This is a genomic window from Pseudomonas sp. G(2018) (assembly GCF_005502415.1).
GTDB lineage: Bacteria > Pseudomonadota > Gammaproteobacteria > Pseudomonadales > Pseudomonadaceae > Aquipseudomonas.
The window spans coordinates 1-57,671 of record NZ_SCOO01000015.1 but is presented as its reverse complement, the minus strand read 5'-3'; the positions used below and the strand labels follow the sequence as shown (position 1 = coordinate 57,671).

Below are 57,671 nucleotides of genomic sequence, written 5' to 3'. Positions count from 1 at the left end.
AACTGCACTCATGCTGTTCTCCACTCAAATTCTGCTTTCGGTGACGGTCATCGAGCGACCGGGCCGGACAAGCGGCCCCCGACTGGTTATCATGGCGGCGTTTCTTTGCGGACGGCCACCATGGTTGATTCTTACGACGACTCCCTCGATACGGGAGAAAAAAGCAAATCCCAGGTCAAACGCGAGCTGCATGCTCTGGTTGACCTCGGCGAGCGCCTCACAACACTCAAGCCTGACTTGCTGGCAAAACTGCCCTTGACCGACGCCTTGCGCCGGGCCCTGGCCGATGCGCCCAAGCACACCGCGAACATCGCGCGTAAACGGCACCTTCAGTTCATCGGCAAACTGATGCGCGATCAGGACACTGACGCCATTCTGGTTTTGCTCGATCAACTCGATGCCTCCACTCGCCAGTACAACGAGCGCTTCCATAACCTGGAGCGCTGGCGTGATCGCCTGATAGCCGGTGACGATGCCGTTCTGGAAAAATTCGTCGTCGACTACCCCGACGCCGATCGCCAGCAACTGCGTTCCCTGATCCGCCAGGCACAGCACGAGGTTGCACAAAACAAGCCTCCTGCTTCCAGCCGTAAAATCTTCAAGTACATCCGTGAGCTGGACGAGACTCAACGCGGTTTGCGTTGAATCCCGGACCGGGTGAGTCGCCGCGCGACTCACCCGCAGCTCCATCCTTACGAGCCCGTGCCACCCACGGTAATCGCATCAATCTTCAGCGTTGGCTGGCCGACACCCACCGGCACCGACTGCCCATCCTTGCCGCACGTTCCCACGCCGCTGTCCAGCGCCAGATCGTTGCCGACCATCGACACTTTGCTCATGGCTTCCGGGCCGTTGCCGATCAAGGTCGCACCTTTGACCGGGGCGGTGATCTTGCCATCTTCGATCAGGTACGCCTCGCTGGTGGAGAACACGAACTTGCCGCTGGTGATATCGACCTGGCCACCGCCGAGGTTCGCGCAGTAGATGCCCCTCTTCACCGAAGCGATGATTTCCGCCGGGTCGCTTTCGCCGGCCAGCATGTAGGTGTTGGTCATGCGTGGCATCGGCAGATGCGCATAGGATTCTCGACGTCCGTTACCGGTGCGGGCCACACCCATCAGGCGCGCATTGAGCTTGTCCTGCATATACCCCTTGAGCACGCCGTTTTCGATCAGCGTGGTGCACTCGGTCGGGGTGCCTTCATCGTCAACGCTCAATGAGCCACGACGCCCGGACAAGGTGCCGTCGTCGACAATGGTGCAAAGTTTGGAGGCAACCCTCTCACCCATGCGCCCGCTATAAGCCGAGCTGCCCTTTCGATTGAAGTCGCCTTCCAGACCGTGGCCGACCGCTTCGTGCAACAACACACCTGACCAACCGGAACCGAGTACCACCGGCAAGGTACCGGCAGGCGCAGGAATGGCTTCCAGATTGACCAGCGCCTGACGCAACGCTTCACGGGCATAGCTCATGGCGCGGTCTTCGGCGAGGAAGTAACGGTAATCGGTACGACCGCCACCGCCATGGCCACCGCGCTCGCGACGGCCATTCTGCTCGACGATCACACTGACATTGAAGCGCACCAGTGGCCGTACATCCGCCGCCAGACCACCGTCGGTGGACGCCACCAGAATCCGTTCCCAGACACCGGCCATGCTCACGGTGACTTGCTGGATACGCGGATCGAGCGCGCGAGTGGCTGCATCGATGCGCTTGAGCAGATCGACTTTCTCGGCACGGCTCAGCACTTCCAGGGGATTGTCCGGCGCGTACAACTGCGCGACATCCTGGGTGGTGAATGCTTGCACCGTGCCGTTCTGCCCGGCCCGGGAAATCGAACGGGCGGCACGGGCCGCCGCGCCCAGAGCTTCGAGGGTGATCGCGTTGCTGTAGGCGAAACCGGTTTTTTCACCCGATTGCGCCCGCACGCCCACTCCCTGGTCAAGGTTGAAGCTGCCTTCCTTGACGATGCCGTCTTCCAGCGCCCAGGACTCGGAAATCTGCCCCTGGAAATACAGGTCGGCGGCATCGATACCCGGCCCGGCCAGATCGCCGAGTACACCTTGCAGGCTTTCGATCGTTACGCCGCCGGGCGCCAGGAGGTGCTCACTGACTGAGGACAACAACTCGCTCATATGCTTTACGCCTTAAATTCGTCGTTCTGATGCAGGCCGCTGAGCGCCCTGCGAGAAAAAGCGCCGGTGACTGGACACCGGCATCCGCGCCCGGATGGACGCCTGTTCGCTGCTGTCGCGTTCGGCCAGCAGCACGGCCTCGCCTTGATCCTGTTGCGCCAGCACTCGACCCCATGGATCGACAATGGCCGCATGCCCCCAGGTTTCCCGCGGCCCCGGATGCGTCCCACCCTGGGCAGCCGCGAGTACATAACACTGGGTTTCGATGGCCCTTGCGCGAATCAGCACGTCCCAGTGCGCGGCGCCGGTCACGGCGGTAAAGGCCGACGGCGCGGTAATCAGTTCCGCGCCGGCAGCACGCAATTCGCTGTAGAGCTCCGGAAAGCGCAAGTCATAACAGACCGTCAGGCCGACTCGCCCCACCGGCGTGTCCGCGACCACGACCCCACTGCCATAAGCATAGTCATCGGATTCGCGATAACGGCCGCGATTGTCCGCCACGTCCACGTCAAACAGGTGCAGTTTGTCGTAGCGCGCCACCGTTTCGCCTTGATCATTCACCAGCAACGAACAGGCGTGCGCTTTGGCCGTCGGTTGATCCACCGGCGGTAAGGGCAAAGTGCCGGCCACTATCCATAACTTGAGGTCACGTGCGGTCTGTTTCAACCAGGGCAGGATCGGGCCTTCGCCCAACGCCTCGGCGCGACCGATGTCGGCGATATCACGGCGGCCCATGGCGGCGAAGTTTTCCGGCAGCACGGCCAGCACCGCACCTGAGGCCGCGGCCTGTTCAAGCAGGCGACGCGCCTGAACCAGGTTGGCCGGCACATCGCTCTGGCTGACCATTTGAATCACCGCTACAGACATGGCGCGCTCCAACTTCGCTTTTCACAAGGGCAGGCCGCCATGCTACTCCATAGCCCCGGCGAGTGGCTGTGCAAAAAAGAACTCAAAAAGGCTTGTCGTAGGTGATTTTCGGATCTTTCCACGGCCCTTTGACGGTGTATTTCACGCTGGCGAAACGGGCGACGCGATCGCCGATCAACTTGTCGATCAGGAACAGCGCCCCGCCAATGGCAGGTGCACCGACGATCAGGGCGGCAATCGGCAAGTTGTTGGTCACCGGCAAGGTCACCAGCAATTTGGCATCGATCTGATCACCAACCAGATTCAGGGTACCGTTGAGTTCAACATTGCTCGACGGCCCCGTCATCTGGATCGGCTCGCGGGTCACGTACACGCCGTTGGTCGCCACCAGCAGCCCCTTGACCCTGTCATAGCTCAAGCCTTTGCCGAACAGATCGGAGAAGTCCAGGCGCAAACGCCGGCCAATGGAGTTGAAGTTGAGCAAGCCAAACACCCGCAACGCCTGGGCACCGCCCTCGACTTCAACAAACTGGCCTTCCTTCATCGAAGCATCGAGGGTGCCGGAAAAACGCTTGGAGGCCAGCCAGGCCGGTGAGCCGGGCCAACGGCCATCGACATCCATATGGAATTCCTGACTGGTGACACTTGGCGCAAAGCCCCAGCCCTTGAGTACGTCCGCGAGGTTCTTGCCGCTGATCCGCCCCTTGTACCAGCTTGTGCTGGCGCCGGGCACACCTTCCCAGCCGCCGCTGCCCTGCAACAATATGCCTTTGAGGCCCATGTCCAGTGAGTTCAGAGCAATGCCCTTGGCCGTCGGGCGCACTTTCAGCGACCAGGCACCCACCAGGTCATTGCCCTGGTACAGCTGATTGATGGTGATATCCATCGCCGGGATCTTGCTTGGATCCACCGAGGCCAGCGGGTCCGGCGAGTTCTCATCGGCCAGTACCGTCGGGTCCGGTGCCGGCAGACGCACGGTTTGCAGATTGATCACCATCGGTGCAGCTTTCGCATCAGGGAAGCTGGCATTGCCCTTGACCTGCTGACTGTCCAGCTGCAAGGCCCAGGCAGTCGGTTTACGCGTCAACTGCACCGACGCCTGATCCAGCGTCGTGCCGAGGGCGACAAGCTTGCCGACCTTGAAATCCGCGCCGCTGAGTAACTGCTTGGCGCTGCCTCCGGGGTCCTGCCCGGCATACTTGCCCAACAGATCCTGCCACGGGCCGACGTCCAGTTCCGACAGCACACCGCGCACCCGCAGGCCCTTGGCGCCAGGCAACATCGCATTACCGTTGCCCAGAAACAATTCACCTCGCCCATCGGAAAAATTGCCCGTCGGTGCGGCAAAGGTGAAGTTCGCCAACTCACCGTAATTCACCCAATAGCGTCGCTCCGCGCCTTGCAGCGTCATGCGGAACGTCGTGTCACGCCCGGCATCCGCCGCCAGGCCGAACGGCGCCGGTAAGTCCAGGGTCACGCCCTTAAGACTGGAGTTGACCATCAGCTGGCTATCAGCGCCATCGAGGGTCAGTTGCAACTGGTAGGGGATCACGCCGCTGACCGGCAACGGCTGGGTAACGCTCAGCCACTCCGTGAGCTTTTTGACTTCGACCTGCCCCGAAGCGTTGACCCGGGTGTTGAGCTTGCCTTCGCGACCATCGGCGAAAATCTGCGCGCTTACCGGTTTGTCGAACGCTCGGGCGGTGATGTTTTTCCCGCTCAGCCCTTTGGCGCTGTCGAAGCGGAAATCGCCCTTGAGCTGCGTCAGCTCCAGTGACGGTTCGGCCAGTTTCAGGCGGGCCTTGGCTGTCTTGAAGTCAACCAGGATTTTCGGTTGCTCGCCCTTGGCCAACGGAATATCAAGCTTGAGCTTGCCTTGCAGATCCCCCTCGCCTTCCCAACCGGCAAAGGTCTCGGCAGTGCCGATCGGCGCTGTTTGAAGAATTTTCAGACCGTCGCCCAAACCTCCGGCAAACGCCCCGTCGAGAAACAGGTGGGGGCTTTGCCCGTCCGGCACATGGGGGATATTGACGTAAATGTCGCGGACCTGGGTATCGAGCAATTGCCCCTTGCTGGCCAGGATCCGCACGCCGCTGTCTTCAACGAACACATCACCGGTCACCTTGCTGACATGGGGCCAGCCCGGCTGGAAGGCCAATTCGGCATCGTGCACCTTGAAAAACAGACTGATACTGCGCGCTGTCTCGGCTGCGCCGTGGTTCAACGACCCCTGGTACTGGAAGAAGCCCTGATCCACTGCACCTTTGAGAATCGCCGTACGCAACCATTCGTCCAGCGCCGGGCTGAGCACCGCCGGCAGGTATTTGGCGGTGTAACGACCGTCCCCCTCCACCAGACCGACCCGCAGGTCCATGTAGTCTTCCTGGGTGTGGTCGAAATGCAGGCGGATCAGGAAATCGCCGGCAATCTTGCCCTCTTCGCCCAACACCTTCAGGTACGGCGCGATCAGGGTAAAGCCTTCTTTGTCGAGCTTCCAGGTCAGGCGGGCATTGGCCTGAATGTACTGCCATGGCTTGGCGAAAATCGGGTCCAGGTGCAGCATGAAATCCTTGCTGTCCATGCGCAACTCGCCCTGCCCAAGGTCACCGCTGATGCTGCCCGTGATGTTTCGCGCCGCTGGCGCACCGTGATAGGCGTCGAAACCGACCCGGTCAAGGTTGGCGGCGAAGCTGAATTTGCTGTCATCCGTGGCATTGGGCCGCACGTCGATCAGGACATTGCGCAGCCCGCCGGTGACCTTGAGTCGCTCGACCACCGTTGCAAGGCCTTCAGGCAGTGGCGCCAAGGCATTGAGCAGCGGCGTGAGCGGGGTAAGTTCGAGGCGGTCGGCCTGCAAATGCCAGAGCGCCTCCGACTTGTCAGTGGCTGTGGTTTGCTTGAACTGCAGACGCGATTCCCAGCGGGTCTCGCCGAGGTTCATCGCCAGGGAATCGACCGTCACCAGCATGCCTTCGGCGTTGCGCTGGAAATAGCCATTGAGCGCCAGATTGTTGATCTGGACCGGTTTGCGTTCGGCATAGGCGCCCTTGAGTTGCGGCGCATTCAAACGCACCGCTGCGCTTTGCAACTCGCCCTTGCCCCAGGTCGCCCACAGCTCGCCGCCGGCCTTTATCTCGGAGAAATTCCATTGCTGGCTGATGCTCTCGGGCAGCCATTTCGACCAGTCGCTTTGCGGCAGGCTCAGGTAAACCTGGGCTTCAGCGTCCTTCCAATGGCTGGCACGTATGCGCGTGCGCAGGCTCATGGCCAGCGGTTGCCCGTCAGGCAGCGTCAGGCGGGCATCAAGTCGCTGACGCGTGACACCGGTTTTCAGATTCAGGCCGACGTAAGTCAGCGTCAGTGGCGACGCTCCCCACGGCTGCAAGGTGATCTGGCTGTCGAGAACCGACAACTGCTGGAGCATCTGCATGCGATTGAGCAACTGCTGCGGGTCCAGGGGCTGATCGTCCTTGACCGGCAAGCCTTCCAGCGCCCACTGGCCATCATCGCCTTGCTTGAGGCTGATCTTCAGGCCGTTGAGTTCCAGATGGGCGATGCGCACTTCGCGCGCCAATACACTGCCCCATAGATCCGGCACTACCCGCACATGCTCCAGGTGCAGGGCGTTGGCACCCTCGCCCACGGTGACATCGTGAACCGACAAAATAGGCGCGAAGCCGCTCCAGCTGCCTTTCAACTCGCCGATTTGCAGTGGCATGCCCAAGGCCTCACTGGCCCTGGTTTCAACTTCGACACGGTATTCGGCCACCAGCGGCGCCAGTTCCCGGCCAAGGCTGACGTACAACGCCATCAATACCAAAACCAACGCGCACAGGCCCAGACCCCAGCGGGTCAGTGCGGCCAAAATGCGTGTCAGACGCTCCATGTCAGTTGGCTCCCATGGCAAAAGTTCTGCGAAAAGCTGAGGCCAGCCGTTGAGAAAAAATCAGGACGTAGCGATTCAGAGCAGCACCACGTCGTATTGTTCCTGGGAATACATGGTTTCCACCTGGAACCGAATGGTGCGTCCGATGAACCCTTCAAGCTCGGCGACGTTGCCCGACTCTTCATCGAGCAGGCGATCGACAACTTTCTGGTTCGCCAATACACGATAGCCTTCCGCCTGATAGGCGCGAGCCTCGCGGAGAATTTCACGGAAGATTTCGTAGCAAACGGTTTCCGGGGTCTTCAACTTGCCGCGGCCCTGGCAACTGGTGCACGGTTCGCACAACACTTGCTCGAGGCTTTCGCGGGTGCGCTTGCGCGTCATCTGTACCAGGCCCAACTCGGTGATGCCGATGATGTTGGTCTTGGCGTGATCGCGCTCCAACTGTTTCTCCAGCGTGCGCAGCACCTGGCGCTGATGTTCTTCATCTTCCATGTCGATGAAGTCGATGATGATGATCCCGCCCAGGTTGCGCAGTCGCAGTTGGCGAGCGATGGCGGTGGCGGCTTCGAGGTTGGTCTTGAAGATGGTTTCTTCAAGGTTGCGATGACCGACGAACGCCCCGGTGTTGACGTCAATGGTACTCATGGCTTCCGCCGGGTCCACCACCAAGTAACCACCGGACTTGAGCGGGACTTTGCGTTCCAGGGCTTTCTGGATTTCGTCTTCGACGCCGTACAGGTCGAAAATCGGCCGCTCGCCGGGGTAGTGTTCCAGACGATCGGCGATCTCCGGCATCAGTTCGGCGACGAATTGCGTGGTTTTCTGGAAGGTTTCTCGCGAGTCGATGCGAATCTTCTCGATTTTCGGGCTCACCAGATCACGCAGGGTGCGCAGCGCCAGACCGAGATCCTCATAGATCACGCTTGGCGCGCTGATGGTCAAAATCTGGGCATTGATCTGATCCCAGAGCCTGCGCAGGTAGCGGATGTCCATGAGAATTTCGTCGGCCCCGGCACCTTCGGCCGCCGTACGCAGGATAAAACCGCCGGCTTCCTTGATGCCCTCCTTGGCGACACAATCGCTGACCACTTGCTTGAGGCGCTCGCGCTCGGCTTCGTCTTCGATCTTCAGCGAAATGCCGACATGCGCGGTGCGCGGCATGTACACCAGATAGCGCGACGGGATCGACAACTGGGTAGTCAACCGCGCCCCTTTGGAGCCGATCGGGTCTTTGGTGACTTGCACTACCAGGCTCTGGCCTTCATGCACCAATGCACTGATGCTCTCTACCGCCGGACCTTCGCGCAGGGAAATCTCCGAAGCATGAATGAACGCGGCACGATCCAGACCGATATCGACAAATGCCGCCTGCATGCCCGGCAATACCCGCACGACTTTGCCTTTATAGATGTTGCCGACGATCCCGCGCTTTTGCGTACGCTCGACATGGACCTCTTGCAGGACACCGTTTTCGACCACCGCCACGCGTGATTCCATCGGCGTGATGTTGATCAGAATCTCTTCACTCATGGCAGGATCTCGTTCAGGCATGTTCACGATAATGGCCGCATCTGGTCAGTACGACGCTTAACGCGCGTTATGGGTTTGCCAACAGGGTATGCCGAAATGGCCGAGCAGTTCCGCGGTTTCGCACAGCGGCAGTCCAACCACCGCCGAGTAACTTCCATCGAGCCCGGCGACAAACACCGCACCCAATCCTTGAATTCCATAACCACCTGCCTTGTCCTGCGGCTCGCCGCTCGCCCAGTAGGCCACCGCCTCGTCGCTGTCAATGGGCCGAAAACGCACCACACTGCGCACCACACGCGACTCGCAACGCTCCCCCTCGAGCAACGCAATCGCCGTCAGGACTTCATGTTCATTCCCGGACAACATCTTCAGCATGGCGCAAGCGTCAGCTTCATCAACCGGTTTGCCGAGAATTTTGCCGTCGAGCACAACAGCAGTATCGGCGCCCAACACGCAGAACGGCGCATCGGACACCACCGAATCGCGCCCGGCCGCAGCCTTGCCGCGCGCAAGACGCTCGACATAGGCCGAAGGCGATTCATGAGTCAGAGGGGTTTCATCGATGTCCGCACTGATGGCGGTGAAAGACACGCCGATCTGCGTGAGCAACTCACGCCGACGCGGTGAGCCAGAGGCAAGATACAGCCGTTTCATCAAGACATCTCCCTGTCAAATTGGAGGCAAATGCCTGACCGAATTAATTGATTTTGTAGCGTCGACGCAAACCGCGCAAAGCGAAGCTGATCCACGGCCAGAGCAATGCGCTGACCAGCGCCGGCAACACCAGCGCCAGCGTTGGCTGACGATTACCGGTCAGCGCGCTGAGCCATAGTTGGACAAGCTGCGCGAGACCGAAGATCACCAGGATCACCAGGCTCTGCTGCCACATCGGGAACATCCGCAGGCGTTGTTGCAGTGCCAGCACCAGGTAGGTGATGAGTGTCAGGATCAAAGCGTTCTGGCCCAGCAGCGTGCCATACAGCACGTCTTCCGCCAGGCCCAGGCACCACGCGGTGACCATCCCGATTTTCTGCGGCAGGGCCAACGCCCAGAACGCCAGCAGCAAGGCCAGCCAAAGCGGGCGAAGGATTTCCATGAATTGCGGCAGCGGCGAAACGCTGAGCAGCATGCCGATGGCGAACGTCAGCCAGACCATCCAGCCGTTTCGTGAAGCTTTGACACCGACCATTATTCTCGTCCCCCAGTGGTAGCCGGCGCGGAGACAGGCGGTTTGGCAGCAGGCTTCACGGCAGCGGGTTGAGCCGCCGGAGGCTTGGCAGCGGCGGGATGGGTGGCGACAGGCTTGGCCGGAGTGGCGGCAGCAGGAGCCGTTGCCGGGGCTACCGGTGCTGCTGGCGCCGCGACGGCGGCCGGAACAATGGCAGGTTTCGGCACGGTCGCCGGAATAATCGGTCCACCGCCCTGAGCATCCAGAGACTCCTGTGCCTGCGCCGCATCATTGGCACGCTCTTCAGCTGTACGATTGTCACTGAACACCAGCAACAAATAACGGCTGCGATTGAGGGCTGCGGTCGGCACCGCGCGGACAATGGCGAACGGCTGGCCGGAGTCGTGGATCACTTCCTTGACCGTGGCCACCGGGTAACCCGCAGGGAAACGCTGCCCCAGGCCGGAGCTGACCAGCAAGTCGCCTTCCTTGATGTCAGCGGTATCCGCCACGTGACGCAGTTCGAGGCGTTCCGGGTTGCCGGTGCCGCTGGCGATCGCCCGCAGGCCGTTGCGATTGACCTGCACTGGAATGCTGTGGGTGGAATCGGTCAGCAGCAGGACGCGGGAGGTATAGGGCATCAACTCGACCACCTGGCCCATCAGGCCGCGGGCATCGAGTACCGGCTGACCGAGGACCACACCGTCACGCTCACCCTTGTTGATGATGATGCGGTGGGTGAACGGGTTGGGGTCCATGCCGATCAATTCGGCCACTTCGACCTTTTCGTTGACCAATGCCGAGGAGTTGAGCAACTCGCGCAGCCGAACGTTCTGCTCGGTCAGGGAGGCAAGCTTTTGCATGCGCCCCTGCAACAGCAGGTTTTCGCTCTTGAGCTTTTCGTTTTCGGCGACGAGCTCGGTCCGGCTGCCAAACTGGCTGGCCACACCCTGCCATAGCCGCTGCGGCAGGTCGGTGATCCAGTAAGACTGCATCAGCACCAGCGACATCTGGCTACGCACTGGCTTGAGCAGTGTGAAGCGGGCATCGAACACCATCAGCGCGACCGAAAGCACGACCAGCACCAACAAGCGCACGCCCAGTGAGGGACCCTTGGTGAAAAGCGGTTTAATAAGCCGCTCCTCCCAGGCAAATATTCTCTTTATTCATACGGCATCAAACCGGCCTGGATGCAGACTGACAGAAGATAAACGCGAACAGGCAGCACTGCAAAGTGCCGCCTGCGCGCTCAACAGCATGAAGGCAATCCGGCGACTTATTCGCTGGAGAGCAGATCCATGGTGTGTTTATCCATCATTTCCAATGCACGGCCACCGCCGCGAGCTACGCAGGTCAACGGGTCTTCGGCGACGATCACCGGCAGGCCGGTTTCCTGGGCCAGCAACTTGTCGAGGTCACGCAGCAAGGCGCCACCACCGGTCAGTACCAGGCCACGCTCGGCGATGTCGGACGCCAGTTCCGGCGGCGATTGCTCCAGGGCGCTTTTCACGGCCTGAACGATGGTCGCCAGGGACTCTTGCAGAGCTTCCAGCACTTCGTTGGAGTTCAGGGTGAATGCGCGTGGAACGCCTTCAGCCAGGTTACGGCCACGCACGTCGACTTCACGCACTTCACCGCCCGGGTAGGCCGTGCCGATTTCCTGTTTGATGCGCTCGGCGGTGGACTCGCCGATCAGGCTGCCGTAGTTGCGACGCACGTAGGTGATGATCGCTTCGTCGAAGCGGTCGCCGCCAACCCGTACGGATTCAGCGTAAACCACACCGTTCAGGGAGATCAGCGCGATTTCGGTGGTACCGCCACCGATATCGACCACCATCGAACCGCGCGCTTCTTCAACCGGCAGGCCGGCACCGATCGCAGCGGCCATTGGCTCTTCGATCAGGAATACTTCACGGGCACCGGCACCGAGGGCCGATTCACGGATGGCGCGACGCTCAACCTGGGTGGATTTGCAAGGAACGCAGATCAGCACGCGAGGACTAGGCTGCAGGAAGCTGTTTTCATGAACCTTGTTGATGAAGTACTGCAGCATCTTTTCGCAGACGCTGAAGTCGGCGATCACGCCGTCTTTCATCGGACGAATGGCAGCAATGTTGCCCGGCGTACGGCCCAGCATGCGCTTGGCTTCGGTGCCGACAGCAACGACACTTTTCTGGTTACCGTGTGTCCGAATGGCCACAACCGATGGCTCATTCAGGACGATACCGCGCTCGCGCACGTAAATAAGGGTGTTGGCAGTGCCCAGGTCAATGGAAAGATCGCTGGAAAACATGCCACGCAGTTTCTTGAACATGGGAAAGGGACCCTAGGCAACGCGTGGGTAAAAAAGTGCGGCAAACTCTAACAACGACAGGGATTTTGGGCAAGGCGCCAATATGTTAAATTGGCCGCTTTTCTGTGCACCAAGCCCCACAATCGCGGCCTTATGACCGTAGAAGTGCGGTAGTGTTCCGACAATCTAACACACGGACGCCGTCCGTTTTGTTTTCCACTGGAGAATCCCAATGGCGCTTGAACGCTCCGACGTGGAAAAAATCGCTCATCTGGCCTGCCTTGGCCTCAATGATGCCGATCTTCCACACATCACTTCGGCCCTCAACAGCATTCTCGGGCTGGTCGACGAAATGCAGGCGGTCAATACCGACGGTATCGAGCCGCTGGCCCACCCACTGGAAGCCAGCCAGCGCCTGCGTGCAGACGTCGTGACCGAGACCAATAACCGCGAGGCCTACCAGTCCATCGCACCAGCGGTCGAAAACGGCCTGTATCTGGTTCCGAAAGTCATCGACTAAAGGGAAAGAGCCTGCAATGCATCAATTGACTCTGGCCGAGATCGCCCGCGGACTCGCCGATAAAAAGTTTTCCTCCGAAGAGCTGACCAAAGTCCTGCTGGCGCGCATCGCACAGCTCGATCCGCAGCTCAACAGTTTCATCAGCCTCACCGAAGACCTGGCGCTGCAGCAGGCGAAAGCCGCCGACGCACGCCGCGCCAACGGTGAGAGCGGCGCCCTGCTCGGCGCGCCGATCGCCCACAAAGATCTGTTCTGCACCCAGGGCATCCGCACCAGCTGCGGCTCGAAGATGCTCGACAACTTCAAGGCTCCGTACGACGCCACCGTCGTCGCCAAGCTGGCCGCTGCCGGGGCCGTGACCCTGGGCAAGACCAACATGGACGAATTCGCCATGGGTTCGGCCAACGAGTCGAGCTACTACGGCGCGGTGAAAAACCCGTGGAACCTGGAACACGTGCCGGGCGGTTCGTCCGGTGGTTCGGCCGCCGCGGTGGCCGCTCGCCTGTTACCTGCGGCCACCGGCACCGATACCGGCGGTTCGATCCGTCAGCCAGCGGCGCTGACCAACCTTACCGGCCTGAAACCGACGTACGGTCGCGTATCGCGCTGGGGCATGATCGCTTACGCCTCCAGCCTCGATCAGGGCGGCCCGTTGGCACGCACCGCCGAAGACTGCGCAATATTGTTGCAAGGTATGGCCGGCTTCGATCCGAACGACTCCACCAGCATCGACGAACCCGTGCCGGACTACAGCGCCAGCTTGAACGGTTCGCTGCAAGGCCTGCGTATCGGTGTACCGAAGGAGTACTTCAGCGCCGGTCTCGACCCGCGCATTGCCGATCTGGTCATGGCTAGCGTCGAAGCGTTGAAAAAGCTCGGCGCCGTGGTCAAGGAAATCAGCCTGCCGAACATGCAGCACGCCATTCCTGCGTACTACGTGATCGCTCCGGCCGAAGCCTCTTCCAACCTGTCGCGCTTCGACGGCGTGCGTTTCGGCTACCGTTGCGCAGACCCGAAAAACCTCGAGGACCTGTACAAGCGTTCCCGTGGCGAAGGCTTCGGGCCTGAAGTGCAGCGCCGGATCATGGTCGGTGCCTATGCACTGTCCGCCGGTTACTACGACGCCTACTACCTGAAGGCGCAGAAGATTCGTCGCTTGATCAAGAACGACTTCATGGCTGCCTTCAATGAGGTCGACATCATCCTCGGCCCAACCACGCCGAACCCGGCCTGGAAGCTAGGCGCCAAGAACAGCGACCCGGTCGCTGCGTACCTGGAAGACGTTTACACCATTACCGCCAACCTCGCGGGTCTGCCGGGCTTGTCCATGCCAGCAGGCTTTGTCGATGGTCTGCCGGTCGGCGTGCAACTGCTCGCCCCGTACTTCCAGGAAGGCCGCTTGCTCAACGTTGCGCACCAGTATCAGTTGAACACTGACTGGCACACCCGCACCCCAACCGGCTTCTGAGGAGACACACATGCAATGGGAAGTCGTGATCGGGCTGGAGATTCACACCCAGCTCACCACCCGGTCGAAAATCTTTTCCGGTAGTTCCACTACTTTCGGTTCCGAGCCGAACACTCAGGCCAGCCTGATCGACCTCGGCATGCCTGGCGTATTGCCAGTACTGAACCAGGAAGCGGTGCGCATGGCGGTGATGTTCGGTCTAGCGATTGACGCCGAGATCGGCCAGCACAACGTGTTCGCCCGTAAAAACTACTTCTATCCAGACCTGCCCAAGGGCTACCAGATCAGCCAGATGGAATTGCCGATCGTCGGCAAGGGCCATCTGAACATCGCCCTGGAAGACGGCACGGTCAAACGTGTCGGCATCACCCGCGCGCACCTTGAAGAAGACGCCGGCAAGAGCCTGCACGAAGAGTTCAGCGGCGCCAGTGGCATCGACCTGAACCGTGCCGGCACGCCGCTGCTGGAAATCGTCTCCGAGCCGGACATGCGCAGTGCCAAGGAAGCCGTGGCCTACGTCAAGGCGATCCACGCCCTGGTGCGTTACCTGGGCATCTGCGACGGCAACATGGCCGAAGGTTCGCTGCGTTGCGACTGCAACGTGTCGATCCGTCCGAAAGGTCAGGTCGAGTTCGGTACCCGCTGCGAGATCAAGAACGTCAACTCGTTCCGCTTCATCGAGAAAGCGATCAACAGCGAAATCCAGCGTCAGATCGAATTGATCGAAGACGGCGGCAAGGTGATCCAGCAGACTCGCCTGTACGACCCGAACAAGGACGAAACCCGTCCAATGCGCAGCAAGGAGGAAGCCAACGACTACCGTTACTTCCCCGATCCGGACCTGTTGCCGGTGGTCATCGAAAACGCGTTCCTCGATGACGTGCGTGCCACCCTGCCTGAGTTGCCACCGCAAAAACGCGAGCGTTTCCAGGAGCAGTTCGGTCTGTCTGTCTACGACGCCAGTGTCCTGGCCACCAGCCGCGAGCAAGCCGACTACTTCGAGAAAGTCGCGAGCATCGGCGGCGACGCCAAGCTGGCGGCGAACTGGGTGATGGTTGAACTGGGCAGCCTGCTCAACAAGCAAGGCCTGGATATCGAACAGTCGCCGGTTTCGGCCGAGCAACTGGGCGGCATGCTGCTGCGCATCAAGGACAACACCATCTCCGGCAAGATCGCCAAGGTTGTGTTCGAAGCCATGGCCAATGGCGAAGGCAGCGCGGACGAGATCATCGACAAGCGCGGCCTCAAGCAAGTGACCGACACCGGCGCAATCTCGGCGGTGCTGGACGAAATGCTCGCGGCCAACGCCGAGCAGGTTGAACAGTACCGCGCGGCAGACGAAGCCAAACGCGGCAAGATGTTCGGCTTCTTCGTCGGCCAGGCCATGAAAGCCTCCAAAGGCAAGGCCAACCCGCAACAGGTCAACGAACTGCTCAAAAGCAAGCTCGAAGGCTGACCGGAATGGAGCCAGCATTCAAACCTGGCTCCATTTTACTGTGGGAGCGAGTCTGCTCGCGAATGGGGTTTGGCACTCAATACAAAGTTGACTGTCAGATTGGCATTCGCGAGCAGGCTCGCTCCCACTTTTGTTTCGGGAAAACTTCTATGAAGCGTCTATTTGGACTTTGCGCCCTGCTCTCTCTGCTCGCCGGTTGCGCCAGCACCGACACCGTCGATCCACACGGCTACGACAAAACCGGTGTGGCCTCGTACTACGGTGCCAAACACCAGGGCAAACGCACCGCCAGCGGCGAGCGTTTCGACAAGAATTCAATGACCGCCGCCCACCGCCAGCTACCCTTCGGCACGCGGGTGAAGGTCACCAATCTGAAAAATGACAGATCCTGCATAGTGCGCATCAACGATCGCGGGCCACATACCCGCGGGCGCCTGATAGACCTGTCCCATGAAGCCGCCGAACGCCTGGGTATGCTCAAGAGCGGCACCGCACGGGTTCGCGTGCAAGCCCTCGACTGAACCACGGAGCCCCGACCATTTTCGGACTAGCCGATTTACCCCTGATCAGCGTGATCGAATTGCTCAGCGGGCTGGTGCTATTGATCGCCGGTGCCGAACTGATGGTGCGTGGGGCGGTGCGCCTGGCCGCGCGCCTGCATGTGCGACCGCTGATCATCGGCCTGACCATTGTTGCCCTCGGCAGCAGTGCACCGCAGATGGCCGTGAGCCTGCAAGCGACCCTGGCGCATAACGCCGACATCGCCGTCGGCAGTGTGATCGGCAGCAGCATTTTCAACATCCTCGTCACCCTCGGGTTGTCGGCGCTGATCATCCCGTTGCGGGTATCACGGCAACTGGTGCGCCTGGATATTCCGCTGATGATCGGCGCCAGCCTGCTGGTGTTCGTGCTGGCTTGGAACGAAGAACTAACCCGCGCCGACGGTGTGATGCTGCTGGCGGCACTGGTGCTGTACCTGGGTTTGCTGCTGCGCCAGTCGCGGCACTCGGCTCGCCCGCACTCGATCAGTTCCGAAGGCACCCAGACGCCGTGGATCAGCAGCCTGCTGATGATCGTCAGCGGCCTGGCGATGCTGGTGTACGCCGGACATTTGCTGCTGGGCGCGGCGGTATCGGTGGCCACCGACCTCGGGCTGTCGGAGCGGATCATCGGCCTGACCATCGTCGCTGTCAGCACGTCGCTGCCGGAACTCGCCACCTCGTTGATCGCCGCATTGCGCGGTGAACGGGAGATCGCCGTGGGCAACGTGATCGGCAGCAACCTGTTCAACCTCCTGGGTGTGCTGGGCCTGACCGCATTGATTGCGCCTGCGCCGCTGTCGGTGTCGCCCAACGCGCTGGATTTCGACCTGCCGGTGATGCTCGGCGTCGCCGTGCTGTGCCTGCCGATGTTCTATTCCGGCTACCGCGTGACCCGCGTCGAGGGCCTGCTGTTTTTGGGCTTGTACCTGGCTTACGGGCTGCACGTGGTGTCGTTCACCACCGGCATGCCGCTGGCGGGCAAGCTTGAACACCTGATGCTGTTTTTCGTCCTGCCGGCGCTGGTGGCGTTCTTGCTGTTCACGTCGCTGCGCGCCTGGCGCCGCCAACATCACAAGAGGGAGTTGCCATGACCGAAAATAAAAAAACCGGCGTTGAAGTACGTCGCCAAGTGATGGGCGACGCCTTCGTCGACCGCGCGCTGGGCAACGCCACGGAATTCACCCAGCCGCTGCAGGACTTCGTCAACGAACACGCCTGGGGCGGTGTGTGGAACCGTGAAGGCTTGCCATTGAAAACCCGCAGCCTGATTACCCTCGCCGCGCTGACCGCGCTGAAGTGCCCGCAAGAGTTGAAAGGTCATGTGCGTGGTGCGTTGAACAACGGTTGCACGGTAGATGAGATCCGTGAAGCGCTGCTGCATTGCGCGGTGTATGCCGGCGTGCCGGCGGCGATCGATGCGTTTCGGGCGGCGCAGGAAGTGATCGACACGTATCAGAAGCCGGCTTAAATATCCGAAAGTAGCGGCGACAGGTCCGACGCCTTCGCGAGCAAGCCCGCTCCCACACTTGGAATGCATTCCCCAGTGGGAGCGGGCTTGCTCGCGAAGAGGCCATAAAGAACACCGCAAGACTTCGAGTTAAATCCACCCACCCCACTGCAACAAAAAGATCCCGATGTTGGTGGTGACCGCCGCCATCAGCGTGGTGATAACGATGATCGCCGCCGCCAGCTCATGATTACCATCCGCCGCCCGGGCCATGACGAAACTGGCGGCCGCGGTCGGGCTGCCGAAGTACAGAAACAGAATCCCCAGCTCCGCCCCACGAAACCCCCAGAGCCACGCGCCCAAAGTCGCCAGTATGGGCAGGCCAAGCATTTTCACCAGGCTTGAACTGAGCGCCATTGAACCGCTTTTACGCATCGCCGCGAGCGACAGCGTGCCGCCGATGCAGATCAGCGCCAGTGGCAAGGTGGTTTGCGCCAGATACTGGCCTGAGGTTTCCAGCCACCCCGGCAGGCTGATCTTGAAGTAGGCAAAGGGCGCCGCCGCGATCACGCTGATGATCAGCGGGTTGCTGACCACGCTTTTGCAGATGCTCCACGGATCGGACTTGATCACCGGGCTGTACACCGCCAGCACGATGGTCGACAGCGTGTTGTAGAACAGAATCACCAGCGCCGCGAGAATCGCCCCGAGGGAAATCCCGTAGTCACCGTACATGCTTGCCGCCAGCGCCAGTCCGATCACCCCGTTGTTGCCGCGAAAGGCGCCCTGGGTGTAGATCCCACGGTCTTCACGCGGACATTTGAGAATCGCCCAGCCCCAGGCAATGGCAAAACACGCCAGGGTCGCGAGGGAGAAATAGATCAGCAGCGCCGGTTTCAGCGCGGCGTGCAGGTCGGCATGCAGGATGCCCAGAAACAGCAACGCCGGCATGGTGACGTTGAACACCAGGGCCGACGCAGTGTGGATGAAGTTATCGTTGATCCAGTCGATGCGCTTGAGCAACACCCCCAGAAACAGCATGGCGAACACCGGTGCGGTGATGTTCAGGGTTTCGAGGAAAATTGCCAGCATGCCGGAGAAGACCTTGAGGTGGGCGTCGTTATGGGGCTAATGATAAGCCACCGAAGACATCGGCGTCTGGTCGATCGCTATCGCTGGCAAGCCAGCTCCCACAAGGATTGCGCTGAACCTGTGGGAGCTGGCTTGCCAGCGATGCAGGCGATGCGGTCTCAGGTAATCGGCGCCGGATTGAACAAGGTGATGTCATTGTGCAGTTTGTGTCGCTCCGCCCAGGTCTGCTTCTTGCCGCTGGCCACGTCCAGGTAGTAGTGGAACAACTCCCAGCCGAGGTCTTCGATTGAAGCACGTCCAGTGGCGATGCGCCCGGCGTCGATATCGATCAGGTCCGGCCAGCGTTGCGCCAGTTCGGTCCGGGTCGACACTTTCACCACCGGCGCCATGGCCAGCCCGTAAGGCGTGCCACGACCGGTGGTGAACACGTGCAGGTTCATCCCCGCCGCCAGCTGCAACGTCCCGCAGACAAAGTCGCTGGCCGGGGTCGCGCAGAAGATCAGGCCTTTTTCCTTGAACCGCTCGCCAGGGCCAAGCACGCCGCTGATCGCGCTGCTGCCGGACTTGACGATCGAGCCCAGGGACTTCTCGACAATGTTCGACAAGCCGCCCTTCTTGTTACCCGGCGTGGTATTGGCGCTGCGGTCCGCTTCGCCCTTGGCCAGGTAACGGTCGTACCAGTCCATTTCCCGCACCAGTTCCTGCGCGACTTCCTTGGTTTGTGCCCGGGAAGTCAGCAGGTAGATCGCGTCGCGCACTTCGGTCACTTCGGAGAACATCACCGTCGCACCGGCGCGCAGCAACAAGTCAGAGGCATAGCCCAGCGCAGGGTTGGCGGTGATTCCGGAAAACGCATCGCTGCCGCCGCACTGCATGCCCAGGATCAGCTCGGACGCCGGCACGGTTTCCCGACGGCGTTGATCGAGCTTCTTCAGACGCACTTCAGCCAGCTCCATGATCTGCTCGATCATCTCGGTAAAACCGTGACTGGAATCCTGCAAGCGATACAGCCATGGCTCGCTCAGATCCACCGAGCTGTCGTCCTCGTGCATCACCTGCCCGGCCTGCAATTTCTCGCAGCCCAGGCTGATCACCAACGCCTCGCCCCCCAGGTTCGGGTTGCGCGCGAGATTGCGCACGGTGCGAATCGGGATGTACGCGTCGGTGGCAGTGATCGCCACGCCACAGCCGTAACTGTGGGTCAACGCCACCACGTCGTCGACGTGCGGGTACTTGGGCAACAGCTCATCCTTGATGCGCTTGACCGCGTGATCCAGCACGCCGGTCACGCATTGCACCGTGGTGGTAATACCAAGAATGTTGCGCGTGCCGACGGTGCCGTCGGCATTGCGATAACCCTCGAAGGTGAAGCCTTCCAGCGGTGCTTGCGCGGCCGGCACCTCGGTGGACAGCGGCAGGCTGTCCAGCGGTGGAGCGGTCGGCATGCGCAGTTGATCTTCCTTGACCCAGCTGCCGCGTGGAATCGGCTGCAACGCGTAGCCAATGGTCTGGCCGTAACGAATCACCTGACCACCCTCGGGAATGTCTTCGAGGGTGACCTTGTGACTCTGCGGCACGAAATCCACGGTGACCAGCCCATCGGCGAACGCAGTACCGGCCGGTACGCCCTGGTCGTTGACCACGATCACTACGTTATCCCGCTCGTGCAGGCGGATGTAGCGCGGCGAGTCGGAATGTTCAATCAACTGCATGACGCCGCTCCTCAGGAATGCGCTTGAGACAATTTGTTGTTGGTTTCAGGACCGCTGACCGGTGGCTCCTTGAGTACCACGCGTTTGATCGGACCTACGATGACCAGATAGCTGAACACCGCGACCAGTGCGTTGCAACCGACGAACACCAGTGCCCATTTGAACGAACCGGTGGAGCTGATGATGTAGCCGATGACAATCGGCGTGGTGATCGACGCCAGGTTGCCGAAGGTGTTGAACAGGCCACCGCTCAGACCGGCGATCTGCTTCGGCGAGGTGTCGGAAACCACGGCCCAGCCCAGTGCGCCCACGCCTTTGCCGAAGAACGCCAGAGCCATGAAGCCAACGACCATCCATTCAACGTCCACATAGTTGCAAGCCACGATGCTGCTCGAAACCAGCAGGCCGGCAATGATCGGCGCCTTGCGGGCGAAGGTCAGGGAATGGCCCTTGCGCAGCAGGTAATCGGAAATCACCCCGCCGAGCACCCCACCGATAAAGCCGCAGATCGCCGGCAACGAGGCAATGAAACCGGCCTTGAGGATGGTCATGCCACGCTCTTGCACCAGGTACACCGGGAACCAGGTCAGGAAGAAGTAAGTGATGCCGTTGATGCAGTACTGGCCCAGATACACGCCCAGCATCATGCGGTTGGTCAGCAACTGGCGGATGTAGTCCCACTTCGGACCGTCGGATTTTTTGCCCCTGGCCTGATCCATGTCGACCATGCCGCCGTTATCGGCGATGTGCTTGAACTCGGCGTCATTGATCATCGGGTGTTCGCGCGGACCGTAGATCACCTTCAGCCAGATCAGCGAGAAGACGATGCCGAGGATACCCATGACGATGAACACGTGCTTCCAGCCGAAGGCATAGACGATCCAGCCCATCAGCGGTGCGAACAACACAGTGGCGAAGTATTGCGCCGAGTTGAAGATCGCCGAGGCGGTGCCGCGTTCAGCGGTAGGAAACCAGGCTGCGACAATGCGGGCGTTGCCGGGGAAGGACGGCGCTTCGGCCAGGCCCACCAGGAAGCGCAGCATGAAAAGCGCCACCACTGCCGTGGACATGCCGAACTCACCGACAAAGCCTTGCAGCACGGTGAACAGCGACCAGGTGAAAATGCTCAGTGCATAGATTTTTTTCGAACCGAAACGGTCCAGCAACCAGCCGCCGGGAATTTGCCCGGCCACGTAGGCCCAACCGAATGCGGAGAAGATATAGCCGAGGGTGACCGCGTCAATGCCGAGGTCTTTTTGCAGGCTGGAGCCGGCGATTGCGATGGTAGCCCGGTCGGCATAGTTGATCGTGGTCACCAGAAACAGCATGAGCAGGATCAAATAGCGGACGCGAGTCGGCTTCTGGGTCGATTGCATGTAGAAGTACTCCCACTGATTATTTTTATGCGGGTAAAACATTCTTTAGTCTTGTGCCGCGCCAGGCCTCAGGCAAAGGCCTCGCGCGGGTTCAGCGGGGTTACGATCCGATGTAGGCAGTTTTTACGACCGTGTAAAACTCTTGCGCATAGCGGCCTTGCTCACGTGATCCATAGGATGAACCTTTACGCCCACCGAACGGAACGTGGTAATCCACGCCGGCAGTCGGCAGGTTGACCATCACCATCCCGGCCTGGGAGTGGCGCTTGAAGTGGTTGGCGTACTTCAGCGAAGTCGTGGCGATGCCCGCCGACAGACCGAACTCGGTGTCGTTGGCCATGGCCAGCGCAGCGTCGTAATCGGCCACGCGGACGATGTTGGCCACCGGACCGAAGATCTCTTCGCGACTGATACGCATCGACGCTTCGCTGTCGGCAAACAGGGTCGGGGCAAGGAAGTAACCCTCGGTGTCGCAAGTCACCAGACCACCGCCGCTGACCAGACGCGCGCCTTCGGACTGGCCGATGTCGATGTATTTCATGTCCTGTTCAAGCTGCGCCTGGGAAACCACCGGACCGATGTCGGTGCCAGCCTTCAACGCATGGCCGACCTTGATCGACTTCATGCGCTCGGCCATGGCTTCGACGAACTTGTCGTGAATCCCGGCGGTGACGATCAGGCGGCTGGAGGCCGTGCAACGCTGGCCGGTGGAGTAGAACGCACTCTGCACGGACAGCTCGACCGCTTGCTTGAGGTCGGCGTCGTCAAGAATGATCTGCGGGTTCTTGCCGCCCATTTCCAGCTGGACTTTTGCCTGACGCGATACGCAGCTGACAGCGATCTGACGACCGACACCCACCGAGCCGGTGAAGCTGATGCCGTCGACTTTCGGGCTGTTGACCAGCGCTTCGCCCACCACGCGACCGCTGCCCATCACCAGGTTGAACACACCGGCCGGGAAGCCTGCACGGGAGATGATTTCCGCCAGCGCCCAAGCGCAACCCGGCACCAGGTCCGCAGGCTTGAGTACTACGCAATTGCCGTAGGCCAGGGCCGGAGCGATTTTCCACGACGGGATGGCGATCGGGAAGTTCCACGGCGTGATCAAGCCGACCACGCCCAGGGCTTCGCGAGTGACTTCAACGTTGACGCCCGGACGCACCGACGGCACGTAGTCGCCGGACAGGCGCAGGCATTCACCGGCGAAGAACTTGAAGATGTTGCCAGCGCGGGTCACTTCGCCGATGGCTTCAGGCAGGGTCTTACCCTCTTCCCGGGCCAGCAGGGTGCCGAGTTCTTCGCGACGAGCGAGGATTTCGGTGCCGACTTTATCCAGGGAGTCGTGACGCGCCTGAATACCGGACGTGGACCACGCAGGGAACGCGGCACGGGCGGCGTCGATGGCGGCGTTGACCTGGGCCAGGTCAGCCTTGGCGTAGTCGCCGATGTTGTCGCTCAATTCGGATGGGTTGATGTTGGCCGAGTAATCGGCACCGGCGACCCATTCACCGTTGATGTAGTTGTCGTAGCGCTTTGTCACTGGACGGCCCTCGAAACGAAAAGCTTCACGCAAAAGGCCGCTGAATACTCAGCGGCCTCGTTTAATCGGTTGTGTTACTGCGCACCTTGCTTGTCGATCAGCGCGGCGAGCATTTCGTACTCTTCGCCGGTCAGGTCGGTCAGCGGTGCACGCACAGGACCTGCGTCATAGCCGGCAATTTTTGCCCCGGCCTTGACGATGCTCACAGCGTAACCGGCCTTGCGGTTACGAATATCCAGGTACGGCAGGAAGAAGTCGTCGATGATCTTGCCGACGGTGGCGTGATCTTCGCGGGCAATGGCGTGGTAGAAGTACATCGCGGTTTTCGGGATGAAGTTGAACACCGCCGAGGAGTAGACCGGCACGCCCAGCGCCTTGTAAGCCGCGGCGTAGACTTCAGCGGTCGGCAAACCACCCAGGTAACTGAAGCGATCACCGAGGCGGCGACGGATCGACACCATCAACTCGATATCGCCCAGGCCATCCTTGTAGCCGATCAGGTTCGGGCAGCGCTCGGCCAGACGTTCCAGCAGCGGTGCGGTCAGGCGGCAAACGTTACGGTTGTATACCACCACGCCGATGTTGACCGATTTGCACACGGCTTCAACGTGGGCGGCCACGCCATCCTGGCTGGCTTCTGTCAGGTAGTGCGGCAGCAGTAACAGACCTTTGGCGCCCAGACGCTCGGCTTCCTGAGCGTACTCGATGGCCTGACGGGTCGAACCACCGACACCGGCCAGAATCGGCACGCTGGTAGCGCAAGTGTCGACGGCAGTCTTGATGATTTCCGAGTATTCACTGGCCGCCAGGGAGAAGAACTCACCGGTGCCGCCCGCGGCGAACAGAGCCGAGGCGCCGTATGGGGCCAGCCATTCCAGACGCTTGATGTAGCCAGCGCGGTTGAAATCGCCCTGGGCATTGAAATCGGTGACCGGGAAAGACAGCAGACCGGAAGAAAGGATGGACTTCAGTTCTTGTGGATTCATTATTCGAACACCCTGGGTTGCGACGTTGTGTGAGAAGACCGTTCAGCTCTGCGCTGAGGTTGTAGGTCATCGTACAACTTAAAATACAACCGTCAACTGCATTTCATCGACCACGGCAAATTAATGATGCAAAAGCCAGAGGGAGGTGCCGGATTGGCGAGTGGGGGTGGGTTGCAGCACTGCGTGCTGCTCAAGGACTATCAGACGAGCAATTCGGCCAACAATCTGGAGTCACCGACGGTAACGTGAACTCGTCGCCCGAAGGCTTCTGCGCCCAGTCTTGCAGCGTGAAACTGGCAGAAAACTTGGAAAGCCTGACTCTCGCAAGCGACTGAAGCCGCTCGGCAGCCGCCTGTCGCAACTATCATTTCTGATAGTAGAAACGGGATTTGCGTCGACATAGAGTTCAGCTTGATCGGGTCACGACCGGATCAAGCCCGAGACTGAACCTCAGGTTTCAACAATTATCGAAAGAAGGAAATTTCATCATGACAGCGCAACAGAAAACTCATTCAGCACCTGATTTGTATTCCCGCATTAATCAGCCGCTGAACGGTACGCTTTCCATTTCGGCCAACTCGAATGGCATTGAAGTGAGAATGAATACTGCGACCTTCCCAGTGGGCAAGGACGTCTTTGTGGAATGGACCACTGGGCCGAACTCCAACTGGAGTAAGAAAGAATCCACCAATGGATCGATACTTACGTCCATCCTTGACTACGCTGTCTACAAAACTCAGGAAGGCAAGACGGCGCACGTTACTTACACCGTAGACAGCGTTACATCTGAACCGGCTACTGTGCAAGTGGTCGCCTAGACCTTATACGATCACCCACTACCCCCGCTGCCGCTCAGCCTCTTCATGGGCATGACGCAACCGCTCACGGCTGTTGGTCAGGTGCAGGCGCATCGCCGCGCGGGCGGCGTCGGAGTCCTGGCGGGCGATGGCATCGTAGATTTCTTCGTGCTCGCGGCTCAGGCGATTCATGTAGTGCTGCTGATCGTCATGGGCCAGTCGCGCGGAGTTGAGGCGAGTGCGCGGGATGATACTGGTGCCCAGGTGGGTCATGATGTCAGTGAAGTAGCGGTTGCCGGTGGCCAGCGCAATCTGCAGGTGGAACTGGAAGTCCGAAGCCACGGCATCGCTGGCGTGGGAAACACTTTCATTCAACGCATCCAGCGCGGCGCGCATCAACGCCAACTGCTCGGGGCTGCGACGCTGCGCGGCCAGGCCGGCGGACTCCACTTCCAGGCTGATGCGCAGTTCCAGAATGGCCAGCACGTCACGCAAGGTGACCACGGTGGCCGGGTCGATGCGGAAACCGCTCGGGCTCGGCGTGTCGAGTACGAAGGTGCCGATGCCGTGGCGGGTTTCCACCTGCCCCGCCGCCTGCAAACGGGAAATCGCTTCGCGCACTACCGTGCGGCTGACGCCATGGGCATCCATGATCGCCGACTCGGTGGGCAACTTGTCACCCCGCTTGAGGTGACCGTCGCGGATCTGCTCGGACAGCACCGTCACCAGTTCCTGAGCGAGGCTGCGGCGCTTGCGAGGGAGGCGTGGTGCGTCGTTCGGGTTTTCCATGGTGAACATCTGTCTCGAAAAATTCGGCTGAAACCGCATCATAGCTCAACGCGGTTGTACGATCACCGTCGAGGTGAATACTGCCTCTCTATGGGAGGGGAGCGAGCCTGCTCGCTCCCGCAAAGTCTGTGTCTCAGGCGGTCACGGCCTGGTCCACCAAATGCCCGTTCTCGATACGAACATGCCGCGGATGGAAGCGTTTGAGGCTGCTGCGATGGCCGACGCTGACGATGCTCAGCCCCGGCAACTCATCGATCAGTGCCTGATAAAGCGATGCTTCGTCCTCCTCATCCATCGCCGAGGTCGCTTCGTCCATGTACAGCCACTGCGGCGCATATAGCAGGGCGCGGGCAAAGGCCAGGCGTTGCTGCTCACCAGGCGAGAGCATGCGCTGCCAGTGATTGGCCTCATCGAGACGTGCCACCAGATGCGGCAAACGGCAGGTTTCCAGCACGTGTGCATAGCGCTCGTTCGTGTAGGTATCACCGGCCTGTGGATAACTCAGCACTTCACGCAGGGTGCCGATCGGCAAATAAGGCTTCTGCGGCAGGAACAGATAACGCGCCGCCGGCAGGCGAATGCTGCCGTGACCTGTCGGCCACAAATGCCCCATCGCCCGCAACAGGGTCGACTTGCCACTGCCGGAACGACCACTGAGCATGACGCGCTCACCCTCCTCCACGGTCATGTCGGCGTTGGTCAGCAAATGGCGTCCGTCAGCCAGATCGAGGCCAAGTTTGTGCACCTTCAGCGCATCACCTTGGTTCTGCACATCGATGGCCGGCGCACGCTCTTCGTTGTCAGTCATGGCCTGGCGAAAACTCAGCAGACGATCGCAGGTGGCGCGCCAGGAGGCGAGGCTCTGGTAGGCGGTGATGAACCAACTGAAACTTTCCTGGACGTTGCCGAACGCCGAGCTGATTTGCATCAGCTCACCGAGTTCGATCTTGCCGGACAAGTAACGCGGCGAAGCGACGATGAACGGAAAGATGATGGCGGCCTGATTGTAACCGGCGGTAAAGAAGGTCAGGCGCTTGGATACCTTCATGATGTCCCAGAAGTTATGCCAGACCATCCCGAAGCGATTGCTCAAGCGACGATTTTCGTTCGGCTCGCCGTTGTACAACGCGATGCTCTCGGCGTTTTCGCGAATCCGCACCATGGAGAAACGCAGGTCGGCTTCGAAGCGTTGTTGTTGGTTATTCAGGCCGATCAAGCGACGACCGATCAAGTGCGTGAGCCAGCTGCCTACCACGGCATAGACCAGCACACACCAAAACATGTAGCCGGGAATGGTTAAACCGAAGACTTCGATACTGCCCGACACGCCCCACAGAATGATCGAGAACGACACCAGGCTCACAATGTTGCGAAGCAAGCCAATTCCCAGCTCCAGGGTGTTGGAGGTGAAATTGTTGAGGTCTTCGGAAATCCGCTGGTCCGGGTTATCGGTGTAACCGCCCTGTTCCAGCTGGTAATAACTCTTGTTGCCAAGCCAGCGGGTGAAATGCTTTTCAGTGAGCCACGCCCGCCAGCGGATGGTCAGCATCTGAGTGAGATAGAGCCGGTACACCGCTCCCACAATCGCTACCGCTGCAATCACGCAGAAATACAGAATCAACCGCCAGAACGCCGCTTCGTCCTTCTGTTGCAGGGCGTTGTAGAAATCCTTGTACCAGGTGTTGAACCACACCGAGATACCGACGCTGATCAGCGACAGGGCAATCACCGCGATAAGCAGCGTCCAGGCCTTGACCTTCTCCTCACTGCGCCAGTAAGGGGTGATCATCGCCCAGACTTTGCGAAAAAACTGCCCGCGCACAGCATCGTTGACCGCGGAATATTCAGCGTTCTGATTCATGGATAAGGCTCGATAAAGAAAAGTACAGGCACGGACCGATCATAGATGATCGGTCCGGTTTGTCGTGAGGAGTGGCCCGCATTCGTTCAGCGCAGGTTCAGCGGCGAACGGGACGCTTCTGCAGTTTGCGCTGCAGCGTGCGGCGGTGCATGCCCAAGGCGCGGGCGGTGGCGGAGATGTTGCCTTCGTGTTCGGTCAACACTCGCTGAATGTGTTCCCACTGCAAGCGGTCCACGGACATCGGGTTTTCCGGCACCAGGCTGTCGAGGTCGGCGTGTTCGGACAGCAGCGCGGCCAGTACGTCGTCGGCGTCGGCCGGTTTGCACAGGTAGTTGCAGGCGCCGCGCTTGATCGCTTCCACGGCGGTGGCAATGCTCGAATAGCCGGTCAGGATCACCACGCGCATTTCCGGGTCCATTTCCAGCAGCTTGGGCAGAAGCACCAGGCCGGAATCGCCGTCCATTTTCAGGTCCAGCGCGGCGTAGTCCGGCAGATCGTTCTGGGCGATGGTCAGACCTTCTTCGGCAGAGCCGGCAGTGCTGACGCGAAAGCCGCGGCGGGCCATGGCGCGGGCCATCACCCGGGTAAAGGTCGCGTCGTCGTCGACCAGCAGCAAATGCGGCAGCTCTTCGCCTTCAACCTGGATTTCGTCACTCATGTTGGTCTCCTCGGGCGCCAAGGGGCAGGCGCAGCTCGGTGAGCGTGCCGCCTTCCTCATGACTATAGAGTTTCACTGAGCCGCCGGCGCGTGTCACGCTGGCCTTGCTCAAAAACAGGCCCAGGCCGAAACCTTTGCCCTTGGTGGTAAAAAACGGCTTGCCGATCTGCTCGGCGATGGCCAGCGGCACACCGGCACCGTGATCGCGGATGCTGATGGTCAAGTCCTCGGCATTCCAGTCCAGGGTCACTTGCAGCCCTTCGGGACAGGCATCCGCCGCGTTATTCAGCAAATTCAGCAGCGCCTGGGTCAGGTCCGGCGGCGGTGCCATGCGCGGCACCGTGCCCTGGCCAAGGCGCTGGAAACGATAACTGGCTTCCGGGCGCATCAGGTGCCAGCGGTTGAGCGCTTCATCGAGCCAATCGGTGACGTCCTGCATCTCCACCGCCAAACGGCGATTGGCCTCCGCCGCCCGAACAAGCTGCTGCAACGTTTCCTTACACAGTTTGACCTGATCCTGCAGCACGCTCAGGTCGTCCTGCAACAGGGGGTCGTGGTGATCCTGGCGCATTTCCTTGAGCAGCACGCTCATCGTTGCCAGCGGTGTACCCAGCTCATGGGCGGCGCCCGCTGCCTGGGTGGCCACGGCCAGCAATTGCTGATCGCGCAGCCCCTCTTCGCGGCGGATCGCCCGCAACTCCTCCTGACGACGCAACTCTTCAGCCATGCGTGCGGCGAAGAAAGTGATGACCGCGGCAGCGAGGGCGAAACTCAACCACATCCCGTACACCTGCAGGTTTTCCCGGGCGATCGGGAAGGTTTGCAACGGATAGAACCGCGCCAGCAGCAGGGTGTACATCGTCAGCGCGATGCCCGACAGAATCACCGAATAACGCCACGGTAACGTCACCGCGGCGATGGTCAACGGCACCAGGTAGTAAGAGACGAAGGGATTGGTCGAACCACCTGAGAAATACAGCAAGGCGCTGTGGATAAACAGGTCGCAGGCCAGTTGCACGGCATATTCAAGCTCGGTGACCGGCCATGAGGTGCGCAGGCGAATCGCCGTGAACGCACACAGCAGCATCGAGCAACCGAGAGTCGCGGCCAGTTGGAACCAGGGCAGCGGCAGCAGTTCGAGCCAGTAGGCCAGGCCCACGGAACCGGCCTGGGCGGCCAGCACCAAGGTGCGGATGAAGGTCAACCGCCAGAGGTTCTGGCGAGTGGCGGAAGTGATTTGAACGGGGGCGAGCATGAGCTCTCCTGATGAGCGCTCCAGGCGGATCGCAGGGAGTATAACCAAGCGTGGGGGCCGGCAGGCAAACGTGCGGCAAACGGCCACAGAGAGACAGCTACAAGTTTCAAGCTGCAAGCCACAAGTAAAAGCTTGTAGCTTGTAGCTTGTAGCTTGTAGCTTGTAGCTTGTAGCTTGTAGCTTGAAACTTGCAGCTGCTCCATAGAGTCTGATGGTTTCACGCAGGCCCGGACCATGCCCTGCGCACCACCTTAGGAGCTTTCATGCACACATTCCGCCGCAGCGCCGCCCTCCTCGCCCTGAGTGTTGGCACTCTTGCCAGTCTTCCGGCCGTGGCTGCCGACGAACTTCATTACAACCAGATTTCCCTGCGCGCCGAAGTCAGCCAGGAAGTGGCTCGCGACCTGATGATCGTGACCCTCTACACCGAAGCACAAAACACCGACTCGGCCAAACTCGCCGCCGAGGTCAGCACCACCATGAACAAGGCGCTGGCCCAGGCCAGGCAGGTCAAGGACATCACCCTGCGCCAGGGCAGCCGTAACAGCTACCCGATCTACGATGCCAAGGGCCAAAAAATCACCGGCTGGCGTGAACGCTCCGAGCTGCGCCTGGAGAGTACGGATTTCGCTGCGCTGTCGAAGCTGACCGGCGAACTGCTCACCGACCTGAAGATGGGTGGCATGGACTTCGCGATCGCCACGCCAACCCGCAAGGCCAGTGAAGACACCCTGCTCAAGGAAGCTGTAACCGCCTTCAAGGCACGCGCTCAACTTGCCACCGACGCTCTGGGCGGCAAGGGCTACAAAATCGTCAACATGAACCTCAACAGCAGCGGCTACCCGCAGCCATACATGCGTGCACCGATGATGATGAAGGCCGCCAGCATGGACGGCGCACCGGTGACCCCGGAGGTTGAAGCCGGTACCAGCCAGGTCAGCATGACAGCCGATGGTTCGATTGAAGTGCTGATGCCTTGAATCGATAACCTCTGAACAAAAACGGCGATCACCAAAGTGATCGCCGTTTTTTTTGCGCTACATTCCAGTAGGAGCATAGCTTGCTCGCGATGAACGCTGACGCGGTTCCAGTCGAAAACTGCGTAACGGCCATCGCGAGCAAGCTTTGCTACAGGTGAATAGTTGCACTTGGTGACACCCACGCTCACTGATCCAATCCAGTGCAACAATAACCACTCCCATTCAGCCCCACAGGCTGGGGTATAAATAGGTAACACCTGCGCCCCACCCCTGGGCAACCCACCGCTTGCGCGCACCATAAACGTGCGTCAGATGCACTACAAAAATGCCGCGCAAACGGTCAAATGCGTCAAAATTTATACCAATGCGACATTAAGGTACGTTCGTGCCACCGTTTAAGGCTTGTAGCCGCTCTGGATCTTGCATTGGGTATGGCCCCTGCATAAGTATCCGCAGGCACGACTCACGAGGTCGTCCTCAAAATTAAAAAATGACAACAAATCATGAGGCCACCATGCTTAAACACGCGGTCATTCCGTTTTTAGTCGGCGCCAGCCTTTTGGCTGCCGCACCGTTCGCTCAAGCTGCGACTAACCTGGTGTTCTGCTCCGAAGGGAGCCCGGCCGGTTTCGATCCAGGTCAATACACCACCGGAACCGACTTCGACGCCTCTGCCGAAACCATGTTCAACCGCCTGACTCAGTTCGAGCGCGGCGGTACCGCCGTTATTCCTGGCCTGGCGACCAGCTGGGACATCTCCCCCGACGGCCTGACTTACACCTTCCACCTGCGTGAAGGCGTCAAGTTCCACACCACTCCGTACTTCAAGCCAACACGTAACTTCAACGCCGACGACGTGCTGTTCACCTTTAATCGCATGATTAACAAGGATGACCCGTTCCGCAAAGCGTACCCGACCGAATTCCCGTACTTCACCGACATGGGGATGGACACCAACATCACCAAGATCGATAAAGTCGACGACAACACCGTCAAGTTCACCCTCAAAGATGTTGATGCCGCGTTCATCCAGAACATGGCCATGAGCTTCGCCTCGATCCAGTCCGCCGAGTACGCTGCCCAGCTGCTCAAGGAAGGCAAGGCCGCCGACATCAACCAGAAGCCGGTCGGCACTGGTCCATTCGTATTCAAGAGCTACCAGAAAGACTCCAACATCCGCTACACAGGGAACAAGGACTACTGGAAGCCTGACGACGTCAAGATCGACAATCTGATCTTCGCCATCACCACCGACCCGTCGGTTCGCATCCAGAAGCTGAAGAAGAACGAGTGCCAGGTCACCCTGTTCCCTCGTCCAGCTGATCTGAAAGCGCTGCGCGAAGACAAGACTTTGAAGCTGCCTGAGCAGGCTGGTTTCAACCTGGGCTACATCGCCTACAACGTGATGGACAAGGTCAAGGGCAGCAACGAGCCGAACCCGTTGTCCCAACTGAAAGTGCGTCAGGCACTGGACATGGCGGTCAACAAGCAACAGATCATCGACTCCGTGTATCAGGGCGCCGGCCAACTGGCCGTCAATGCCATGCCACCGACCCAGTGGTCCTACGACACCACCATCAAGGATGCGCCGTACAACCCTGAGAAAGCCAAAGAGCTGCTCAAGGAAGCTGGCGTGAAGGAAGGCACCGAAATCGTTCTCTGGGCGATGCCGGTACAGCGCCCGTACAACCCGAACGCCAAGCTGATGGCTGAAATGCTGCAGTCTGACTGGGCGAAGGTCGGCCTGAAGGTCAAGATCCAGAGCTACGAGTGGGGCGAGTACATCAAGCGCTCCAAAGGCGGCGAAAACCAGGGGATGCTGATTGGCTGGAGCGGCGACAATGGTGATCCGGACAACTGGCTGAACGTGCTGTTCGGTTGCGATTCGCTGCAAGGCAACAACTTCTCCAAGTGGTGCGATCCGAAGTTTGACGGCATCGTCAAGGAAGCCAAGCGCACCACTGATCAGGCCAAGCGCACCGAACTGTACAAGCAGGCGCAACACGTCCTCAAAGATGCTGTTCCAATGACACCTATCGCTCACTCGACGGTGTTCCAACCCATGCGCGCCAATGTGCAGGACTTCAAGATCAGCCCGTTTGGCTTGAACTCTTTCTACGGCGTCAGCGTCAGCAAGTAAGGTTTGGCAACGGCGACGTTTTTGACGTCGCCGTTGCTTTATCGACCGAGAAAGCAGGAAATCGCCTACATCCAGATCGTCTGCTGACTACAGCAGAGCGCTAGGACGCGTCGTCTTTTCCCACGAGTCTTTCGGACTTTACGCATTTACTGCCGGACCCACGGTTCATACCGTCGGGATCCGACCAGCTCATGCGTGGGTCATCGGTTATTGGCTGTACGCCATGGCTTGAAACCATTGAAGCCTCCACGTCTGCGCGCGGACGAAGGCTCATTGTCAAAACTTCGAACAAGAGGGAGCGTCATGCGCCATAATTTGGTTTTATCCGCATTGCTGGGCACCGGCCTGTTGGCCGCCACGTCCATGAGCCAGGCCGCCAACAACAGCCTGGTGTTTTGCTCCGAAGGCAGTCCCGCCGGTTTCGATACCGCGCAGTACACAACCTCGACCGACAACGATGCCGCCGAGCCGCTGTACAACCGACTGGCAGAATTTGAAAAAGGCGCGACCAATGTCGTTCCAGGCTTGGCCACGAGCTGGGATATTTCCGAGGACGGCCTCAAGTACACCTTTCACCTGCGCCCTGGGGTGAAGTTTCATACCACCAAATACTTCACACCGACCCGCGACTTTAATGCCGATGACGTGCTGTTCACGTTCAATCGCATGCTCGATCCGCAGCAACCTTTCCGTAAGGCTTACCCGACCGAATTCCCGTATTTCAACGGTATGAGCCTGAACAAGAACATCGCCAAGGTCGAAAAGACCGGGCCGCTGACCGTGGTCATGACACTCAACAGCGTGGATGCCGCGTTCATCCAGAACATCGCCATGAGTTTCGCCGCCATTCTCTCCGCCGAGTACGCCGACAAGCTGCTGGCCGAGGGCAAGCCGAGCGATATCAACCAGAAGCCGATCGGCACCGGGCCGTTCGTATTCAAGAGCTATCAGAAAGACTCCAATATCCGTTACACCGGCAACAACCATTACTGGGACCCGAGCCGAGTCAAACTCGATAACCTGATTTTCGCCATCAACACCGACGCCTCGGTGCGTGTGCAGAAACTCAAGGCCGATGAGTGCCAGATCACCCTGCACCCGCGCCCTGCCGACGTGACCGCATTGAAGAATGACCCGGCACTGCAACTGATCGAAAAGCCCGGCTTCAACCTCGGTTACATCGCCTACAACGTGCGCCACAAGCCTTTCGACCAGCTCGAAGTGCGCCAGGCACTGGACATGGCGGTGAACAAGCAAGGCATTCTCAACGCCGTTTACCAGGGTGCCGGTCAACTGGCGGTCAACGCCATGCCGCCAACCCAGTGGTCCTACGATGACACGATCAAGGACGCCGCCTACAACCCGGAAAAAGCCAAGGAACTGCTCAAGGCCGCCGGCGTCAAGGAAGGCACCGAAATCACCCTGTGGGCCATGCCGGTGCAGCGCCCGTACAACCCCAACGCCAAGTTGATGGCCGAAATGCTCCAGGCTGACTGGGCGAAAATCGGCCTCAAGGTCAAGATCGTCAGCTACGAATGGGGCGAGTACATCAAGCGCACCAAGAACGGCGAACACGACATCAGCCTGATCGGCTGGACCGGTGACAACGGTGACCCGGACAACTGGCTCGGCACGCTCTACAGCTGCGACGCCATTGGCGGTAACAACTACTCCATGTGGTGCGATCCGGCTTACGACAAGCTGATCAAGCAGGCCAAGGTCGTGACCGACCGCGACCAGCGCACCGTACTCTACAAACAGGCGCAGCAGTACCTCAAGCAGCAGGTACCGATCACGCCGGTCGCCCACTCGACGGTCAACCAGCCGTTGAGCGCCAAAATCGAAGGGTTCAAGGTCAGCCCGTTCGGTCGCAACGTGTTCTCGGGTGTCAGCATCGATAAATAAAACCGTGTAGCCAAAACGCTGGGGGCGCATTGCGCCCTCATGCAAGCGTATTGCCGTAATTCGCCAATCAGGTGCCAGGCAAACGTTTGCAATGCGTGAAATGAGTTCCAAAGCAAATAGCCGGATCACCAAAAAAAGAACGGCATTAATAATAGAAAGTAAGGAGCTTCACCCATGAAACTGAGCAGCACCGCGATACTGGCCCTGGCCATCAGCAGCGTAACCGCCACGGCTTACGCTGAAACCCAGAGCCAGGCGTTCACCCCGGTTACCGTGAATGAAAAGAGCGCCCAAAGCGAAGCCACCGGTTTCCTTGAAGGCCAGTCGATCAGTGGCACTACCCGTAACTGGTACGCCAACGAGCAACTGAAACGCGGCGGTAATTTCGCCTACAAGAAAGACGGTGTATCGACCCCGACTGACCGTCGTATCAACTGGGTGCAGGGCACGATCGTCAAGTACAACTCGGGCTTCACCGAAGGCGCTGTCGGTTTCAGCACTGAAGTAGCGGCCTACAACGCCATCGCCCTGGACCAGGACCGCAAGGACCTGGCCTCCAACAACGGCGGCGCACCGGGCACTCGCCCAGGCGCGGGCAACAACCGTACCCTGACCGAAGAAGGCGGCGACGCAGTCGGCCAGTGGAGCAAATTGGGCCTGGCCAACGTCAAGGCACGTATTTCCAACACCACCCTGACCGCCGGTCGTCAGAACTTCAGCAGCCCGATGGTCGACGTCATCGGTAACCGTGCGCTGCCTTCGAGCTTCCAGGGTGTGGCGATCCACAGCGAAGAGCTGAACAACCTGCAATTCGACCTGGCCACTTTCGACCGCAATTCACCGCGTACCGAGCAAAGCCAGCGTAAATTCCGCACCGAATACGCCAATGGCATCGTTGAATCCGATCACGTCTACACCGGCGGTATCACCTACACCCCATTCGCCAGCCTGACCACCAGCCTGTGGGCGACCCAGGCCGAAGACATCTGGAACCAGTACTACTTCGGCGCCACCCATGTGCTGGGTGACAGCCAGGTACTGAGCCTGACCACCGGCCTGAACTACTACAAAACCCAGGAAGAAGGTAAGGCGCTGATCGGCGACATCGACAACGACACCTATTCCCTGTCGTTCGGCCTGACCCACCAGGCCCACAGCCTGACCTTCTCGTACCAGGAAGTGAACGGTAACGAGTACTTCGACTACCTGCACGAAACCAACGGCATCTACCTGGCCAACTCCCTGCTGTCGGACTTCAACGGTCCGAACGAGAAGTCCTTCCAGGTTGCCTATGGTCTGAACATGGCCGAATACGGCGTGCCAGGCCTGAAGTTCAACATCTACCAGGCACGTGGCTGGGGTATCGATGGTACTCACTACACCGGCAACAAAGGCGTGGCCGACAAAGGCTACGACGGTATCCAGTCGCAAGATGGCGAACACCATTACGAATACGGCATCGGTGCCTCCTACGCCGTACAGAGCGGCCCGCTCAAGGCCACCACTGTTCGCGCGACCTACACCGCTCACCGCGCCAGTGAAAACCAGGCTGACGGCAGCATCAACGAGTTCCGTCTCGTGACCACTGTTCCGTTCAACATTCTCTAAGTGCACCGGCCGCACGGCTGATTCAGTGACGAATCGGCCGTGCGGTTTTTGTCCATTCAACCGATTGCAGAGGGTCTTTGATGAAAATGCTTCCCCTACGTGCGGCTATGGCAGCCGCGTTGTTGAGTGTCGCGGTTGGCGTATCGGCCAAACCCCTGGTGGTCTGCACCGAAGCCAGTCCGGAAGGCTTCGACATGGTCCAGTACACGACTGCAGTCACCGCCGATGCCGTGGCCGAAACCATCTTCAATCGACTGGCGGACTTCAAGCCCGGTACCACGGATGTGATTCCGGCCCTGGCCGAATCCTGGGACATCAGCGAGGACGGCCTGACCTACACGTTCCACCTGCGCAAAGGCGTCAAGTTCCACACCACCGAATACTTCAAGCCAACCCGCGACATGAATGCCGACGACGTGGTCTGGAGCTTCCAGCGCCAGCTGGACCCGAACCATCCATGGCACAAACTGTCGAGCGTGGGCTTCCCGTACTTTGAAAGCATGGGCTTCAAGGAACTGCTCAAAAGCGTCGAAAAAGTCGACGACAACACGGTCAAATTCACCCTAACCCGCCGCGAAGCGCCGTTCCTGGCCGACATTGCCATGGCCTTCTCCTCGATCTACTCCGCCGAGTACGCCGACCAGCTGCTCAAGGCCAACAAGACCGGCGACCTGAACAGCAAGCCGGTCGGCACCGGCCCGTTCGTCTTCCAGCGCTACAACAAAGATGCCCAGGTTCGCTTCAAGGCCAACCCGGACTACTTCCGTGGCAAGGCACCGGCCGACTCGTTGATCCTGGCCATCGCCACCGACAACAACGTGCGCCTGCAGAAGCTGAAAGCCAACGAATGCCAGATCGCGCTGTACCCGAAACCGGACGACATTCCAAGCATCAAGAAAGACAACAAGTTGAAGGTTGATGAGCTGAACGCGATGACTGTCGCCTACATCGCCATCAACACCACGCACAAATACCTCAGTGACGTGCGCGTACGTAAGGCCATCGACATCGCCTTCGACAAGGAAGCGGCCGTCAACGCGCTGTTCGGCAAAGGCAATGCGACCGCGGCCGTCAACCCGTTCCCCGAGACCCTGCTGGGCTACAACCACGCCCTGAAGAACCCGGCCCGCGACCTGGACAAGGCCCGTGCCCTGCTCAAGGAAGCCGGTGTCCCCGAAGGCACGGTGTTCACCTTGTTCACCCGCAACGGCGGGGGGGCGACCAACCCCAATCCGATGCTCGGCGCGCAGATGATGCAGGCCGACCTGGCCAAGGTCGGCATCAAGATCGACATCCGCGTGATGGAATGGGGCGAAATGCTCAAGCGCGCGAAAAACGGCGAGCACGATATGGTTTCCGCCGGATGGGCGGGCGATAACGGCGACCCGGATAACTTCCTGACGCCTATGCTCAGTTGCGAAGCGGCCAAGAACGGCGAAAACTATGCACGCTGGTGCAATGACAAGTTCCAGGCCCTGATCGACCAGGCCCGTGAAAAAACCGACCCGGCCGAACGTGCAGCACTGTACGAGCAGGCTCAGGTTATCTTTAACCAGGACCAGCCATGGATCAGCATCGCTCACACTAGAATGTTCACCGCAATGCGCAACAACGTAGAGGGCTACCAAATCAGCCCGCTCACCACAAATAACTTCGCCACCACCCAGGTGAAGTAGATAAGAAACTCCCGGCATTCCTGACCCCAGGCATGCCGGGCACGCCTAACCGGCTGATGAGGTACACCACACGATGTTTAGTTTTATTGCCCGCCGACTGGGGTTATTGATCCCCACGTTCTTCGGCATCACCTTGCTGACTTTCGCGTTGATTCGCATGATCCCCGGCGACCCCGTGGAAGTGATGATGGGCGAACGTCGGGTCGACCCCGAGATGCATGCTCAGGCAATGGAACGCCTAGGTCTGAACAAACCCCTGTATGCCCAGTACCTGGATTACATCGGGAAACTGGCCCACGGCGACCTCGGGGAATCCCTGCGCACCCGTGAAAGCGTCTGGAGCGAGTTCACTTCCCTATTCCCCGCGACCCTGGAATTGTCCATGGCCGCCCTGTTGTTCGCCGGTATCCTGGGCCTGCTGGCCGGGGTGATCGCGGCACTCAAGCGAGGATCCCTGTTCGACCACGGGGTGATGGGCGTCTCCCTGGCGGGATACTCGATGCCGATCTTCTGGTGGGGCCTGATCCTGATCATGTTCTTCTCGGTGTCCCTGGGCTGGACCCCGGTGTCCGGGCGGATCGACCTGCTGTATGACATCGAGCCACGCACCGGCTTCATGCTCATCGATACGCTGCTGGCCGATGATGTCGGCGCGTTCCTCGATGCCCTGCACCACCTGATCCTGCCGGCCATCGTGCTCGGCACCATCCCGTTGGCGGTGATCGCGCGGATGACCCGTTCGTCGATGCTCGAAGTGCTGCGCGAGGATTACATCCGTACCGCCAAGGCCAAGGGCCTGTCGCCGTCGCGCGTGGTGTTCGTGCACGGTCTGCGTAACGCGCTGATTCCGGTGCTGACCGTGGTCGGCCTGCAAGTCGGCACCCTGTTGGCCGGTGCGGTCCTGACCGAGACCATCTTCTCCTGGCCGGGCATCGGCAAATGGCTGATCGAAGCCATCGGCGCCCGTGACTATCCAGTCGTACAAAACGGCATCCTGTTAATCGCCTGCCTGGTGATTCTGGTCAACTTCGTGGTGGACATCCTCTACGGCTTTGCCAACCCACGCATCCGTCATCAGCGCTGAGGTCAATACCCATGAGCACTCCAACTTCCTCAGTAGCCGCCGCCACCTCCGTCGTGGATCAAAGCCTGCTGTACCCGTCGCCGTACAAAGAGTTCTGGCACGCCTTCTCCCGGAACAAGGGCGCCGTCGCCGGCCTGATGTTCATGCTGCTGGTGATTTTCTGCGCGATCTTCGCGCCGTGGGTTGCCCCGCATGACCCGAGCGAGCAATACCGCGACTTCCTGCTGACCCCGCCAGCCTGGCTCGAAGGTGGGCAAATCCAGTTCCTGCTGGGTACCGATGAACTGGGTCGCGACCTGCTGTCGCGTCTGATCCAGGGTTCGCGCCTGTCGCTGCTGATCGGCTTGTCGTCGGTGGTGATGTCGCTGATCCCCGGCATCCTGCTGGGCCTGTTGGCCGGTTTCTTCCCGAAAATGATCGGCCCGACCATCATGCGCCTGATGGACATCATGCTGGCCCTGCCTTCGCTGCTGCTGGCCGTGGCGATCGTCGCCATCCTCGGCCCTGGCCTGATCAACACCGTGATCGCCATCGCCGTGGTGTCCCTGCCGTCCTACGTTCGTCTGACCCGCGCCGCGGTGATGGGCGAACTGAACCGCGACTACGTGACCGCCGCGCGCCTGGCCGGTGCCGGCCTGCCACGCCTGATGTTCGTGACCGTGTTGCCGAACTGCATGGCACCGCTGATCGTTCAGGCCACCCTGAGCTTCTCCTCGGCGATTCTCGATGCCGCAGCGCTGGGCTTCCTCGGCCTTGGCGTACAACCGCCAACCCCTGAGTGGGGCACCATGCTGGCCTCGGCCCGCGACTACATCGAACGCGCCTGGTGGGTAGTCAGTCTGCCTGGTTTGACCATTTTGCTCAGCGTGCTGGCAATCAACTTGATGGGCGACGGCCTGCGCGATGCGCTGGACCCGAAACTCAAGAACGCCGCCTGAGGAGATTCCCATGTCACTGCTAGAAATCAAGAATCTCAACGTTCGCTTCGGCGACAAGAACGCCACACCGGTAGTCGACGGCCTCGACCTGAAGGTGGACAAAGGCGAAGTGCTGGCCATCGTTGGCGAGTCCGGTTCCGGCAAGTCCGTGACCATGATGGCGCTGATGGGCCTGATCGAGCACCCGGGGATCGTCACCGCCGACGCCCTGAGCTTCGACGGCCAGAACATGCTCAAGCTCAATAACCGCCAGCGTCGGCAGATCGTCGGCAAAGACCTGGCCATGGTCTTCCAGGACCCGATGACCGCGCTGAACCCGAGCTACACCGTCGGGTTCCAGATCGAAGAAGTGCTGCGCCTGCACCTGAAAATGTCCGGCAAGGCCGCGCGCAAACGCGCCATCGAACTGCTGGAAAAAGTTGAAATCCCGGGCGCGGCCAGCCGCATGGACGCCTACCCGCATCAACTGTCCGGCGGTATGAGCCAGCGTGTCGCGATCGCCATGGCGATTGCCGGCGAGCCGAAACTGCTGATCGCCGACGAACCGACCACCGCCCTGGACGTAACGATTCAGGCGCAGATCATGGACCTGCTGCTGGCATTGCAGAAAGAGCAGAACATGGGCCTGGTGCTGATCACCCACGACCTCGCGGTCGTGGCCGAAACCGCCCAGCGCGTGTGCGTGATGTACGCCGGTCAAGCCGTCGAAGTCGGCCAGGTGCCGCAACTGTTCGACATCCCGGCGCACCCGTACAGCGAAGCGCTGCTCAAGGCGATTCCGGAACACAGCCTGGGCGCCTCGCGCCTGTCGACCCTGCCGGGCATCGTCCCCGGCCGCTACGACCGTCCGCAGGGTTGCCTGCTGTCACCGCGCTGCCCATACGTGCAGGACAACTGCCGCGCGCAACGTCCGACTCTTGACCCGAAAAGCAACAGCCTCGCCCGCTGCTTCTACCCGCTGAACCAGGAGGTGGCGTAATGGCCGTCGTACTTACCGCCCGCGACCTGACCCGTCACTACGAAGTGTCCCGTGGCATGTTCAAGGGGCACGCGACTGTGCGCGCCCTCAACGGCGTGTCCTTCGAGCTGGAAGCCGGCAAGACCCTCGCCGTTGTAGGTGAGTCGGGCTGCGGCAAATCCACCCTGGCCCGTGCCCTGACCCTGATCGAAGAACCGTCTTCGGGCTCCCTGAAAATCGCCGGCCAGGAAGTGGCCGGCGCCGACAAGGCCCAGCGCAAGCAACTGCGCAAAGACGTGCAGATGGTGTTCCAGAGCCCCTACGCGTCGCTGAATCCACGGCAGAAAATCGGTGATCAACTGGCCGAGCCGCTGTTGATCAACACCAACCTGTCCGCCACCGAACGCCGGGAGAAAGTCCAGGCGATGATGAAGCAGGTGGGCTTGCGTCCCGAGCACTACCAGCGTTATCCGCACATGTTCTCCGGCGGTCAGCGCCAGCGGATCGCCCTGGCCCGCGCCATGATGCTGCAACCGAAGGTGCTGGTGGCGGACGAACCGACCTCCGCGCTGGACGTGTCGATCCAGGCCCAGGTGCTGAACCTGTTCATGGACTTGCAGCAGGAGTTCAACACCGCCTACGTGTTCATCTCCCACAACCTGGCGGTAGTGCGTCACGTCGCCGATCACGTGATGGTGATGTACCTCGGCCGTCCGGTGGAAATGGGTCCGAAAGAAGACATCTACACCCGTCCTTTGCACCCGTACACCCAGGCGCTGTTGTCGGCGACACCAACCATCCACCCGGATCCGGACAAGCCGAAAATCAAGATCGTCGGCGAACTGCCCAACCCGCTGAACCCGCCGTCAGGCTGCGCCTTCCACAAGCGCTGCCCATACGCCACCGAGCGTTGCAGCACTGAAGAGCCGGCCTTGCGCCTGCTCGACAGCCGCCAGGTGGCTTGCCACTACGCCGAGCAGTTCGTGCACGGCGCGGCATAAACGTGGGCTAAAAATGTGGGAGCGGGCTTGCCCGCGAAGGCGTCATGTCAGTCACATCATTGTCGACTGACAGACCGCTTTAGCGAGCACGCTCGCTCCCACAGAGATACTCGTTGACCCAACCCCTTCTATTTCGATTGCGCATCAATCGGGAGAGAAGGGGTTTTATTTTGCCCGCAATTTACGTCTGGCTATCACCTTCCTCATCTGAGTCCGGCTCGTCGGTGGTCGAATCATCGTCACCCGCACTACCACCCTGCCCTTTGTCGCCCGGTTCCGATTCAGACGCGGCAATCATCAGTTCACCGTGTCCCGCCTGACCGCTCGATGCCTGCGTCTCGTGATCCACGCACTCGGCCCAGACTGTCGTACTGCCGAGGGCCAGCATCACCATCACCTTCAACATCAACAACACACGCAGCAACCTGTTCATAGCCGAATCCTTCCTGTCTCGAAGTGCCTGTCTGGCGCTGAATTTAATCTAGTTCCGATCAGCACGGTTCTCCAGATAGGACGCTAACGAACCGATGGAAATGCCGTCGATGTAGAGATTGGTTTTGAATAAGGGTTATGCCCAATTCCACTAACACCAATGATCCTTTGTGGGAGCGGGCTTGCTCGCGAAAGCGGTCTGTCAGTCAGCATTAATGCTGAATGTCACGACGTCTTCGCGAGCAAGCCCGCTCCCACACTGGATCGAGTTGGCAATAAAAAACCCCGCAGCTTTCGCAACGGGGTTTTGGTGTTTCAGTTCAGCGCTTAGTGATGCTCACGCGTCGCACGGAATTTCACGTCCGGCCAGCGTTCTTCCATCAATGCCAGGTTGACCCGGGTCGGGGCGAGGTAGGTCAGGTGACCGCCGCCGTCCAGTGCCAGGTTTTCCACGGCCTTGTTGGAGAATTCCTCGAGTTTCTTCTTGTCGTTGCATTCAACCCAACGCGCGGAATAAACGGTGATCGGCTCGTAGGAGCACTCAACCTTGTATTCCTCTTTCAGGCGGCTGGCGACCACATCGAACTGCAGCACACCGACGGCGCCGAGGATGATGTCGTTGCTGCGCTCGGGGAAGAACACCTGGGTCGCGCCTTCTTCGGCCAGCTGTTGCAGGCCTTGGCGCAGCTGCTTGGACTTCAGCGGATCGCGCAGGCGTACGCGGCGGAACAGTTCCGGGGCGAAGTGCGGGATGCCGGTGAAGCCCAGGACTTCGCCTTCGCTGAAGGTGTCGCCGATCTGGATGGTGCCGTGGTTGTGCAAACCGATGATGTCGCCGGCAAAGGCTTCTTCCAGTTGCTCACGCTCCGAGGAGAAGAACGTCAGCGCATCGCCAATGCGCACGTCCTTGCCGGTACGCACGTGGCGCATTTTCATGCCTTTTTCGTATTTGCCGGAGCAGATACGCATGAAGGCGATACGGTCGCGGTGTTTCGGGTCCATGTTTGCCTGAATCTTGAAGATGAAGCCCGAAAACTTCTCTTCCACCGGTTCCACGGTGCGCTCGTTGGCTACACGCGCCAGCGGGCGCGGCGCCCAGTCCACCACGGCGTCGAGGACGTGATCGACACCGAAGTTGCCCAGTGCGGTACCGAAGAACACCGGGGTCAATTGGCCGTCGAGGAACTCCTGCTGGTTGAACTCGTGACAGGCACCCTGCACCAGTTCCAGCTGCTCGATGAAACGCTCGTACTCGTCGCCCAGATGCGCGCGGGCTTCGTCGGAATCGAGCTTCTCGATGATCTTGGTTTCGGTGCGCTCGTGACCATGACCGGCGGTGTAGACGATGATGTAGTCGTCGGCGAGGTGGTACACGCCTTTGAAATCGCGGTAGCAACCGATCGGCCAGGTGATCGGCGCAGCCTTGATCTTGAGGACGGCTTCGATTTCGTCGAGCAGTTCGATCGGGTCGCGGATGTCACGGTCGAGTTTGTTGATGAAGCTGACGATCGGCGTATCACGCAGGCGGCAGACGTCCATCAGGGCAATGGTCCGTGGCTCTACGCCCTTACCGCCGTCGAGTACCATCAACGCCGAGTCCACCGCAGTCAGGGTGCGATAGGTGTCTTCGGAGAAGTCCTCGTGGCCCGGGGTGTCGAGCAGGTTGATCATGTGTTCGCGATACGGGAACTGCATGACCGACGTGGTAATCGAGATACCCCGCTGCTTTTCCATTTCCATCCAGTCGGACGTAGCATGGCGGTCGGATTTACGGGATTTCACCGTGCCGGCCACCGCAATCGCCTTGCCCATCAGCAAGAGCTTTTCGGTGATGGTGGTTTTACCGGCATCGGGGTGGGAAATAATGGCGAAAGTGCGGCGTTTCGCGACTTCGGCGGCCTGTTTGGTCATGGGAAATCGCCTGGCAGGTGATTCAAAAAAGGGCGCAGATTATAGCCCAAGTTGATCGAAGAACCGAACCGTTGAGTACATCCGGGGTGGCCAAATGCTGCATCAGATGGGAGCCTTTTAAAGCACGGAGACGTCCACTCCCCTGTTACGACCACTCGTCGGGGGCTGAAAAATCAGCAAGTAAGCCTAACGAGACTGCGCTCATGGCTCGCATCCACACCGTATCGGTTCTGGAAAACAGCTGCTTTTCGCGATCACTTTTTCGGCAGCCAAGTAAGGCGTTGCCACACGAAAATGTGTTCGCCGACTGAAAAAAGGAGTCCGCCTGTGGCTATCCATCATGGTAATGGGCTGATAGGAGGCGCGCTGGTAATCGCCCTGCTGGCCCTGCTGATCCACTGGATCGGCATCAACACGATCGAACACTACCGCGACGATTTGTTGTTTTACCTGCAAGCTCATCTGATTCTCGTCCTCGCTTCCATGCTGGCCGCCCTGACGCAGGAATCGATTGCCGAATATTTGAGTTCAGGCAAGTCCCGCGGAGGCAAGACAAGCATTGTTTCGTCAGCAGATATGGCGCTGATTTAATTTATGCCTTCCGCCGCTAAATCATTGAATTCAGCGGCGGAACTGCACTAATAGAAACATAATGTTCCACCACACCCCGTACAACCTTATAAATACCCGATTTGTTACAACTCAACATCCAACACCATCACAAATGATAGGTTCTTTTTCAGATCGAAAACATTTAACTAATGACGTGTAGCTGCTCGACGCAGCCACACGTTTACAACGAACCAAACACCAATAGTTAAATTCGACTTTTATCAGGCCAAGAAATTTTAAATGAATACTACCGATGTAATACCAGACCGAAACGAACCCTCCACTCACGCAGGCCCAGCCGTTCAACTGCGTCTCAGCGCGACTGGAAACCCGAATAAAGTACGGCGCGGGAATAGTTTCACAAAGCTCCCCCTCGGCGACCTGCTGGATGCGAATGGACAAATCGTTTCAGGTTCCGGCAACTGGACATTAGTTAGCGTTTCGCCTGCTACGCCAGGTGTAACAGTAGGTAATAACCCTGGTTACCTGAATGGAAAAATTTACGTCCCCAGCGTGACAAGCAATATGACCATCACCGCCAGGCTCACACCTTCGCAATATCCGGCTTTGGCAAAAAATTACATTTTGCAAATTCAAGTCATTTAATTAGTCGCAAATAACTGCCGACAGTTGACACACCCTGACGGCCTCCTGCCGCTATCACAGTCGAACAGGACGGCACTCAGTACCCTTCAAGGGGAGCTCCACCGTTTCGCGACTCTCGTCTCTGGTCGACTCCCCCTGAATCACTTCAAATTCCCCTACCGAGGGAACATCACACCGTCACACAGGTCCGTTACATCAGTAACGGTCAGGGACCGCACGACGGAAGCGTGCAAAAACGCGACATTTTTTGTTGATCTCAAGCCCCTCACGCCCTAAAGTTCGCGCCGAACGTCCATGCTGGAAACGATCCATCCGGCTCAAGTACTGACGACGAGACAGCAAGGCCAAGGGAATCAGCGCTTCCCATGGCCTTTTTGCTTTCGGCGACATGCCTTGGGAAGTAGGCGAACCAAAGTGGGGATACGGAGGACGTTCATTTGCACCCATTGATAATTTCAGTTTGCCAGTAGGAGTTCCCAGCATGTCGATCCAGGTCGAAGACTATTTCGCGCGCGATACCTTTCAGAAAATGAAGGCGTTCGCCGACAAGCAAGAAACCCCGTTCGTGGTGATCGACACCGCGATGATCAGCCAGGCCTACGACGACCTGCGCGCCGGTTTCGAATTCGCCAAGGTCTACTACGCGGTCAAAGCCAACCCGGCCGTGGAAATCATCGACCTGCTCAAAGAGAAAGGCTCGAGCTTCGACATCGCCTCGATCTACGAGCTGGACAAAGTGCTGAGCCGTGGCGTCAGCGCCGACCAGATCAGCTATGGCAACACCATCAAGAAATCCAAGGACATCCGCTACTTCTACGACAAGGGCGTGCGCCTGTACGCCACCGACTCCGAAGCCGACCTGCGCAACATCGCCAAGGCCGCGCCGGGCTCGAAAGTCTACGTACGTATCCTGACCGAAGGCTCGACCACTGCCGACTGGCCGTTGTCGCGCAAATTCGGCTGCCAGACCGACATGGCCATGGACCTGCTGATCCTCGCTCGCGACCTGGGCCTGGTGCCTTACGGCATTTCGTTCCACGTCGGCTCGCAGCAGCGTGACATCAGCGTCTGGGACGCGGCGATCGCCAAAGTCAAAGTCATCTTTGAACGTCTGAAAGAAGAAGACGGCATCCACCTGAAGCTGATCAACATGGGCGGTGGCTTCCCGGCCAACTACATCACCCGCACCAACAGCCTGGAAACCTACGCCGAAGAAATCATCCGTTTCCTCAAGGAAGACTTCGGCGACGACCTGCCGGAAATCATCCTGGAACCAGGCCGTTCGCTGATCGCCAACGCCGGCATCCTGGTCAGTGAAGTCGTACTGGTCGCACGTAAATCCCGTACCGCCGTCGAGCGTTGGGTGTACACGGATGTGGGCAAATTCTCCGGCCTGATCGAAACCATGGACGAAGCCATCAAGTTCCCGATCTGGACCGAGAAGAAAGGCGAAGTGGAAGAAGTGGTCATCGCCGGTCCGACCTGCGACAGCGCCGACATCATGTACGAAAACTACAAGTACGGCCTGCCGCTGAACCTGGCGATCGGTGACCGTCTGTACTGGCTGTCGACCGGTGCGTACACCACCAGTTACAGCGCCGTTGAGTTCAATGGTTTTCCACCATTGAAATCGTTTTACGTGTAAAGGTAGCTACAAGTTTCAGCCACACAATCAAAAGGCCCGTGACAAGTCACGAGCCTTTTGATTTCCTAAATCACTGAGTTCAATGAGCGAACATTAATTTCATAGCCGCTCAGAAACTTTCAAAAACTCAATGAATTTCTTAGCTTCGCCTATAAAAGCCATACAACGATCACCAATTTCGCCAGTCGAATTACTCTCTATAAAGCCTACAAACTTCCCGAAGGCACTATTCACCTTCTGATACTCAGCAGCATATTTCAACCGCTGATCATTGAGCGAGTGAACTACCCCAACAAACTCCACTTTCTGTTTCAGCACCCTGATTTTTTCACTTTCGGCTGCGACTCTCTCGTGCAAGCTATTTATCCGTGACGACAGCGCCCTACAGTCCGTCACCATAATATCAAGCGAAATAGCCTCTGGCACACTCTCCAAAGCCTGTGAAAGCTCTCGAAGTACCAAAATGACCCTGCCAGCGGATGATTGCGTCAGTCCTAGTGCAATAAGATTTTGCAATGTCAATCTAGTGTCATTGGTCTTGATTTTACTTTCGACAAGCTTGATTGCTTCCATAGCAGCCTTATGAAGACTTTCAAGCTCAGCCAATTTATTGTTCAGATACTCCCTGGACTCCCTTGCATTCTTTTCATCCAGTTCTAACCCCTTGACAAACTCAAACGTCAAACTAGATTCAAAGACCACATTAATATCTTCAAAACAGTTGCTGATGTAGCTAGCTGCAGTACGGGTAGTATGCGTTTTAGTGAGCTCTCGCTCCAGGTCTTCTTTGACTTCTTCAAGTTCCTCTGAGTCGATAGCAGTACCCTGCAGTTCTTGCTGAAGAGTGGATAGGCGGCGGATTCTGGTTTCCAGTTCTATCCTACAACCGAGGCTGTGTTCCCGCAAAGTTGAGGTGCAGGTGCTGACGCCTCTTACGATACGCTTGGCTCGATCAAAAAAATCAGGCAAATAACTGAGCTTTATAAACAAGGCTTCAGCAGAGACACCAATAATGACAATCTCATCACCTTTACCTCGCAACATCTCAACATCTACTACAGGATAAGCTGGCTCACGAAACATTCTCATCATCGTTCTTGGCGTCATGTTTTTATCTCGGTAATACTCTTCGTCTGCATCTCTGAAAATCTGAATCAACGCATCAGAATCCTGACGAATTTTTGTCCATGGGTGCACAACATTTCTAAATGCCACCATAAAACGCCGCAAAGACAGTGCATCACTTATTTCTGAAACTGTTTTCGACGATTCAGACACGTATCGATGAACTGTATTCCACACGAACACCAAATTCCGTGTTGCGACCTCGGCCTCGACCGCAATCAAATCAAGATTCTGAAGGTCGTGCTCCACACGTTTTAGAGAACCCAGCGTTTGGTTCTTTTCCCTAAGACGTTCAAGGTCGCGATCTTGCAGCACATTGAGCTTTTTGCGATCCGCCCTGATATCCTCCGCCTGAATGCCATAATAAATTGCCCCTGCAACTCCGACAAAACTCGCCTCCCCAGCAGACTTAAACGACTCAGCAACGAAAGTCTTATAGTGCGAATTCAACTCACCTATCTCTTCTGCACGCCGATCAATAACCGCTTGTAGCGCATTAATCTCATCAGAGTAAGATTGTGTCTTTATCAATTGAGCCCGAAACTTAATGCTGGGAATTACCTTCTCGCGCAAATCACCATCAAATATAGCCAGCTTACTCTTGATAGAGTTAACTTTTTCCAGATTAATAGAAACCTTTTCGAAAATCTTATCAAGACAGTAACTCAAATCAACAACAGTATCAGGTTCTAGCTCAAGCCCTGGTAGAGGTCCCCAATTCCGTTCGACAAGTTTAAGATCCGCAAGGGTTTTGACATCATATTTATCCAGAGCTCTAGCGGCTTTTACTTCGCTGTAAATCTCTTCGATGCTACTACCATAACTCTCCATGTGAGCACCGAACAGCTTTAGCTCTGTGCCGGTAAGCATGATCTGCTCCCGCAGCGGCGACCAGCTTTTGGCGTGATTGCGCGTCATCAGGAACGTACCTAGAAAGTCAACGGCTTGTAGGCCTTCACTGCCCGTATCTTCTACGCCATAGTTCAAGTAACTAATAACATCCTCAAGCGTATAGGGCAGCTTAAGTCCCGCCGCTTCATACCTGCGAAGATCAATGACCTGCTGCTTGGTCAATATCAAACCAGTCTCTCGCTTGGATTCACTCGACCTACCGACTGAAGCATCAACTAGCACTTGCGGGGCAATCGCCGCGACTTCGGAAATTTTGTCATATCCAGCCCCCTCGTATACTTCCTCCCACAACTTACTACTTCCCATAATTAATCCTTTAATTATCGATCAAAAAAAAACAAATACTTACAAACTAGAACAACGCAATAGCGAGTGCTTCCGCTAAAAAGCTAACACAACAGACAGCCGCTGTGAAACAACATAAAGAAACCAACTCCAGGAAAACAACACAATACCTGTATCAAGTCATGAAACAAGCGCTCACCGCGAACAATAAAACACCGCAACATCAATTAATACCATAAAGATCCCGCTACCAAGACGGCATAAACATCGACAGCGACTTGGATCAAGCAAAGATTTGCCTCATCCTAATTCACAATTATATTACGTCGATGTTCGTGTACCTAAAATCTGAATCAGCGCATCGGCATCCTGTTGAGTTTTCGCCCAAGGATACACAATCGCTCTAAGAGAGATAATAAAGCGTCGCATACTCATTGCGTCTGTGATATCTGATACAGCTGATACAGACTCTGAAACGTACCGACAAATAATATTCCAAAGGTATACCAGATTCCGCACAGCCAACTCAGCCTTGATCGCGATCGCTTCAATATCCTGAATATTGCGCACCGCTCGCTCTAGAGAACGCAGCGCTTGAAGCAAACTATTGTGCAATCGTATGTCGCTAACTTGCTGCTGCACAGCCTCTACAAGTTCGGAGTTAACCCTCTTCGCTTGAGCGTATCTAAGTATGTCAGGAACAATCAGGAATGACGATAAAGCGTCTTGCTCAGATAAACCTGCAAGATGGGTATTCAAGCTATTAATCTCTTCATCGCGCCGAGAAAGCGACTGCTTCAGCGAATTGATTTCATCGACGCAAGCCTGTACATCAACCAGTTTCAATCGAGACTTTATTCCGGGGATCACCTCCTCGCGCAACACTCTATTAAAGCCATCCAGGTCTCTCTTGATACTAAAAACGGACTCGTGAGCAGCACAAACCAATTCAAAATATTGAGTAATTCGGTATTTAGTATCTGGAGTTGTGTATGGCTCAAGTTCAAATCCCGGCAATATTCCCTGTCCCCGCCGAGCCTTCTTATAATCTGCCAACGTATTGATATTCAATTCGCCAAGAGCCTTGGCGGCTTTGATTTCACTGTAGATGCGCTCCATGTGTTCACCGTAACTCTCCATTCCCTCACCGAACCGCTTAAGGTCAAAACTGGTCCGTGCGATTCGAGCCACCAGCCGTGACCAGCGCTCGGTGTGCTTACGCGTCAAGACGAACGTAGCCATTAAATCATTGACCTTAAGTTTCGCATTGTCCTCTGGCAGGCCGAAATTCAGGTAGCTCGCGACATCCTCCTGTGTGCAGGGGAGCGCAAGCCCCACTCGCACATAATTGACAAGATCAATGAGTTGCGATTCTGCCAGTATCAAACCTTGATCACTTGAAACGTTAATTAAGCTCAATTTTTCATCATCCATAATTTACCAATTAATACTCAACCATTTCTACTCCAAGCTAACAGATCGAGAACAACGCAATAGCCCGCAGCATCACTGACAAACTAATGCACTAAACAAAGCACAGTCAAAAAACTGTAAAACCATTCATAACAAAATAATTGAGCGATCAAACCGCCTCATCATTTCGGAATTCTACGTATAAGGACAATTACAAGTGAAACGCCCACAACATGTTATGGGCCTTTTTGTATCTGCTATTTCAGTTCAGAAACAGAGCATGCGATGAATAGCCAGTGGCGAGGGAGCTTGCTCCCTCGCCGAAGTCAGTGTTACTTCCGCTCCTCACACAACTGAAGGAACCTTTGATTAAATTCTGCCGCAAAAGCGCGAATATGCGGATCACTTGCGCTCGCCAATGCCTGACTTGCCACCCGCAGAAAACTCAGATTCCCACCGTCCAATGCCTTGCGCAACCAGACCAGCGCCTCATCGACACGGCCTTCATCCGCCAGCACTGCGGCATAACTGAACTGCCCACGGAAATCTCCGCCGACCGCCGACCTTTGGTACCAGTCACGGGCAGCTTTTGCATCTGCGGGGCAAAAGTGCCCTTCTTCCAGATATCGCCCCAGCAGGTTCATCGATTTCGCATGACCAAGTTCAGCGGCACGGTGATAGAAACTTAATGCTTGCGGCTGATCCTCAACGACACCACGCCCCGTCGCCAGTAAGTTGGCGTAGTTGTACATCGCCCAGTCAAGCCCGGAGTCTGCCGCGATCTGATAATGCCGCGCAGCGACCGAGGCATCAGCAACACAACCCCAACCATGCTCATGACAACGCCCCAGCATGTTGCGAGCCATCAGGTGCCCTTGTCGGGCGGCGATGTCGAACCAGCGCAGTGCCAGCGCCTGATCCTGCGCAATCCCTCGCCCGTCCAGCAGGATCTGCCCGAGCAACGCCTGGGCATCGACAACACCTTCACGGGCAGCCATGAGAATCGCCTGGGCAGCACGCGCCGGGCTTTCGTCGAGCATGGATTTGAGCTGTTCGCCGTCGAGTACTTCTTCGCGGCGCAATTGAAAACTCATACGTCGACCCAACGGCGCAGAAGGTTGTGATAAGTGCCGGTCAGGCGAATCAGCGAAGGATGATCCGGTACATCCTGGGTCAATTGGCGGATCGCGCCGTCCATCTCGAACAACAGCGCGCGCTGGCTATCCTCTCGCACCAGGCTTTGGGTCCAGAAGAACGAGGCGTAGCGTGCACCACGAGTCACGGCGTTGACCTTGTGCAGGCTGGTGCCGGGGTACAGCACCATGTCGCCGGCCGGCAACTTCACCCGCTGGGTTCCGAAGGTGTCCTGAATTTCCAGTTCACCGCCGTCGTAATCCTGCGGCTCACTGAAAAACAGGGTCGCCGACAAATCGGTGCGCACCCGTTCGACGCTGCCCTTGGGTTGTCGCACGGCATTGTCGATGTGGAAGTCGAAACTGCCACCGGCCGTGTAACAGTTCAGTAACGGAGGAAAGACTTTGTGCGGCAGTGCCGCCGACATGAACTGCGGATTTTTCCACAACCGCTCCAGCATCGCCGCGCCGATCTCCTTGGCCAGCGGATGACCTTCAGGCAATTGCAGATTGTGCTTGGCCTTGGCCGACTGATAGCCGGCAGTGATCTTGCCATCGGCCCAATCGGCCTGTTCCAGAGCCTCGCGGATGCGCTGCACTTCTTCTTTGTCGAACAAGCCGGGAATGTGCAGCAGCATGGGAAGACGCCTGAGATCGAGGGGCGCCAATGGTATTGATTCTTATTGCCCGTGTAAAACCCGGCAGACGAACGAACCAGTAAAAACCGTAAGGCTAAATTGTAAAGAATGTAAATTCAGCGCGAATAGTAACGTTTCGCAATTGATACAAAGACGCGTCTACCCTATATTCCGCAGCCTCAAATCCTTGGGGAGGGGAATAAAAATGTCACGTCAACACCCACAATTACCGGTCAGTTCACCACGTCTGCTCGCCTCTGCAATTGGCGTGGCAATTACTGCCGGCTCTGCGGGCCACATGGTTTTCGCGGCTGAAAAAGCCGACGAAAAAGCACCGAGCAACACCCTTTCGCTGGGTGCTACCGCGATCACTGGTGAAGCCCGGGACGAGACCTCCTACAACGTCGAGAAAGCCTCCTCGCCCAAGTACACCGCACCGCTGGTCGACACGCCGCGTTCGATTACGGTCATCCCGCAACAAGTCCTCAAAGACACCGGCGCCATGAACATGCAGGACGCACTGCGCACTGTTCCAGGCATCACCTTCGGCGCCGGTGAAGGCGGCAACCCGCAGGGCGACCGTCCATTCATCCGCGGCTTCGATGCCCAGGGCGACACCTACCTCGATGGCGTGCGCGATACCGGTTCGCAGAGCCGCGAGATCTTCGCCATTGAATCGATCGAAGTCAGCAAGGGCCCGAACTCGGCCATCGGCGGCCGTGGCGCGGCGGGCGGCAGCATCAACCTGGTGAGCAAAAAAGCGCACCTGGGCAACTCGTTCGACGGTGGCTTTACCTGGGGTTCGGACCAGACCCAGCGTTACACCATGGACGGCAACTATCAGTTCTCCGACACCGTTGCGGGTCGTCTGAATCTGATGAGCCACGAAAGCAACGTCGCCGGTCGCGACAGTGTCGATTACGACCGCTGGGGCGTCGCGCCATCGCTGGCCTTCGGCCTGGGCACCGACACCCGCGTCAACCTCGACTACTACCATCTGGAAAGCAACGACACGCCGGATTCGGGCATTCCGTACTCGATCCCGACCGCAGGTTCGGCTGCTCGCACCAAGTCCAACCCGGACAAGCCCCAGGATGGCGGCGACAGCAGCAACTTCTACGGCCTGGACAACCGCGACTTCCGCAAAGGCCGCGTCGACACCGCGTCCATCGCCATCGAGCACGACCTTACCGATGCGCTGACCGTCAAGAACACCCTGCGCCACGGCAACAGCATGCAGGACTACATCCTGACCCAGCCGGACGACAGCAAGGGCAACGTCAACAATGGCAGCGTCTGGCGCCGTGCGAATACTCGCGTCAGCAACACCGAGACCACCACCAACCAGACCGATCTGTTCGGTGATGTCTACATCGCCGGCTTCAAGAACAGCTTCGCCACCGGTATCGAGTTGAGCCGCGAGGAAAGCCAGAAATCCTCGTACAACGTCAACACCGACACCACCCCGGGCACAGCGGCCGTCACCACCAACTGCTCGCCAGCCTTGATCGGCGCGCCAAGCGGTTACAACTGCACCTCGCTGTCCAACCCGAACCCGAACGATCCATGGAACGGCGCGATCTCACGCAACTACGCCGGCACCGATACCAAGGCCAACACCTACGCGCTCTACGTGTTCGACACCCTGGAGTTGTCCGAGCAGTGGCTGGTGAACATGGGCCTGCGTTACGACCATTTCGACACCGATTACAAGACCTACAACGCCGCCGGCACCACCACGTCCAAGGGCGATGACGTCAGCGAGTTCGTCACCGGTCAGTTCGGCGTGGTCTACAAGCCAGCGGAAAACGGCAGCATCTATGCCTCTTACGCCACGTCCGCCATTCCACCGGGCTCTACCCTCGGCGAAGGCCAGGACGGCAACCCGCTGGGCGGCACGCCAGATCGCAACGGCAACCTGCTGAGCAGCGACATGGAGCCGGAAACCACCAAGAACTACGAAATCGGTACAAAATGGGATCTGCTGAATGATCGTCTGTCGCTGACCGCCGATATCTTCCGCACCGAGAAGGAAAACGCTCGTGTGCAGACCAACACCACGACCTACGAAAACGTCGGCAAAACCCGCGTCCAAGGCTTCGAGCTGTCGGCCACCGGCAAGCTGACCGACAAATGGCAAGTCTTCGCCGGTTATGCCTACATGGACAGCGAGCAAGTCGACGGTGGTGACATTCCGGCAAACCGAGCCAACGACGGCAACGAGCTGCCTAACACGCCAAAAAACAGCGCCAGCCTCTGGACGACCTATCAGGTCACACCGAAGCTGACCGTCGGTGGAGGTGCGTTCTATGTCGACGACGTATTCGGCAGCGCGGCCAACACCACCATGGTCGATTCCTACGTTCGCTACGATGCGATGGCCGCCTACAAACTGACCAAAAACATCGACCTGCAACTGAACGTGCAGAACCTGACCGACGAAACCTACTACGACAAGGCTTTCTCGAATCACTTCGCCAACCAGGCGGCGGGCCGTACTGCCTTGCTGAGCACCAACTTCCACTTCTAATGGAAAGGTGATCACAACCTACTGTAGGAGCGAGCTCTCGATGGACACGGGGTGTCAGGTTTTTCTCGTCATCGTTGACGACCATCGCGAGCAAGCTCGCTCCCACAGGTAGGCGTGATCAGCGGCAGGCCCCGTTCATCCAGGTGAACGGGGCTTTTGTGTGTAAAAAAGAATGCTTCTCGAAAACCCACGGCATAATGCGCGCCGTGACGATTATTTTTAAACGAACAAGGCGAGCGACGTGTTGAAGAAAACCCTGTTCCAGTTGCACTGGTTTTTCGGCATCAGCGCCGGACTGGTCCTGGCCCTGATGGGCATCACCGGGGCGACGGTCTCGTTTGAGGATGAAATCCTCTACGCGCTGAATCCTTCGGTGTTGCAGGTACAAAAGCAGGTCGCCGGCGTACTGCCGCCCACCGAACTGGTGGAGAAAATCGAAGCGGCCACGGGCAAAAAAGTCGCAATGCTCTCGGTTGATATCGATAGCGACATTGCCGCAAAAGTGTTCTTCACCCCGTCACCAGGTGAGCGTCGCGGGCCAATGCGCTTCTTCGACCCGTACACCGCCGAACTCATGGGCGATGCCACCGGCCAGGGCTTCTTCGGCCTGATGCTGCAACTGCATCGCTTCCTCGCCATGGGCGACACCGGCCGGCAGATCACCGGTGCCTGTACGTTGATCCTGGTGTTCTTCTGCCTCTCCGGCCTGTACCTGCGCTGGCCGCGCCAGTGGAAAAGCTGGCGCGCCTGGCTGACCCTCGACTGGAAGAAAAAAGGTCGCAGCTTTAACTGGGACCTGCACTCGGTTGCCGGCACCTGGTGCCTGGTGTTTTACCTCTTTTCCGCGCTGACCGGGTTGTTCTGGTCCTACGAGTGGTACAGCAAGGGCCTGACCCAATTGCTCTCCGACTCGCCGCAGAGCGAGCGCGTCCGCGCGCGCGGTCCGGCGCCAAGCGGCCCGGCCCCGACAGCCGATTACTCGGCGATGTGGAGCAGCATCTACAGCGCGGCCGGTCCCGACCTGAGCTTCTACAACACCCGCATGCCACCGGTGGCCGGGCAACCGGCGACTGTTTACTACCTGCTGAAAGACTCGCCCCATGACCGCGCGCTGAACCAAATCTCCCTCGACCCGGTCACCGGCGTGATCAAACGGCATGACCGCTACAGCGACAAGAGCTTTAAGGCGCAACTGCTGACCAGCATCTATGCACTGCACGTCGGCAGTTACTTCGGCCTCGGCGGGCGCATCATTCTGACGATCACCGCCCTGACCATGCCGCTGTTTTTCATCACCGGCTGGTTGCTGTACCTCGATCGCCGCCGCAAAAAACGCCAGATCAAGGATGCCCACAAAGGGCTCGCTCAACCGGGCACCGGCGCTCCGGCGTGGCTGATCGGCTTCGCCAGCCAAAGCGGGTTTGCCGAGCAACTGGCGTGGCAGACGGCCGGCCAGTTGCAAGCCGCCGGTCTGCCGGTGAAGGTGCAGCCGCTGGCGAGTGTCAGCGAGCAGGACCTGCGTGACTCGAACAACGCGCTGTTCGTGGTCAGCACCTTCGGCGATGGCGAAGCGCCGGACAGCGCCCGTGGCTTCGAGCGCAAGGTACTGGGCCGAGCGTTGAGCCTGGAGAGCCTGAACTACGCAGTACTCGGTCTCGGTGACCGGCAGTATCAACACTTCTGCGGTTTCGCCCGACGCCTGCACACCTGGCTGGGGGAACACGGCGGCAAGACCCTGTTCGCCCCGGTGGAAGTCGATAGCGGCGACCCTTACGCCTTGCGTCACTGGCAACAGCAACTGGGCCTGTTGACCGGCCAGGCGCCCATGGACACCTGGCAGGCACCAAGCTATGACAACTGGACCCTGAGCCGCCGCGAATTGCTCAACCCTGACAGCAGTGGTTCGGCTGTCTATCTGCTGGGCTTCACCGCACCGACCACCAGCAGCTGGCTGGCCGGGGATCTGGTGGAAGTGTTGCCGCGCAATTGCCCTTGGGCGATCGAGCATTTTCTCGATGGATTGGGGATCGACGGCCGAGCCTCCATTACACACGATGGTTTGTCGCAACCACTGGAACAAGCCCTCGCCAGCCGACAGCTGCCCGAGAACCGCAGCCATCTGGTCGGTCTGCACGCGCAAGCGCTGGTGGATGCCCTTGTGCCGCTGGCCATGCGTGAATACTCCATCGCCTCGATTGCAGCCGATGGCATCCTGGAACTGATCGTGCGCCAGGAACTGCATCCTGATGGCAGCCTGGGGGTCGGTTCCGGCTGGCTCACCGAACACGCGCCGGTGGGCAGCAGTATCAGCCTGCGGGTGCGACGCAACAGCAGTTTCCATCTGCCCAACGACGCGGTACCTATGATCCTGGTCGGCAATGGCACCGGCCTGGCCGGACTGCGCAGTCTGCTCAAGGCGCGGATTGCCGATGGTCAGCAACGTCAGTGGCTGTTGTTCGGCGAGCGCAATCGGGAACACGATTACCTGTGTCGCGACGAGCTGGAAGAGTGGTTGATTTCCGGCGATCTGCAGCGCCTGGACCTGGCGTTTTCAAGGGACCAGGCCGAAAAGATCTACGTGCAGGATCGCTTGCGTGAATCGGCCACTGAACTGAAGAAATGGCTGGCAGACGGTGCCGTGATCTACATCTGCGGCAGCTTGCAAGGGATGGCGGCCGGCGTGGATCAAGTACTCAACGATGTACTCGGTGCCGCCGAGGTTGAACGCCTGATCGAACAGGGCCGTTATCGCCGCGAC

General features: G+C 58.7%; 45 protein-coding genes and 2 pseudogenes (1 of these 47 running past the window's edge). 23 read left to right on the top strand and 24 right to left on the bottom strand.

Annotated elements, in window-relative coordinates:
• Window positions 1-12, bottom strand: the beginning of a protein-coding gene (gene pmbA, locus FFS64_RS16190; protein WP_137806214.1) for a metalloprotease PmbA. The gene continues 1,335 nt to the left of window position 1, outside the view; 12 of the gene's 1,347 nt are visible here — the first part of the coding sequence; it begins with the start codon at window positions 10-12; its stop codon lies beyond the left edge, outside the window.
• Window positions 13-120: 108 nt separating this feature from the next.
• Here pmbA and yjgA point away from each other — a divergent pair, with 108 nt between their 5' ends.
• Window positions 121-645: a ribosome biogenesis factor YjgA gene (gene yjgA / locus FFS64_RS16185; RefSeq protein WP_008054354.1), complete on the top strand. Its 525-nt coding sequence runs from the start codon at window positions 121-123 to the stop codon at window positions 643-645.
• Window positions 646-692: 47 nt separating this feature from the next.
• Here yjgA and tldD read toward each other — a convergent pair whose 3' ends face one another.
• The 8 genes from tldD to mreB form a co-directional block, all read right to left on the bottom strand.
• Complete coding sequence (gene tldD / locus FFS64_RS16180) at window positions 693-2,135, bottom strand: metalloprotease TldD (RefSeq protein ID WP_095193918.1); 1,443 nt, start codon at window positions 2,133-2,135, stop codon at window positions 693-695.
• 12 nt (window positions 2,136-2,147) lie between these two features.
• A complete protein-coding gene (locus FFS64_RS16175) occupies window positions 2,148-3,002 on the bottom strand; it encodes a carbon-nitrogen hydrolase family protein (RefSeq protein ID WP_137806213.1) in 855 nt (284 codons plus the stop codon).
• A gap of 82 nt (window positions 3,003-3,084) precedes the next feature.
• Window positions 3,085-6,888, bottom strand: a complete 3,804-nt coding sequence (locus FFS64_RS16170; RefSeq protein WP_137806212.1) for a YhdP family protein — start codon at window positions 6,886-6,888, stop codon at window positions 3,085-3,087.
• 75 nt (window positions 6,889-6,963) lie between these two features.
• Window positions 6,964-8,421, bottom strand: a complete 1,458-nt coding sequence (rng, locus tag FFS64_RS16165; RefSeq protein ID WP_095193921.1) for a ribonuclease G — start codon at window positions 8,419-8,421, stop codon at window positions 6,964-6,966.
• A gap of 57 nt (window positions 8,422-8,478) precedes the next feature.
• Window positions 8,479-9,075, bottom strand: coding sequence for a nucleoside triphosphate pyrophosphatase (locus FFS64_RS16160; protein ID WP_137806211.1), 597 nt, complete (start codon window positions 9,073-9,075; stop codon window positions 8,479-8,481).
• Window positions 9,076-9,118: 43 nt separating this feature from the next.
• A complete protein-coding gene (gene mreD, locus FFS64_RS16155; RefSeq protein WP_095193923.1) occupies window positions 9,119-9,610 on the bottom strand; it encodes a rod shape-determining protein MreD in 492 nt (163 codons plus the stop codon).
• Window positions 9,610-10,722, bottom strand: coding sequence for a rod shape-determining protein MreC (gene mreC, locus FFS64_RS16150; protein WP_137806210.1), 1,113 nt, complete (start codon window positions 10,720-10,722; stop codon window positions 9,610-9,612). Before mreC ends, mreD begins: the two co-directional genes overlap by 1 nt.
• A gap of 143 nt (window positions 10,723-10,865) precedes the next feature.
• Window positions 10,866-11,903: a rod shape-determining protein MreB gene (gene mreB, locus FFS64_RS16145; RefSeq protein WP_002555108.1), complete on the bottom strand. Its 1,038-nt coding sequence runs from the start codon at window positions 11,901-11,903 to the stop codon at window positions 10,866-10,868.
• 211 nt (window positions 11,904-12,114) lie between these two features.
• Here mreB and gatC point away from each other — a divergent pair, with 211 nt between their 5' ends.
• The 6 genes from gatC (at window position 12,115) to FFS64_RS16115 (ending at window position 17,336) form a co-directional block, all read left to right on the top strand.
• Window positions 12,115-12,402, top strand: a complete 288-nt coding sequence (gene gatC, locus FFS64_RS16140; protein WP_007976465.1) for an Asp-tRNA(Asn)/Glu-tRNA(Gln) amidotransferase subunit GatC — start codon at window positions 12,115-12,117, stop codon at window positions 12,400-12,402.
• Window positions 12,403-12,418: 16 nt separating this feature from the next.
• Window positions 12,419-13,870 carry an Asp-tRNA(Asn)/Glu-tRNA(Gln) amidotransferase subunit GatA gene (gene gatA / locus FFS64_RS16135; protein WP_137806209.1) on the top strand — a complete coding sequence of 484 codons (1,452 nt, stop codon included), beginning with the start codon at window positions 12,419-12,421 and terminating at the stop codon, window positions 13,868-13,870.
• A gap of 10 nt (window positions 13,871-13,880) precedes the next feature.
• Window positions 13,881-15,326: an Asp-tRNA(Asn)/Glu-tRNA(Gln) amidotransferase subunit GatB gene (gatB, locus tag FFS64_RS16130; protein ID WP_137806208.1), complete on the top strand. Its 1,446-nt coding sequence runs from the start codon at window positions 13,881-13,883 to the stop codon at window positions 15,324-15,326.
• A gap of 149 nt (window positions 15,327-15,475) precedes the next feature.
• Complete coding sequence (locus FFS64_RS16125; protein WP_095193927.1) at window positions 15,476-15,847, top strand: septal ring lytic transglycosylase RlpA family protein; 372 nt, start codon at window positions 15,476-15,478, stop codon at window positions 15,845-15,847.
• A 50-nt stretch (window positions 15,848-15,897) separates the two neighbouring features.
• Window positions 15,898-16,959: a calcium/sodium antiporter gene (locus tag FFS64_RS16120; RefSeq protein ID WP_137806207.1), complete on the top strand. Its 1,062-nt coding sequence runs from the start codon at window positions 15,898-15,900 to the stop codon at window positions 16,957-16,959.
• On the top strand, window positions 16,956-17,336 hold the full coding sequence (locus FFS64_RS16115) for a carboxymuconolactone decarboxylase family protein (protein WP_137806206.1): 381 nt from the start codon (window positions 16,956-16,958) through the stop codon (window positions 17,334-17,336). The genes FFS64_RS16120 and FFS64_RS16115 overlap by 4 nt, the downstream gene beginning before the upstream one ends.
• A 129-nt stretch (window positions 17,337-17,465) precedes the next feature.
• Here FFS64_RS16115 and FFS64_RS16110 read toward each other — a convergent pair whose 3' ends face one another.
• From FFS64_RS16110 to kdgD, 5 genes are all read right to left on the bottom strand, one after another.
• Window positions 17,466-18,407: an AEC family transporter gene (locus tag FFS64_RS16110; RefSeq protein WP_137806205.1), complete on the bottom strand. Its 942-nt coding sequence runs from the start codon at window positions 18,405-18,407 to the stop codon at window positions 17,466-17,468.
• A 158-nt stretch (window positions 18,408-18,565) separates the two neighbouring features.
• Window positions 18,566-20,119 (bottom strand): galactarate dehydratase, encoded by a 1,554-nt coding sequence (garD, locus tag FFS64_RS16105; RefSeq protein WP_095193931.1) that lies wholly within the window; start codon window positions 20,117-20,119, stop codon window positions 18,566-18,568.
• Window positions 20,120-20,130: 11 nt separating this feature from the next.
• A complete protein-coding gene (locus FFS64_RS16100) occupies window positions 20,131-21,495 on the bottom strand; it encodes an MFS transporter (protein WP_137806204.1) in 1,365 nt (454 codons plus the stop codon).
• 100 nt (window positions 21,496-21,595) lie between these two features.
• Window positions 21,596-23,035, bottom strand: a complete 1,440-nt coding sequence (locus tag FFS64_RS16095; RefSeq protein ID WP_137806203.1) for an aldehyde dehydrogenase family protein — start codon at window positions 23,033-23,035, stop codon at window positions 21,596-21,598.
• Between the two features lie 74 nt (window positions 23,036-23,109).
• The gene (gene kdgD, locus FFS64_RS16090) at window positions 23,110-24,021 is read right to left on the bottom strand and encodes a 5-dehydro-4-deoxyglucarate dehydratase (RefSeq protein ID WP_137806202.1); all 912 of its coding nucleotides are present in this window, start codon (window positions 24,019-24,021) and stop codon (window positions 23,110-23,112) included.
• A gap of 488 nt (window positions 24,022-24,509) precedes the next feature.
• On the opposite strand from kdgD, the gene FFS64_RS16085 reads away from it, so the two are divergent.
• The gene (locus FFS64_RS16085; RefSeq protein WP_137806201.1) at window positions 24,510-24,839 is read left to right on the top strand and encodes a hypothetical protein; all 330 of its coding nucleotides are present in this window, start codon (window positions 24,510-24,512) and stop codon (window positions 24,837-24,839) included.
• A gap of 18 nt (window positions 24,840-24,857) precedes the next feature.
• Here FFS64_RS16085 and FFS64_RS16080 read toward each other — a convergent pair whose 3' ends face one another.
• The 4 genes from FFS64_RS16080 to FFS64_RS16065 all read right to left on the bottom strand — a co-directional run bounded on the left by FFS64_RS16080 (window position 24,858) and on the right by FFS64_RS16065 (window position 29,381).
• Window positions 24,858-25,607, bottom strand: a complete 750-nt coding sequence (locus tag FFS64_RS16080) for a FadR/GntR family transcriptional regulator (protein WP_177498734.1) — start codon at window positions 25,605-25,607, stop codon at window positions 24,858-24,860.
• A gap of 133 nt (window positions 25,608-25,740) precedes the next feature.
• Window positions 25,741-27,468, bottom strand: a complete 1,728-nt coding sequence (locus FFS64_RS16075) for an ABC transporter ATP-binding protein/permease (RefSeq protein ID WP_137806199.1) — start codon at window positions 27,466-27,468, stop codon at window positions 25,741-25,743.
• Window positions 27,469-27,565: 97 nt separating this feature from the next.
• A complete protein-coding gene (locus FFS64_RS16070; protein ID WP_095193936.1) occupies window positions 27,566-28,126 on the bottom strand; it encodes a response regulator transcription factor in 561 nt (186 codons plus the stop codon).
• Window positions 28,119-29,381, bottom strand: coding sequence for an ATP-binding protein (locus FFS64_RS16065; protein ID WP_095193937.1), 1,263 nt, complete (start codon window positions 29,379-29,381; stop codon window positions 28,119-28,121). Before FFS64_RS16065 ends, FFS64_RS16070 begins: the two co-directional genes overlap by 8 nt.
• Before the next feature lie 263 nt (window positions 29,382-29,644).
• On the opposite strand from FFS64_RS16065, the gene FFS64_RS16060 reads away from it, so the two are divergent.
• The 9 genes from FFS64_RS16060 (at window position 29,645) to FFS64_RS16020 (ending at window position 41,671) form a co-directional block, all read left to right on the top strand.
• Window positions 29,645-30,361: an SIMPL domain-containing protein gene (locus tag FFS64_RS16060; RefSeq protein WP_137806198.1), complete on the top strand. Its 717-nt coding sequence runs from the start codon at window positions 29,645-29,647 to the stop codon at window positions 30,359-30,361.
• A gap of 514 nt (window positions 30,362-30,875) precedes the next feature.
• Entirely contained in the window at window positions 30,876-32,501 is a 1,626-nt protein-coding gene (locus FFS64_RS16055) for an ABC transporter substrate-binding protein (protein ID WP_137806197.1), read from the top strand.
• A 303-nt stretch (window positions 32,502-32,804) separates the two neighbouring features.
• Window positions 32,805-34,406: an ABC transporter substrate-binding protein gene (locus FFS64_RS16050; protein WP_137806196.1), complete on the top strand. Its 1,602-nt coding sequence runs from the start codon at window positions 32,805-32,807 to the stop codon at window positions 34,404-34,406.
• Between the two features lie 174 nt (window positions 34,407-34,580).
• Entirely contained in the window at window positions 34,581-36,014 is a 1,434-nt protein-coding gene (locus FFS64_RS16045; RefSeq protein ID WP_137806195.1) for an OprD family porin, read from the top strand.
• Between the two features lie 80 nt (window positions 36,015-36,094).
• Entirely contained in the window at window positions 36,095-37,690 is a 1,596-nt protein-coding gene (locus tag FFS64_RS16040; RefSeq protein ID WP_137806194.1) for an ABC transporter substrate-binding protein, read from the top strand.
• A gap of 73 nt (window positions 37,691-37,763) precedes the next feature.
• Entirely contained in the window at window positions 37,764-38,774 is a 1,011-nt protein-coding gene (locus FFS64_RS16035; RefSeq protein WP_095193943.1) for an ABC transporter permease subunit, read from the top strand.
• Window positions 38,775-38,785: 11 nt separating this feature from the next.
• Window positions 38,786-39,712 (top strand): ABC transporter permease subunit, encoded by a 927-nt coding sequence (locus FFS64_RS16030; RefSeq protein ID WP_137806193.1) that lies wholly within the window; start codon window positions 38,786-38,788, stop codon window positions 39,710-39,712.
• Between the two features lie 10 nt (window positions 39,713-39,722).
• On the top strand, window positions 39,723-40,691 hold the full coding sequence (locus tag FFS64_RS16025) for an ABC transporter ATP-binding protein (RefSeq protein ID WP_137806192.1): 969 nt from the start codon (window positions 39,723-39,725) through the stop codon (window positions 40,689-40,691).
• On the top strand, window positions 40,691-41,671 hold the full coding sequence (locus FFS64_RS16020; protein ID WP_137806191.1) for a peptide ABC transporter ATP-binding protein: 981 nt from the start codon (window positions 40,691-40,693) through the stop codon (window positions 41,669-41,671). Before FFS64_RS16025 ends, FFS64_RS16020 begins: the two co-directional genes overlap by 1 nt.
• Before the next feature lie 181 nt (window positions 41,672-41,852).
• On the opposite strand, the gene FFS64_RS16015 is transcribed toward FFS64_RS16020, so the two are convergent.
• Both FFS64_RS16015 and FFS64_RS16005 read right to left on the bottom strand, forming a co-directional pair.
• A complete protein-coding gene (locus FFS64_RS16015) occupies window positions 41,853-42,104 on the bottom strand; it encodes a hypothetical protein (RefSeq protein ID WP_137806190.1) in 252 nt (83 codons plus the stop codon).
• A 326-nt stretch (window positions 42,105-42,430) separates the two neighbouring features.
• The gene (locus tag FFS64_RS16005) at window positions 42,431-44,014 is read right to left on the bottom strand and encodes a peptide chain release factor 3 (protein WP_137806189.1); all 1,584 of its coding nucleotides are present in this window, start codon (window positions 44,012-44,014) and stop codon (window positions 42,431-42,433) included.
• 327 nt (window positions 44,015-44,341) lie between these two features.
• Here FFS64_RS16005 and FFS64_RS31415 point away from each other — a divergent pair.
• From FFS64_RS31415 to FFS64_RS15990, 4 genes and pseudogenes are all read left to right on the top strand, one after another.
• Window positions 44,342-44,512 (top strand): annotated as a pseudogene (locus tag FFS64_RS31415) (ABC transporter permease); the annotation flags it as partial.
• Window positions 44,501-44,605: pseudogene (locus tag FFS64_RS32220) on the top strand (hypothetical protein); the annotation flags it as partial. The pseudogenes FFS64_RS31415 and FFS64_RS32220, both read left to right, overlap by 12 nt.
• Before the next feature lie 261 nt (window positions 44,606-44,866).
• Complete coding sequence (locus tag FFS64_RS15995) at window positions 44,867-45,232, top strand: hypothetical protein (protein ID WP_137806187.1); 366 nt, start codon at window positions 44,867-44,869, stop codon at window positions 45,230-45,232.
• Window positions 45,233-45,713: 481 nt separating this feature from the next.
• The gene (locus tag FFS64_RS15990) at window positions 45,714-46,877 is read left to right on the top strand and encodes a type III PLP-dependent enzyme (protein ID WP_137806186.1); all 1,164 of its coding nucleotides are present in this window, start codon (window positions 45,714-45,716) and stop codon (window positions 46,875-46,877) included.
• 99 nt (window positions 46,878-46,976) lie between these two features.
• On the opposite strand, the gene FFS64_RS15985 is transcribed toward FFS64_RS15990, so the two are convergent.
• The 4 genes from FFS64_RS15985 to FFS64_RS15970 all read right to left on the bottom strand — a co-directional run bounded on the left by FFS64_RS15985 (window position 46,977) and on the right by FFS64_RS15970 (window position 52,383).
• The gene (locus tag FFS64_RS15985; RefSeq protein ID WP_137806185.1) at window positions 46,977-49,220 is read right to left on the bottom strand and encodes an alpha-xenorhabdolysin family binary toxin subunit A; all 2,244 of its coding nucleotides are present in this window, start codon (window positions 49,218-49,220) and stop codon (window positions 46,977-46,979) included.
• 300 nt (window positions 49,221-49,520) lie between these two features.
• Window positions 49,521-50,633 carry an alpha-xenorhabdolysin family binary toxin subunit A gene (locus FFS64_RS15980; protein WP_137806184.1) on the bottom strand — a complete coding sequence of 371 codons (1,113 nt, stop codon included), beginning with the start codon at window positions 50,631-50,633 and terminating at the stop codon, window positions 49,521-49,523.
• A 311-nt stretch (window positions 50,634-50,944) separates the two neighbouring features.
• A complete protein-coding gene (locus FFS64_RS15975; RefSeq protein ID WP_137806183.1) occupies window positions 50,945-51,706 on the bottom strand; it encodes a tetratricopeptide repeat protein in 762 nt (253 codons plus the stop codon).
• Complete coding sequence (locus FFS64_RS15970) at window positions 51,703-52,383, bottom strand: Fe2+-dependent dioxygenase (RefSeq protein WP_137806182.1); 681 nt, start codon at window positions 52,381-52,383, stop codon at window positions 51,703-51,705. Before FFS64_RS15970 ends, FFS64_RS15975 begins: the two co-directional genes overlap by 4 nt.
• Before the next feature lie 205 nt (window positions 52,384-52,588).
• Between FFS64_RS15970 and FFS64_RS15965 the strand changes: the two genes are divergently transcribed.
• The gene (locus tag FFS64_RS15965; RefSeq protein ID WP_137806181.1) at window positions 52,589-54,913 is read left to right on the top strand and encodes a TonB-dependent siderophore receptor; all 2,325 of its coding nucleotides are present in this window, start codon (window positions 52,589-52,591) and stop codon (window positions 54,911-54,913) included.
• A 241-nt stretch (window positions 54,914-55,154) separates the two neighbouring features.
• Window positions 55,155-57,671, top strand: a 2,517-nt coding sequence (locus tag FFS64_RS15960) for a sulfite reductase flavoprotein subunit alpha (RefSeq protein WP_137806180.1), incomplete at its 3' end; no start/stop codon positions are given.

Coding starts and splice junctions, on each gene's coding strand:
- tldD (WP_095193918.1), bottom strand. CDS start 2,135: ATGAGCGAGTTGTTGTCCTCAGTCAGTGAGCACCTCCTGGCGCCCGGC.
- rng (WP_095193921.1), bottom strand. CDS start 8,421: ATGAGTGAAGAGATTCTGATCAACATCACGCCGATGGAATCACGCGTG.
- FFS64_RS15975 (WP_137806183.1), bottom strand. CDS start 51,706: ATGAGTTTTCAATTGCGCCGCGAAGAAGTACTCGACGGCGAACAGCTC.
- FFS64_RS16050 (WP_137806196.1), top strand. CDS start 32,805: ATGCGCCATAATTTGGTTTTATCCGCATTGCTGGGCACCGGCCTGTTG.
- FFS64_RS16005 (WP_137806189.1), bottom strand. CDS start 44,014: ATGACCAAACAGGCCGCCGAAGTCGCGAAACGCCGCACTTTCGCCATT.
- FFS64_RS16060 (WP_137806198.1), top strand. CDS start 29,645: ATGCACACATTCCGCCGCAGCGCCGCCCTCCTCGCCCTGAGTGTTGGC.
- FFS64_RS16170 (WP_137806212.1), bottom strand. CDS start 6,888: ATGGAGCGTCTGACACGCATTTTGGCCGCACTGACCCGCTGGGGTCTG.
- FFS64_RS16075 (WP_137806199.1), bottom strand. CDS start 27,468: ATGAATCAGAACGCTGAATATTCCGCGGTCAACGATGCTGTGCGCGGG.
- FFS64_RS15990 (WP_137806186.1), top strand. CDS start 45,714: ATGTCGATCCAGGTCGAAGACTATTTCGCGCGCGATACCTTTCAGAAA.
- FFS64_RS16125 (WP_095193927.1), top strand. CDS start 15,476: ATGAAGCGTCTATTTGGACTTTGCGCCCTGCTCTCTCTGCTCGCCGGT.
- FFS64_RS15970 (WP_137806182.1), bottom strand. CDS start 52,383: ATGCTGCTGCACATTCCCGGCTTGTTCGACAAAGAAGAAGTGCAGCGC.
- FFS64_RS16085 (WP_137806201.1), top strand. CDS start 24,510: ATGACAGCGCAACAGAAAACTCATTCAGCACCTGATTTGTATTCCCGC.
- FFS64_RS16175 (WP_137806213.1), bottom strand. CDS start 3,002: ATGTCTGTAGCGGTGATTCAAATGGTCAGCCAGAGCGATGTGCCGGCC.
- FFS64_RS16025 (WP_137806192.1), top strand. CDS start 39,723: ATGTCACTGCTAGAAATCAAGAATCTCAACGTTCGCTTCGGCGACAAG.
- kdgD (WP_137806202.1), bottom strand. CDS start 24,021: ATGAATCCACAAGAACTGAAGTCCATCCTTTCTTCCGGTCTGCTGTCT.
- FFS64_RS15965 (WP_137806181.1), top strand. CDS start 52,589: ATGTCACGTCAACACCCACAATTACCGGTCAGTTCACCACGTCTGCTC.
- FFS64_RS16065 (WP_095193937.1), bottom strand. CDS start 29,381: ATGCTCGCCCCCGTTCAAATCACTTCCGCCACTCGCCAGAACCTCTGG.
- FFS64_RS16015 (WP_137806190.1), bottom strand. CDS start 42,104: ATGAACAGGTTGCTGCGTGTGTTGTTGATGTTGAAGGTGATGGTGATG.
- FFS64_RS16070 (WP_095193936.1), bottom strand. CDS start 28,126: ATGAGTGACGAAATCCAGGTTGAAGGCGAAGAGCTGCCGCATTTGCTG.
- FFS64_RS16100 (WP_137806204.1), bottom strand. CDS start 21,495: ATGCAATCGACCCAGAAGCCGACTCGCGTCCGCTATTTGATCCTGCTC.
- garD (WP_095193931.1), bottom strand. CDS start 20,119: ATGCAGTTGATTGAACATTCCGACTCGCCGCGCTACATCCGCCTGCAC.
- FFS64_RS15980 (WP_137806184.1), bottom strand. CDS start 50,633: ATGGATGATGAAAAATTGAGCTTAATTAACGTTTCAAGTGATCAAGGT.
- FFS64_RS16115 (WP_137806206.1), top strand. CDS start 16,956: ATGACCGAAAATAAAAAAACCGGCGTTGAAGTACGTCGCCAAGTGATG.
- FFS64_RS16110 (WP_137806205.1), bottom strand. CDS start 18,407: ATGCTGGCAATTTTCCTCGAAACCCTGAACATCACCGCACCGGTGTTC.
- FFS64_RS16040 (WP_137806194.1), top strand. CDS start 36,095: ATGAAAATGCTTCCCCTACGTGCGGCTATGGCAGCCGCGTTGTTGAGT.
- gatB (WP_137806208.1), top strand. CDS start 13,881: ATGCAATGGGAAGTCGTGATCGGGCTGGAGATTCACACCCAGCTCACC.
- FFS64_RS15985 (WP_137806185.1), bottom strand. CDS start 49,220: ATGGGAAGTAGTAAGTTGTGGGAGGAAGTATACGAGGGGGCTGGATAT.
- gatC (WP_007976465.1), top strand. CDS start 12,115: ATGGCGCTTGAACGCTCCGACGTGGAAAAAATCGCTCATCTGGCCTGC.
- yjgA (WP_008054354.1), top strand. CDS start 121: ATGGTTGATTCTTACGACGACTCCCTCGATACGGGAGAAAAAAGCAAA.
- FFS64_RS15995 (WP_137806187.1), top strand. CDS start 44,867: ATGAATACTACCGATGTAATACCAGACCGAAACGAACCCTCCACTCAC.
- FFS64_RS16080 (WP_177498734.1), bottom strand. CDS start 25,607: ATGGAAAACCCGAACGACGCACCACGCCTCCCTCGCAAGCGCCGCAGC.
- FFS64_RS16030 (WP_137806193.1), top strand. CDS start 38,786: ATGAGCACTCCAACTTCCTCAGTAGCCGCCGCCACCTCCGTCGTGGAT.
- FFS64_RS16035 (WP_095193943.1), top strand. CDS start 37,764: ATGTTTAGTTTTATTGCCCGCCGACTGGGGTTATTGATCCCCACGTTC.
- gatA (WP_137806209.1), top strand. CDS start 12,419: ATGCATCAATTGACTCTGGCCGAGATCGCCCGCGGACTCGCCGATAAA.
- mreB (WP_002555108.1), bottom strand. CDS start 11,903: ATGTTCAAGAAACTGCGTGGCATGTTTTCCAGCGATCTTTCCATTGAC.
- FFS64_RS16020 (WP_137806191.1), top strand. CDS start 40,691: ATGGCCGTCGTACTTACCGCCCGCGACCTGACCCGTCACTACGAAGTG.
- FFS64_RS16045 (WP_137806195.1), top strand. CDS start 34,581: ATGAAACTGAGCAGCACCGCGATACTGGCCCTGGCCATCAGCAGCGTA.
- mreD (WP_095193923.1), bottom strand. CDS start 9,610: ATGGTCGGTGTCAAAGCTTCACGAAACGGCTGGATGGTCTGGCTGACG.
- FFS64_RS16055 (WP_137806197.1), top strand. CDS start 30,876: ATGCTTAAACACGCGGTCATTCCGTTTTTAGTCGGCGCCAGCCTTTTG.
- FFS64_RS16160 (WP_137806211.1), bottom strand. CDS start 9,075: ATGAAACGGCTGTATCTTGCCTCTGGCTCACCGCGTCGGCGTGAGTTG.